Below are 53074 nucleotides of genomic sequence, written 5' to 3'. Positions count from 1 at the left end.
CGGCCTCGATGTCGGCGGTTCGGAGGTGCTGGAAACCTATGAGAAGGGCCGGCGCTTCGACACTGTCGCCATGGGGGTCGTCACCGACGGGCTCAACAGGCTATTCTCGAACGATTCGACGCCGTTGCGATTGGCGCGCGATCTCGGCCTCGGCCTGGTCGAGCGCATGCCGGGGCTGAAGCGCTTCTTCATTCGCGAGGCGGCCGGGCTCGCCGGGCCGACGCCGCGGCTGCTCAAGGGCGAGATGCTGTAGGCACTACCAGTCATACTCGGGCTTGACCCGAGCATCTCAGGCCGGAAGAGGCTCGAAGCGGCACTCCCTCGTCATGAGATTCTCGGGTCTGCGCTTCGCTTCGCCCGAGAATGACGCGCAGCACTACCGGCACTACCCCTCCAGCTGCCGCGCCTCTTCCGGCAGCATGATCGGGATTCCGTCGCGGATCGGGTAGGCCAGCTTGGCGGCGCGGCTGATCAGCTCCTGACGTGCTGCATCGTATTCCAGCGTCGCCTTGCTGATCGGACAGACGAGGATCTCCAGCAGCTTCGGGTCGATCCGGGTCGCCGCCGGCACCATGCTTTCCTCGTCCGCGTTCATCGTCAAACTCTCTCCAGACCTTATTTGCGCGGCAGATCGGCCAGCATGCCGGCCGCCACCATCAGCTTTGGCAGGGAGAGACCCGACATGGCAATGGCCGAGACGGTCGCACGGGTGCGCTCGGCATCGGCGCCGCGCTCCGCCAGCCAGTCTTTCAGCGCGTCCGGACCCGACTTGCCGGTAGCGATCTCCTGGGTCAGCCCGGCATGGGCATCGGTGAGGGTCTCGACCGCGCGCTGGCGGGCGAGGCGCTCGTAATCGTCGGTCGCGGGAACGGCCGCGGCAGCCGACCTCAGGGTCGAGAAGCCGAAGACCGAATCGGTGCCGAAATGAATCCGGGCGACCTCGACGATGTCGCGCTTGGTCCGGCTGGCGATGTCGACGATATCCGTCGCCTCGGCGAGCCAGGGCAGGCTGGCGACGCGCACCGCGAGTGCCTCGGGCACGCCGTCGGCTGTCAGCGCGGCGATGCGGGCATTGCGCGCCTGCGCCGCCGCTTCCGGTAGCAATTCGGTGAGTGCGCCCTCCAGCGCCGCGACGCCCTTGGCGTAGTGCGCCACGGTCTGCTCGATCGCGCCGGGCTTGGCGACGCCACGGCGCAGGAACCAGCGCATCCGGTCGACGACCAGCTCCTGCGCGGCGGCATAGAGCCCGGTCTGGGTCTTACCCGGCAGTTTGGCGTCGAGCGCGTCGATGGCACCGTTCAGCGTGATCAGGTCGAAGGCATCGCGGGCGACGGCATAGGCCGCCGCGATCGCCGGCGCCTCGGCGCGGGTCTGGTCGGCCAGCGTCGAGACGATGGCCGGGCCGCCGCGATTGATGATGGCGTTGGCGAGCTGCGTCGCGACGATCTCGCGGCGCAGCCTGTGGCCGGCGATCTCCTTGCCATAGCCCTCGCGCAGCGGCTGCGGGAAATAGCGGATGAGCTCGCTCTTGAGATAGGGGTCGTCGGGGATCGCCGATTCGAGCAGCGCGTCGTGCAGGGCGAGCTTGGCATAGGCGAGGAGCACGGCGAGCTCCGGCCGGGTCAGGCCTTCGCCGCGCTTTTCGCGCTCGATCAGCACGGCGTCCGACGGCAGATACTCGACGCCGCGGTCGAGCCGGCCATCCTCCTCGAGCTGGACCATCAGCCGGCGCAGATGCGGCGTCGCCTGGATGCCCTGCGCCTCGGTCAGCGAGAGCGCCAGCGTCTGCAGGTAGTTGTTGCGCAGGACGAGCAGGCCGACTTCGTCGGTCATCTCAGCCAGCAAAGCGTTGCGCTTCTTCTCGGGCAGGCGACCGTCGCGGACAGGGTCGGCGAGCGCGATCTTGATGTTGACCTCGACGTCGGAGGTGTTGACGCCAGCCGAGTTGTCGATCGCGTCGGTATTGAGCCGCACGCCGTTGCGGGCCGCCTCGATGCGGCCGCGCTGGGTCGCGCCGAGATTGGCGCCCTCGCCGATCACCTTGGCGCGCAGATCGGAGCCGGTGACGCGGATCGCGTCATTGGCGCGATCGCCGACCTGGGCGTCGCTCTCGTCGCTGGCGCGGATATAGGTGCCGATGCCGCCGAACCAGAGCAGGTCGACCGGCGCCTTCAGGATCGCGGTCATCAGCTCGGCCGGGGTGACCTGCGCCTTGTCGAAGCCGAGCGCCTGTTGGGCTTCGGGCGAGAGCGCGATGCTCTTGGCCTGGCGTGAGAAGATGCCGCCGCCCTTCGAGATCAGCGACTTGTCGTAATCGGCCCAGGATGAACGCGGCAGGGCGAAAATACGCTGGCGTTCGGCCAGGCTCTTGGCCGAATCGGGATTGGGGTCGAGGAAGATGTCGCGATGGTCGAAGGCGGCGACAAGCTTGATCGCCGGCGAGAGCAGCATGCCGTTGCCGAAGACGTCGCCGGACATGTCGCCGACGCCGGCGACGGTGAAGGGCGTCGTCTGGATGTCGACATCCATCTCGCGGAAATGCCGCTTCACCGCCTCCCAGGCGCCGCGGGCGGTGATGCCCATGCCCTTGTGGTCGTAGCCCTGCGAGCCGCCCGAGGCGAAGGCGTCGCCGAGCCAGTGATGCTTCTCGGCCGAGAGCGCGTTGGCGGTGTCGGAGAAGGTCGCGGTGCCTTTGTCGGCGGCGACGACGAGATAGGGATCGTCACCGTCATGACGGACCGTGTCCGGCGGCGGGACGATCGTCTCGCCGTCGAGATTATCGGTGAGCTCAAGCAAGGTCCGGATGAAGATGCGATAGCTCTCGGTGCCTTCGGCCAGCCAGGCCTGACGGTCGCTCGCCGGCGGCAGCTGCTTGGGCACAAAACCGCCCTTGGCGCCGACGGGGACGATGACGGCGTTCTTGACCTGCTGGGCCTTAACCAGCCCGAGCACCTCGGTGCGGAAATCCTGCGGCCGGTCCGACCAGCGCAGGCCACCGCGCGCGACCTTGCCGAAGCGCATGTGGATGCCTTCGACGCGCGGCGAATAGACGAAGATCTCGTAGAGCGGGCGCGGCAGCGGCATGCCGTCGACCTGGCCGGAGGCGAGCTTGAACGAGATCGTGCCGCGCGGATGCCCGTCGGGACCGATCTGGAAGAAGTTGGTGCGCAGCGTCGCGTCGATCAGGTTGACGAAGCGGCGTAGGATGCGGTCCTCGTCGAGGCTGGTGACGTCGGCGAGGGCGGCTTCGATGCGCTCGCGCTCGGCCTTCATCTGCTCGGCGCGCTTCTTCTCGGAGAGATGCGGATCGAATTTCGCGACGAAGAGCTTCACCAGCCCGGTGGCGATACTCGAATGGCGGGTCAGCGCGTCGGCGATGTAGTCCTGTGCATAGGGCGCGCCAACCTGGCGCAGATAGCGGCCGAGCGCCCGCAGCAGCGCCGCCTCGCGCCAGGCGAGGCCGGCGGCGAGGACGAGCTGGTCGAAGCGGTCGGATTCGGTGAGGCCGCGGAACTGCGCCATCAGCGCCGCCTCGATCGTCGGATCGAGGTTCTCGATATCGATCTCGCCGCCGCTGGCGCGCTCCAGCGTCATGTCGTGCAGCCAGACGCGGGTGTCGTTGCCCGCCCCGCCATTCTGCTGGGGGGTGATGTTGAAGGTGCGCTCGTTGACGACGCGGAAGCCCATGTTCTCCAGCATCGGCACGCGCTCGGAGAGCGAGATCGCGGCGCCGCGCGAGAACAGCTTGAGGTTGGCGCGGGTCGCTCCGTCGCCCTCGCGGCGGTAGAGATTGACCGCGCGCGGGCGCTCATCCGACAGCTTCTGCAGCATGTCGACGTCGACCAGCGCATCCTCGGCCGAATAGCGCTCGCGATAGGCGGCGCCGAAGGCCTCGGCATAGCGCTCGGCGAGCGAGCGGGCGGCGGGGCCGGCCTTCTGCGTGTCGAGCGCGTCCTTGAGGCCGTCGCTCCAGGTGCGGACGATCGCGGCGATGCCGGCTTCCAGCGTGCTGCGGTCGACCTTGGGCGTGCGGCCCTCGTCCCGGCCGATGATGTAGTGCGTGCGAGAAAGCGGCCCTTCCGGATAGGCCGGATAGGCGGCCGAGACACGGCCCTGGTAGATGCCGGCGAGGAACTCGCCGACACGCCGGCGCACCGTGGTGTCGTAGCGGTCCTTCGGGATGAAGACGAGCGCCGAGACGAAACGGTCGAACTCGTCGGCGCGGGCGAGCGCGCGGATGCGCGGCCGCTCGGTCAGCTGCATAATGTCGAGGGCGAAGCGCTCCAGCGTCTCGACATCGATCTGGAAGAGCTCGTCGCGCGGGAAGGCGTCGAGGACGTTGTAGAGGGCGCGGCCGGAATAGCTCGACGGGTCGAAGCCGGTGCTCTTGAGCACGCGCGCGACCTTGAGGCGCAGATAGGGGATCGAGCGGGCGCTGCCGGTATAGGCGTTCGAGGTGAGCAGGCCGACGATGCGCAATTCGCCGTCGAGGCGGCCGTCGGGGGTGAAGAGCTTGACGCCGACATAGTCGAGATGGACGCGGCGGTGGACACGGCTCTTGACGTTGGCCTTGGTGATGATCAGCGCCTGCGGCTTGGCCAGGAAGGCGCGGATCTCCGGCGTCATCACGACGAGCTCGCGATTCTTGCGCAGCACCCGGACATCGGGGTCGCGCAGGATGCCGAGACCGGAGGAATCGACCGGGTCGGCAGCAGTGTCGCCGCCGGCGAAGCGATAGGCGCGCACGCCGAGCAGGGTGAAGTTGTCGCTGGCGATCCATTCGAGGAAGTTCAGGGCCTCGGTGACCTCGTCCTCAGGCAGCGGCGGCGGATTGGCGCGGTAGGACTGGATCACCTCGGTGATTCGCCCGCGCATCGCGGCCCAGTCGTCGACGGCGAGGCCGACATCGACATAGACGCGGGCGAGGCCGGCGGCGAGCCGCTCGCGCGCCTCGGCGGTGTCGATCCGGTCGAGATGGATATGGATCAGGCTCTCGCGGCGGGTGCCTTCGACGGCGCGGCCGGAGGCCTCGCCGGCGAGCGACTGGAAGGTGCCGTCGTCCTTGCGCACCACGGCGAGGATCGGGTGAGCGACGAGGCGCGGCTCGTAGCCCTGCTCGCTCAGCTCGGCCAGGGTCGAATCGAGCAGGAACGGCTTGTTGTCGTTGACGACCTCGAGGATCGTGATCTGGCGCTCGCGCCCGTCCTGCTTCACCGCCTCGTCGCGGAAGCGCAGATTGGGCTCGCCGGGTTTGCGCTTGCCGCTCAGATGGGCATAGGCGGCATCGGCGGCACGAACGAGCAGTTCCGGTGGCAGCGCAACGAGATCCTCGGCGACGGTGCGGCCATAGAGCAGCTTGGGGAAGTCTGCGGGCATCGCCGAACCGAGCTCGCGGGCAGCAGCCTCGATCGCGGTGACGGCTGCAGCCGTGGCATTCGCTTCGCGCTTGGCCATAGTCTTCTTCCCCCTGCTATTTTGCCGAAGCGATGACATAGCTCACCGGCTGCTGCAACTTTCGTCGGATGCCAGCAGCCAGATTGCACCAATATGGCGCGGACGCGGCAAGTCGTGCCCGATCCGCGCGGATATCGACGCAAGGAGTGCAGAGATGACGAAGAAGCATGACAAAGCGATGGTGGGCGAGCAGCCTGCGAAGCAGGACGCGCCGCCCGCCGTGATGGCGCTCTCTCTGCCGCAAGCCGAGCTTTCCGAGCCGATGCAGGCCTATTTCGCCAAATGCGAGGAGAAGCTCGGCTACGTCCCGAACGTGCTCACCGCCTATGCGCATGACGACGCCAAGCTTCAGGCCTTCGCCGCCTTCTACAACGACCTGATGCTGGCCCCGTCCGGCCTGTCGAAGCTGGAGCGTGAGATGATCGCGGTCGCGGTCTCCAGCGTGAACCGCTGCTATTACTGCCTGACGGCGCATGGCCAGGCGGTGCGCCAGCTCTCCGGCGACCCCGTCCTCGGCGAGATGATGGTGATGAATTACCGCGCCGCGCAGCTCTCAGCCCGTCACCGCGCCATGCTCGATTTCTCGGTGAAGCTGACGGAAAGGCCGCACGAGATCGAGGAGGAGGACCGGCAGAGCCTGCGCAAGGCCGGCTTCGGCGAGCGCGACATCTGGGACATCGGGGCCGTCGCGGCCTTCTACAACATGTCGAATCGGATCGCCTCGGCCGTCGATATGCGGCCGAATCCCGAATATCACGGCGCGTCACGCTGACTTGCAGCCAAAGAAAAACGGCCGGCGGAAACCGCCAGCCGTGAGTTGGCCTCGACTCGTTGGCCCGGCCCGCCGCAGCGCCGGAGGGGCTGGGGGGCTGACGTGTCCGGAACCGGACAGGCCGGGCCGTCGAGGCAACGATTCGGAGTTGAGCGCCGCAACGGGGCGCTCGCTTGGCGCAAGCGCGGCGAAATCATGGCAATCGCGGCAAGACTGATGATCGCGATGGGGTCGTCATCAATCTGTCTTGCAGCGCCCTTGCCAGCGCCGGAGGGCGGGCGCATCATCCCTTGCCGGATAATCGCCGGTAACGAACAGGAGGCGCGATGAGCGAAAGCGAAACTCCGCCAGGTCAGCGAGCGGGCGCGGTCGTCGCCTTTCCGGCTGCCGCGCCCTCCTCGGTCACCTTCGATCGGCGCGAGCTGAACGAGCTGTTCAACCTCTATGGCCGCATGGTCGCGGCCGGCGAATGGCGCGACTACGCCATCGATTTCCTGCGCGACAAGGCGCAGTTCTCGGTCTTTCGGCGCACGGCCGAGGTGCCGCTTTACCGGATCGTCAAGGATCCGTCGCTGGCCCGGCGCCAGGGCGCCTATTCGGTGGTGACCGCGACGGGGCTGATCCTGAAGCGCGGTGCCGAGCTCGGGCGGGTGCTCAAGGTGCTCGACAAGCGGTTGAGCGTGGTCAACTGAGATCGGCGGCGGTCATTGGCGAGCCGTTGGTTTTTGGGGCATCCCGGACAAGCCGCCCTCGGGTCCGGCCTTTGGCCGGCCGAAGGACAGGCTCCGCGGCGCCGATCCGGGATCCATTCCGGAGCCTTGCCGACTGAGGTTCCGGCATGGGGGCCGGGTCTTCGCTTCGCTACGCCCGGGACGACTCGCGCTTTTGTCAGCCATTGACGACGCATCTGACGACGCATCGACCGGCCCAACAAAAAAGCCCCGGCCGTGAGGCCGGGGCTTCGTATTTCCTAGGCTGTCGCCCGACTCACTCCTGCTTGGAGCCGAAGAGCGAGAGCAGCATCTGGAACATGTTGACGAAGTTCAGGTAGAGCGACAGGGCGCCGTTCACCGAGAGCTTCGCGGCCGACTCGGAGTCGAGGTCCGAGTACAGGTACATTTCCTTCAGGCGCTGCGTATCCCAGGCGGTCAGGCCGGCGAAGACCAGCACGCCGATCACCGAGATGGCGAAGGAGAGCGCGCTCGACGCCAGGAAGATGTTCACGACCGAGGCGATCACCAGGCCGATCAGGCCCATGATCAGGAACGAGCCGATGCCCGACAGCGACTTCTTCGTGGTGTAGCCGAACAGGCTCAGGCCAGCGAAGGAGGCCGCGGTGATGAAGAACACCTTGGCGATCGATTCACCGGTGAAGACCACGAAGATCGACGACAGCGAGATGCCCATCACCGCCGCGAAGGCGAAGAACATGGCACGGGCGGTCGAGGAGCTCATGCTCTCGGCCTTGAACGAGAAGAAGAAGATGAAGGCCAGCGGCGCCAGCATCACCACCCACTTCAGCGGGCTGAGGTAGAGCGCCTGGCCGAGCGGCGTCAGCGCGGTGACCTTGCCCGAAGGCGAGTAGCCGGCGATCGCCAGCATGGAGATGCCGATCGCCATCAGGCCGGTGATGGCCAGGCCGATGCTCATGTTGTTGTAGACGCCGAGCATGAACGAGCGCAGGCCCTGGTCCACCTCGACGGCGCTGGTCTGCTGGGCGCGGCCGGCGCCCCAGACCTGAGCGTTGCGGTCGAAATCGCTCATGGAGAGAGTTCCCCTTGAAACTTTGCCTGGCGGACGTCGCCCTTGCGACACCCACCGCCGCGCACCAATGTCGCGACATCGCGAAATATGAGGTGGATCACGCCACCTTACAAGAGGCAAGCATGGTTAGCGCCGCCGTCGACATAGAAATTCGGTCGCTAGACGATGCAACATTACCGTTCGTTCATGTTTATGACTGATCGCGATGAGTCAGAACTCATAAATTCCTCAGATGAGAAGCGGGCGCCTTCGATAGTATTTGTAGCGTTCCGATCAATCCGAACACGACGGTGACCACGACAGCTGCAGTCGCAGCGATGATGGCGCCCGTTGGATCGGGGACGAAATCTATCTTCATCACTTGCGTGACGACGCCCCAGCCGGCTGCGGCACCTGCCAGCAGTCCGAACAGGGCGGAAACGACGCCGATACCTGCGTATTCGAGGACGTACGACGAAAGTATGAAGCGGCGGGTCGCGCCAAGCGTCTTCAGAATCATCGCGTCATAGAGCCGCGCCCGCTGTCCGGCCGCCAGAGCACCCGCCAGAACCAGCAGGCTCGCGCTGATGGCGAGGGCGGAGGCGCCGCGAATCGCGCCGGCGAGCTGGCCGACGATGGTGTTGACCGCCTCCAGCGCGTCCTTGACCCGGACCGCCGTCACCGCCGGGAAGGCGATGGCGAGCTGGCGCATCAACGCGGGATCGCCGGTTGCAGGCGTCGCGTCCTTGTCGGTCACGGTGGCGAGGTTGGTGTGCGGCGCGCCGGCGAAGGTGTTCGGCGAGAACACCATGACGAAGTTGATGCCGAGGGAGCGCCATTCGATGTCGCGGAAATTGGCGATGCGGGCGCTGATGTTGCGGCCGAGGACGTTGACAGTCAGCTTGTCGCCGAGCTTCAGGCCGAGACCCTCGACCGCGCGGGCATCGAAGGAGACCAGCGGCTCGCCGCGATAGTTCTCCGGCCACCACTCGCCCGAGGCGAGCCTGGAAGCCTCGGGCATGGAAGCGGAATAGGTGATGCCGCGGTCACCCTCGAGCACCCAGGCCATCTGCTCGCTGGCCTTGATCTGCTCGGCCGGGACGTCGTTCACGCTGACGATGCGTCCGCGCATCATCGGCACGCGCTCGACATGAGCACCGGGGCGCTGCTGCGCGAGGAAGCGATCGAATTCCGCCGCCTGGGCATTGGGGATGTCGAGGAAGAAGAAACTCGGCGCCTTCTGCGGCAGCGACTGGGTCAATTGCCTGGTCAGGCTGACGTCGATGAAGGCGAGGGTCGAGAGCAGCGCGACGCCGAGGCCGAGCGAGAGCACCAGCGAGGGTGTCAGGGCACCGGGGCGATAGGTGTTGGCGAGCGCCATGCGCAGCGCCGGCTGGCGTGGGCGCCCGGCGCGGCGAGCCAGCGCCATCAGCCCCCAGGCGATCAGGCGCAGCAGCAGGAAGACGCCGCCGGCGGCGCCGATATAGATCAGCGCGATGCGCCGGTCATAGGCGAAGACGAGCGCGACGCCGACGAGGCCGGCGAGCGCCGCGAAGAAGAGCGCGAGATAGATCCAGCGCGGCCGGCGCCGGTCCGGCTCGATCTGGTCGCGGAACAGGGCCGAGACCGGGACGTCATGGGCGCGGCCGAGCGGGATGATGGCGAAGACCAGCGCGGTCAGTAGTCCGTAGAGCGCCGCGACGGCGAGCTCGGCCGGGGCGAGCGTCGGCTCGAAGGGCAGAGGCAGGATGTCGGCGAGCATATAGCCAAGCGCGAAGGGCGCGCCGGCGCCGAGCGCGAGCCCGATCGCGATGCCGAAGCCGGCGACGAGCATGACCTCGGTGAGATGGATGGCGACGACGCGGCCCCCGGTGGCGCCGATCGCCTTCAGCGTGGCGAAGTCGAGCCGCTTGGCCTCGACGAAGCGGCGCACGGCATTGGCGACGCCGACGCCGCCGACCAGGAGCGCGGTCAGGCCGACCAGGGTCAGGAACTGGGTGAAGCGCTCGATATTGCGCTGGAAGTTCGGCGCTGCATTGCCGCGCGAACGGACTTCCCAGCCCGCATTCGGCTGTTCGCGCGTGGCGCTGGCGAGGAGGGCCTCGAGGGCGGCATCGGTATTGGCGCCATCGGGGAGGAGGACGCGGGCGGTCCAGCGTACCAGGCTGCCGGGCTGGAGCAGGCCGGAGGCCCGCAGCGCCTCCTGCGAGAGGATCAGGCGCGGGCCGAAGCCAACGCCGGCGGCGATCTTGTCGGGCTCGGAGGTCAGATTGGCGCGCAATTGCACCCGGGCCGAGCCGATCAGCACGGTGTCGCCGGGTTTCAGGTCGAGCCGGCCGAACAGCACGGGATCGGCGATGCCGCCATAGACGCCATCACGCAATCCGAGCAGGTCGGCGGCCGGCTGGGCCGGATCGGTGCGCAATTCGCCGATGCTGGGATAGGAGCCGTCGACGGCTTTGACTTCGACCAGGGCCGCGCCCTTCTCGCCGGCATTCGCCATGCTGCGCAGGGTCGCGATGGTCGAAACCTTGCCATGGCGGGCGAGGAAGGCGTGTTCCTCGGCGGTCGGCTCGCGATGGATCAGGCTGAAGGCGGCATCGCCGCCGAGGATGCGCCGGCCTTCGCGGCCGAGACCTTCGCTCAGGCCGCGCGAGGCCGAGGACACCGCGGCGATCGCCATGACGCCAAGCGCCAGGCAGGCGATGAAGACCCCGAAGCCGCGCAGGCCGCCGCGCAGGTCGCGCCAGGCGAGGCGCAGGGCCAGCGTGAGGCCAGCGGGACGGCGGATCGGAGCGGATGGCGACGCAGAGGGTTTGACGGGGGCGTGCATCTCAGATCGCCAGCGCCTCGGTGCCGGCCTCGGTCTCGATCCGGCCGGCGCGCAGGCGCACGGTGCGGTCGCAGGATGCCGCGAGCGAAAGGTCGTGGGTGACGAGGACGAGAGTGGCGCCCCGCTCGCGCCGGAGCGCGAAGATCAGGTCGACGATCGAGCGGCCGGTGCTCTCGTCGAGATTGCCGGTCGGCTCGTCGGCGACAAGAATCGCCGGATCGGGCGCGACCGCACGGGCGATGGCGACGCGCTGCTGCTCGCCGCCGGAGAGCTGGGCCGGGTAGTGGTCGAGGCGCTCGCCCAGGCCGACATTGCGCAGTTCGGCCGCGGCGCGCTCGAAGGCGTCGTCGGCGCCGGCGAGCTCCAGCGGCAGCGCGACGTTCTCGCGCGCCGTCATGGTCGGCACGAGGTGGAAGGACTGGAAGACGATGCCGATATGGCGGCCGCGGAAGATGGCGAGCGCATCCTCGCCGAGTGCGCCGAGATCCTGGCCGGCAACCTTGATCACGCCGGAATCCGGCCGTTCCAGCCCGGCCATGGTCATCAGCAGTGTCGATTTGCCGGAGCCGGACGGGCCGACGAGGCCGGTCGCCTGTCCCTGCGGGATCGCCAGCGAAACGCCCTTGAGGATATGGACGCGGGCGGCGCCGCGCCCCAGACTGAGCTCAACATTACTCAGCTCGATCACCGCCGGGGTTCCTTCGCTCGCCGCCATGTTTCCGCTTTCATCCCATCCGATGCCGCCGCTTCGACCATCTTTCCGAGCCGAAGGGACCAGAACCGCCATGCGTCGCGCCGCCAACCGATATGGGCGCTTGCCGTCACGAATCCAGCCGCCGCCGCGCATTTGGACGGTCATGCTGCTCGTCTTCGCCAGTCTGGGCTATTTTATGATGAACACCGCGTCTTCCGCCCAAACCAGGCCGCTCAAGCTGGTCGCGTTCGGCGACAGCCTGACCGCCGGCTACAATCTGCCCGCCAGCGCCGCTTTTCCGACGGTTCTGGAGAAGATGCTGCGCGAGAAGGGGATTTCGGTCGAGATCGCCAATGCCGGCGTCTCCGGCGACACCTCGCAGGGCGGGCTGGAACGGCTCGACTGGTCGGTGCCCGACGGAACCGACGGCGTCATCCTCGAGCTCGGCGCCAATGACGCCCTGCGCGGGGTCGATCCGGCACTGACGGAAAGATCGCTTGACGCGATCGTGACCGGGCTGAAGACGCGCGGCATCCCGGTTCTGCTTGCCGGCATGTATGCGCCGCGCAGTAATGGCCCGGACTATGTCGCCCGTTTCGACGCGATCTATCCCAAGCTCGCCGAAAAGCATGGGTTGATCCTCTATCCGTTCTTTCTGGACGGGATCGCCGGCGACCGGGTATTGAACCAGCCCGACATGCTGCATCCGACGGCTGAGGGCGTGCGCGTCATCGCGCAGCGCATCCTGCCGACGGTGGAGCGGTTCCTCGCCTCCCTGCGCCCGCGCTCCTGAGCCAAGGCGCATTCCGCCATTTTCTCGTCATGCGCAGCGTGCCCCGGCGCGCTCGCCGCCGGAGCCTTTCGCCATGGACTACCGCCGTCTCGGCCGCACCGACCTGAAGGTCTCGGCGATCTGCCTGGGTACGATGACCTTCGGCCAGCAGAACACGCAGGCCGAGGGCCATGAGCAGATGGACTACGCGCTCGACCAGGGCGTGAACTTCTTCGACACGGCCGAGCTCTATTCGATTCCGCCGAAACCGGAGACGCAAGGAGCGACCGAGACGATCATCGGCAGCTGGTTCAAGGCACGCGGCAATCGCGACAAGGTGATCCTGGCCTCCAAGATCGTCGGCCGCTCCAGCAATGACTGGTTCCGTGACGACAAGGGGCCGACCCGGGTCAACCGCAGGCAGGTCGAGGAGGCCGTCGACAAGAGCCTGAAGCGGCTGCAGACCGACTATATCGACCTCTACCAGATCCATTTCCCCGACCGGCCGATGGCCTGGGGCTCGAACCCGACGCGCTTCAACCAGGCGGCGTTCTCGCGGGCCGAGGACGAGACGCCGTTCGCCGAGCAGCTCGACGCCTTCGCCGGCATGATCAAGGCCGGCAAGATTCGTCATCTCGGTCTCTCCAACGAGAGCGCCTGGGGCACGATGAATTTCCTCGCCGAGGCGAAGGGAGCCGACCGGCCGCGGGTGCAGTCGATCCAGAACGCCTACAACCTCTTGAACCGGACCTTCGAGACGGCGTTGGCCGAGATCGCCATGCGCGAGCAGGTCGGGCTTCTCGCCTATTCGCCGCTGGCCCAGGGCTATCTCTCCGGCAAATATCTCGACGGCGCCCGGCCGGCGGGCACGCGCACGACGCTGTTCGACCGCGGTCAGCGCTACCAGACCGACGGCGCGGAGGACGCGATCAAGGCCTATATCGCGCTCGCCCGTGAGGCCGGGCTCGATCCGGTGCAGATGGCGCAGGCCTTCGTGACCTCGCGCTGCTTCGTCACCTCGAACATCATCGGGGCGACCAGCATGGACCATCTCAGGACGGCGATCGGCTCGGCCAAGGTCGCGATCTCGCCTGAGCTCGAGGCGAAGATCGACGCGATCCATCAGCGGGTCGGCAACCCTTGTCCATGACGGGAATGCAGAGCCGGCTTGTGAAGCGCTGCTGACGGTGCGAGGCTGCCGTCTCGCCAGAGTCACAAATGCTTGGCACTGATTCGTCATGCCTAGGCTGTTCACCGCGCTAGAGATTCCCGCCGAAGTCGCCTCGGCCCTGACGCTGCATCGCGGCGGATTGGTCGGCGCCCGGTGGATCGAGCCTGCCGACTATCACGTCACCTTGCGCTTCCTCGGCGATGTCGACCGGCGCATGGCCCATGACGTCGACAGCTTCCTCAACGATGTCGGCGGCGAGCCGCTGATGATCACGCTCGACCAGCTCGGCAGCTTCGGCGGCGACCGGCCACGCGCGGTGTTCGCGCGCGTCCAGCCCTCTCCGAAGCTGAACGAGTTGCAGGCCGAGCTGGAGCGATTGATGCGGCGGCTGGGTCTGCCGGCCGAGTCGCGCAAGTTCACGCCGCATGTGACGCTGGCGCGCCTGCGCGACGTCTCGCCGGTCGATGTCGCGCATTATCTTGCTCTGCATCCGATCGTGCGGCCGATCAGCTTCACGGCGCGGCGTTTCGCGCTGATGTCGTCGCGCGATTCGATCGGCGGGGGGCCTTATGTGCTGGAGGCGGCCTATCCGCTCGGCCTGTCCTATCCCAATCGGCCGAGCGGCGCGGTGTCGCAGCGGAGGTGATGATGGGACATGATCGTCCGAAGCGCCTGAGCCCCGAGGCCCGCAAGGAGGCGCTCTCGATCCTGACCGGCTGGACGCTGGCCGAGGGCCGCGAGGCGATGAGCAAGCGCTTCGTCTTCCGCGATTTCAACGAGGCCTTCGGCTGGATGAGCCGGGTCGCGCTGCTGGCGGAGAAGCTCGACCATCATCCGGAATGGTCGAACGTCTACAAGACGGTCGAGGTGACGCTGACGACGCATGACGCCGGCGGCCTGACCGAACTCGACGTCAGGCTGGCGCGCGCGATGGACGCGATGGCGAGCTAACTCGATCATGTTGAATGTGGCTCCGGCGTTCCTTTGCCGTCATTGCGAGCAAAGCGAAGCAATCCAGAGGCGGCAGAGCTCTACGTCCCCCTGGGTTGCTTCGCTGCGCTCGCAATGACGATGGGGCGGACGAGAAGGCCGCTGGCATACTGCCCTAACTAGGGCTTGCCAGACGCCGGACCCAGGCCGCCGGCAGGCGCTTGGCGATCGCCTTCAGCGTCGGGCGCAGATGCGGCAGGGCGAAGTCGCAGGCGAGCTGGCCGCGCCAGCTCAACGGCACGGTGAAATCGCGCACCGGCACGGCCCCGTCGGCATGGTCCTGTTTGTAGGGATCGGCCGGCGCCAGGAGATCGAAGATCGCGTTGCCACGCGCCCTGGCGCTGGCGAAGGCGTGGTGGACAAGCACCCGGCCGAGGCCTTCTCGCTCGAAGGCAGGGTCGCTGGCGATGACATGGCCGAAACTGCGGCCCTTGCAGTCGAAGGACAGGTCGATCCCCACCGGCCGGTGATCGCAGGTCACGACCGAGAGGCGCAGGCCGGTATCGTTCCCTTCGTCTGCGGCGAGTGCGGCGAAGAAGTGCCCGAAGCGAGGGTTCGAGACCGCAGGGGCGACGATGCCGTGCTGGACGAGCGATTCCCGCTTCATCGCGACGGCCTGCTCGGCCAGCATGCCGGCTTCTGGCCCGGGCCCGACTTGGGCGAAGGTGACCTGGCCGCGCTCGGACAGTCGGCGCAGGCGGCGGCGATAATTGGAGCGGTCGCGCGCCGGATAGGCGAGGCTCGGCCCGTCAGGCGCGACCCGCAAGGCGAGGTCGGCGAAGGGCGCCTCCTGATTGACCACGGGAGTGGCGACCCCGAGCCGACTGCAATGGCCGAGCGCCGCATCGGCGCGCACCAGCCGCAGTTCGACCAGATCGATGCCATGGCGACGCAAGGCCTCCCAGCCACGTTCCAGCCAATGCTCGCGCTTCGGGCCGGGCTCGATCAGGACGTCGCCGAACTGGGCCACCGGCGCGCCCATCAGCCGGACCAGCTCGAGACCGAGGCGACGCCGACGCTCCAGCGGCCAGAGCATGACCAGGCGCCCCGCCTCGCGCCCTATGACGAGGCAGAGGCGATCATCGGCGGCCAGATAATGGTCGCACCAATGGCTCAGGAAGGCATGGCGCTGGAAAAGCTGATGCGGCAGGCCGGCGCGAGCGAAAAGCGCGTCCCATTCCGGCTTCAGGGCGAGGAAGGCGTCGCGGCCGCCCAGAATCTCGACGGAGAAGCTTGCCGCTACCTCGCTGCCAGGCGAGGGCCATCCTTCCGAATCCCGGCGCATCGGCTTGGCGGGCATGCTCAGCCCTGACCGCGGAGGTGGTCGATCAGGCGCTTGGCCCCGGCCAGGCGGAACTTCGCGAGATAGGGCGCGAGCAGCAGCGGATGCCGGGCGGCAAAGGGGGCGTCATGCTCGACCATATGACGGATGGCGAGGACCGGCAGCGGCGCGCGCAGGGGCCTGAAATCGCGATTCCACAAGCCCGGCGCGTCGGAGCCTTCGTACATCAGCCCGATCATCCGGCCGCGTGAGAGCGAATAGAATTTGTGGCGCTTCTGGATGCTTTGCAGCATGGCGACGCCGCGCTCACCGGCGCAATTCGGAAAGCCGACGATGACGGTCCGGAAGTGCACCATGGCCGGTTTGCAGGGAATGGCGTCGAGCGCGCCAAAACTGCCGCGGATCAGGGCGAAGGCACGCTCCTCCTCGTCGGGCCCGGCCCCGCAGATGGCGAGTCGCGCGGTGTCGATCCGTGCGGCCTGGCGCGTGAAGGGGCAGACGGCGCCGGTGCGGCCGAGATCGGGATGCTCGCGCATCAGATAGGTCTCGACCCAGCCGAGCAATGTGGCGAGAGGCACATTCGCTTCCGGGCCGGAGACGATATCAGCACGCGCCTGCGCGAAGGTCAGTAGCGCATCGCGCGCTTCCGCCGTTCTCGCCACCTTGTCCAGCATGAGAAACCCCGTGGGCCACTGCAACCGGGGATAGCAGACGCACCTTAGGGAATGGTTGACGAGGTCTTGTCGTCGATCACGGCGGCGTTAGGGTTTAGGAAAGCTTATCGTCGGCGGCCCAGCCGCAGGCCGCGAGCGCCGCGTGCATATGGGGTGGCGGCACCGCTTCCACCCGTATCGGCTCGCGCTTGGGATTGAGCGGAATCGCGATGCTTTGTGCATGCAGATGTAGTCCCGGCCCACCGGATCGCGGCGCGTTGCCGTAGATCTCGTCGCCAAAGATCGCCCCGAAACTGGCGGCGCAGTGTACGCGCAATTGATGTGTGCGGCCGGTCAGCGGGTCGAGCGCCAGCCAGGCGAGCTGAATCCCGTCCAGGCTACCGCGGCCGAGCACGCGGTAGCCTGTCTGTGAAGGCAGACCTTTCGGGTCCGGCTTCATCCACCAGCCGCGCTCGGGCGAGCGCTTCGCCAAGGCCAAGTCGATCAGTCCAGCGTCCTCGGCTGGGCCGCCTTCGACGATCGCCCAATAGGTCTTCTCGATCCGGCCATCGCGAAAGAGCTGATTGAGCTGCGCCATGGCGCGCGGATGCCGGCCGAGCACCAGACAGCCCGAGGTGTCCTTGTCGAGCCGATGGGCAGCCTCGGGCCGGCGCGGCAGCCCGAAGCGCAGGGCGTCGAGATGATCGGTCAGCACCGGGATGATGCGGCCTTTCGCCGCCGGCCCGCGATGGACGGGAAGCCCGGCCGGCTTGTCGATCACGAGCATCATCGCGTCGCGGTGCAGGACAGCGAAGGGCAGATCGTCCTGCGAAAAGGCTGGTCGCTCGGGGCTGGTCATGGCATTGCGCTAAACCAAGACTTCACCGCCATGCAACCCGAAGCTCGCCGCTCGCAGCGGCAGGACGCGCGATGAGCGAGACCGAACCGAAGAAACGTGGCTTCTTCTCGAAGCTGTTCGGACTGGACCAGCCGGAGCCGCCAAGGCCCCCGGAACCGGCGCCCGCTCCCCTGCCCGAGCCACCAGCCGAGCCTGTCGCCGAAATCGTTCCCGAGGCTGAGCCGGAGGCACAGGTCGCGCCGGAGATCCCGCCTGACGAGAGCCCGCCGCTGCCGATTGCGCCGCCGGAGCCCGCGCCCGAGCCGGTCCAACCCAAGCGCAGCTGGTGGCGCCGGCTGCGCGACGGGCTGTCGCGGACATCCTCGGCGCTGACGACCGGGATCAGCGACCTCTTCACCAAGCGCAAGCTCGATGCGGCGACGCTGGAGGACCTGGAAGACATCCTGATCCAGGCCGATCTTGGCCTCGCGACCTCCGCCCGCATCGCCAAGGCGGTCGGCGAGGGCCGCTATGACAAGCAGATCGAGCCGGAGGAGGTGAAGGCGATCCTGGCCCGCGAGGTCGAGGCGATCCTGACCCCGGTCGCCACGCCGCTTGCGATCGATGCCACCAAAAAGCCGTTCGTGATCCTGATGGTCGGGGTCAACGGTTCGGGCAAGACGACGACGATCGGCAAGCTTGCGGCCAAGTTCCGGGCCGAGGGCAAGTCGGTGATGCTGGCGGCGGGCGACACGTTCCGTGCTGCGGCGATCGAGCAGCTCAAGGTCTGGGGCGAACGGACCGGTGCGCATGTCGTCGCTGGTCAGCAGGGCGCCGATGCGGCCGGCCTCGCCTTCGAGGCGCTGCAGAAGGCGAAAGCCGAGGGCACCGATGTGCTGCTGATCGACACGGCCGGGCGGCTGCAGAACAAGACGGGGCTGATGGACGAACTGGCCAAGGTGGTGCGGGTGATCCGCAAGCTGGATGCAGAGACGCCGCATGCGGCGCTGCTCGTGCTCGACGCCACGGTCGGCCAGAACGCGGTCAGTCAGGTCGAGGCCTTCCGCGAGACCGCCGGCGTCACAGGGCTGGTGATGACCAAGCTCGACGGTACGGCGCGCGGCGGCATTCTCGTCGCGCTGGCGGCGCAGTTCGGCCTGCCCGTGCATTTCATCGGCGTCGGCGAGAGCGTCGACGACCTCGAACCATTCTCGGCGCGCGATTTCGCCCGCGCCGTGGCAGGACTGGGAGAAGCGGCATGAGCGAGACGGCGGCGAGCCCGAACGGGGCGAAACCGATCAATCCGCTCGTCAAGCTGGCGCTGGAATTCGGGCCGCTGGCGGTCTTCTTCTTCGTCAATTCCTATGGCGACCGCTGGTTCGGCGTCGCCGAGGACCGGCGCATCTTCGTCGCCACCGGCATCTTCATCGCGGCCTCGCTGATCGCGCTGGCGCTGTCGAAGATCGTGATGAACCATCTGCCGCGCATGGCGATCGTCAACGCCGTGGTGGTCACGGTCTTCGGCGGGCTGACGCTGGCGCTCGACGACGCCTTCTTCATCAAGGTCAAGCCAACGATCGTGAACACGCTGTTCGGCTGCATCCTGCTCGGCGGGCTCTATTTCGGCCGCTCGCTGCTGGCGCTGGTGCTCGACAGCGTGCTGCAGCTCGACGAAGAGGGCTGGCGCAGGCTGACCCTGCGCTGGGGGCTGTTCTTCTTCGTGCTGGCGGCGCTGAACGAGGTGGTCTGGCGTACGCAGACGCAGGATTTCTGGGTCGCCTTCAAGGTCTGGGGCGTGATGCCGCTGACCATGATCTTCGCCCTCGCCCAGACGCCATTGATCCTCAAGCACGAGATCAAGCGCGAGGGTGTGGAGTAAAGTCCTTCCGCGCTGCCATTCCGGGGCCTCGCAAAGCGAGGAAGCCGGAATCCAAGACTGGCTTGCGCGCTGTCGATCTCGCGATGATGGCCTCGCCCGGTCGTGGGTTCCGGGTTCGCCGCGGCGCGGCGCCCCAGAATGACAGGTGTGGCGCAGCCCTATTTCGGCGCCAGCCGGATGGCGCCGTCGAGGCGGATTGCGGTGCCGTTCAGCATGTCGTTCTCGACGATGCTTTTCACCAGCGCGGCATATTCCGAGGCCCGGCCGAGGCGCGAGGGATGCGGCACCGAGACGGCGAGCGAAGCGCGGGCCTCGTCCGGCAGACCGGCGAACATCGGCGTCTCGAACAGGCCGGGCATGATCGTGACGATGCGGATACCGACACCCGCGAGGTCGCGCGCGACCGGCAGCGTCAGGCCGACGACGCCGGCCTTGGAGGCGGCATAGGCGGCCTGGCCGATCTGCCCGTCCTCGGCGGCGACGGATGCCGTGCAGACGAAGACGCCGCGGCTGCCATCCTCGGTGATCGGATCGAGCCCGGCGAGCGCCACCGCCGATTTGGCGATCACGCGGAAGGTGCCGGTCAGGTTGATCGCGACCGCCTTCTCGAAGGTGGCGAGGTCATGGGCGACGAGCTCGCCGGTGTCGCGCTTCTTCGAGACGACGCGGCGGCCCGGCGCAATGCCGGCGCAGTTGACGACGACACGGGCGACGCCATGGGCGGCGCGGGCCTTCTGCAGGGCGGCATCGACCGAGGCCTCGTCGGTGACGTCGCAGGCGCAGAACAGACCGCCGATCTCCCTGGCGATGGCTTCGCCGCGCTCGGCGTTGAGATCGAACAGGGCGACCTTGACGCCGTGGCCGGCGAGCATGCGGGCCGTGCCCTCGCCGAGGCCGGAGGCGCCGCCGGTGACGATGGCGGAAATGGAGGAGTCGAGCTTCATGGCGTCCCCTGATCTTTTGACATTGCTGAATGGGGTTTAGAGGCGTGATGCTCGCCATCCAAGAGGGTTGGACGTGCGATTCTGAGTCGATCCCTTGTGCAGCCCTTCATGCGGGGCCACATTTTTGCGTCGACGGCGGGCTAGAGGAAAGGCGCGCCCAGGGAGAGATGGATGACTGACAGCTTCGGCTTCGGACAGCGTTTCACTGCGGAAGAAATGGCGGCGATCCGCAAGAGCCTGCGCGACGAGGCCCGCTTCGGCTCCGAGTTCATCGGCCGGCTGAAGCGGGTGGCCAAGCGCATCCCCTTCGCCGAGGACCTGCTCGCCGCCTGGGTCTGCACGCGCGACCCGTCGACGCCGCGACGCGTCAAGCTGACGCTGCTGGCGGCGCTCGGCTATTTCGTGCTGCCGCTCGACGCGATCCCCGACGTGATGCCGCTGCTCGGCTTCACCGACGATGCCGCGGTGATCGCGGCGGCGCTCGCCGCCGTCGCCGGCTCGATCACGCCGCAGCATCGGCAGAAGGCCAAGGAGATGCTGACGGATCTGTGAGCGTCTTCCAACTCTGTGGTCATCCCGGACAAGCGGCGAAGCCGCGATGATCCGGGACCCATTCCTGAGACTTTCCGATAAAGGTTCCGGAATGGGTCCCGGGTCTCCGCTTCGCTCCGCCCGGGACGACCCAGGAGTTCAGGGAACCAGGACCACCTTGCCCTGGACCTTGCGCCCGGCGATCAGCGCCAGCGCTTCGGCGGCCTGCTCCAGCGGGTAGGCGCCATGGACATGGGCGCGGATCTGCCCGGCGGCGGCCCAGGCGAGCAGGCGCTCCATATTGGCGCGGTGGCCGGCGGGATCGCGCCGGACGAAATCGCCCCAGAACACACCGCGCAGGTCGCAGCCCTTCAGCAGCAGGAGGTTGAGCGGGATTTTGGGGATCTCGCCGCCGGCAAAGCCGACGACGAGATAGCGCCCGCCCCAGCCCATCGAGCGCAGCGCCGGCTCGGCGAGTGCGCCGCCGACGGTGTCGTAGAGCGCGTCGAGACCATCGGGAGCAAGGCGCCGCAGGCCGGCCCGCAGGTCGTCGGCCGCATAATCCAGTCCCTCCGCCGCGCCATGCTCGCGAGCGAGCGCCAGCTTCTCCGGCGAGGAGGCGCAGGCGATCACCTTTGCGCCCAGCAGGGCGCCGATCTCGACGGCGGCGAGGCCGGCGCCACCGGCGGCGCCGAGAATGGCGAGACTCTCGCCCGGCTTGATATCGCCGCGCTGGATCAGCCCGTGCATGGCGGTACCATAGGTGACGAAGAGGCCGGCGGCTTGATGATCGCTGAGCTTGTCGGGAATCCGGATGGCGGCCTCAGTGGGAACCACGACGATCTCCCGGGCCGCGCCATGGCCGAGCCAGGCGGCGACACGCTCGCCGATATGCCAATCCGTGACACCTTCGCCTACTGCGCTGACCATGCCGGCGCATTCGGCGGAGGGCGAGAAGGGCAGCGGCGGCTTCACCTGATAGCGGCCCTGGATCACCAGAGTGTCAAAGAAGTTGAGCGCCGCGGCGCTGACCCGGATCGCGATCTCGCCCGGTCCGGGCGTCGGTTCGGGCAGGTCGCGGATCACGAGATTCTCGGCCGGGCCAAGGGCTTCGCACAGCAGCGCCTTCATCGATGCTTCATCCTCATCCGGCTGGTCCCTTCGCAGCTACGCAAGGCTGGCATAGCCGGATGCCGAACGGAACCGGGCATGAGCTCTCCCTAAACTATTGAAGGAGAAGGCGTCGTCCGATTAGTGCGCCGGCAGCGGGCGTTCGCATTTTCGCCAGGATCGTGACATTCTATCCGTCGCGCTGCGTCAATCCGGATCGCCGATCCCGCGCATTCTCCATTCGGCGTTAACGTTTTTGTTGGTTACTGGCGATCCATGATTCGCATTTCGGCCCCCTCTTCCGCCCGCCGCCCGTTCCTGGCCGCCGCCCTGCTCGGCCTGGCGGCCCTGACCTTTGCGGCCGCCCCGGCGCAGGCCCAGCGCGCCAGCAGCAAGCCGGCGCCGGCCAAGACCGCCGCGACCGGCGGACAAGGCCAAGCGCTGCTGCTTGAAAGCGCCGGCAAATGGCAGGCCTTCTCCTCGCAACAGGGCCGCACCAAGATTTGCTATGCTTTGTCCAAGGCCGAGAGCCGCTCGCCCGCCAATCTCAAGGATGTCGAAGGCCTGCTGTTCATCTCCAGCCGCCCGGGCGAGGGCGTGCGCAACGAGATCAGCCTCGTCATGAATTTCGACCTCAAGGAAGATGTCGAGCATCAGGCGATCATCGGCAGCGACCGCTTTGCGCTGGTCGCCAAGGGCCAGAATGTCTGGCTGAAGAATCCGGCCGAGGAAGGCCGCATGCTCGATGCGCTGCGCAAGGGCTCCGGGCTCGAGATCAAGGGCACCTCGAAGCGCGGCAATGCGACCAGCGACAAGTATTCGCTCGCCGGCATCTCGCAGATCGTCAAGCGGGCCGAAGAGGCCTGCAAGTAAGATAATTTCGCGATTGGCCGCCGCTATGCTATGAGGCGGCCAATTCCGGGCGGGATGCGCCCGCTGCGAGCCGAGTTCCGATGAATCCCTCTGTTGTTGAAGCCGCCCCTCCGGCGGCCGAACCTGTTGTGCGACGGCCCTCGCTGGCCGGGCGCACGCGCGCCGGCCTGGATGCGGCGCTGGCCGAGATCGGCGTTCCCGAGAAGGAGCGGCGCATGCGCGTCGGCCAGCTCTGGAACTGGATCTACCATTACGGCGTCCGCGACTTCCAGGAGATGACGACGATCGGCAAGGGTCTGCGCGCCCAGCTCGCCGAGCATTTCTCGCTCGACCTGCCCGAGGTCACCGCCGAGCAGGTCTCCAGCGACGGCACCCGCAAATGGCTGTTGCGCATGGCCCCGACCGGTCCGCGCGACCGCGGCGCCGAGATCGAATGCGTCTATATTCCCGAGGTCGATCGCGGCACGCTCTGCGTCTCCAGCCAGGTCGGCTGCACGCTGACCTGCACCTTCTGCCATACCGGCACGCAGCGCCTCGTCCGCAATCTGACGACCGAGGAGATCGTCACGCAGCTGATGGTGGCGCGCGACCGGCTCGGCGACTTCCCGAACCGCAGTGCGCCCGATGGCGCTTTCGTTCCGAATGATGGCGGGCGCTTCGTCTCGAACATCGTCTTCATGGGCATGGGCGAGCCGCTCTATAACTTCGACGGCGTCCGCGATGCGATCGGCGTGATCACCGACGATCAGGGCCTGTCGCTCGGTCGTCGGCGCATCACGGTCTCGACCTCGGGCGTGGTGCCGCAGATCGGCCCGCTCGGCGACGAGATGGGCACGATGCTGGCGATCTCGCTGCATGCCGTGCGCGACGACCTGCGCAACGAGCTTGTCCCTCTCAACAGGAAGTACCCGATCAAGGACCTGCTCGACGCCTGCCGGAATTATCCCGGCCTGTCGAACGCAAAGCGGATCACCTTCGAGTATGTGATGCTCAAGGGCGTCAATGACAGCGACGCCGAGGCGCGCGAGCTGGTCCGCCTGCTCAAGGGCATTCCGGCCAAGATCAACCTGATTCCGTTCAATCCCTGGCCCGGCACCAAATACGAGTGCTCGGACTGGGAGCGGATCGAGCGCTTCTCCGAGATCGTGTTCAGGGCCGGCTATGCCTCGCCGGTGCGCACGCCGCGCGGTCGCGACATCCTCGCGGCCTGCGGCCAGCTCAAGAGCGAGACCGAAAAACTCTCGGCCCGGGCCCGGCTGATGCTGGAGCAGGGCGAAGTCGACGCTGCGGCGGCCGCGCACTGATGCTGCGCTGGCTGCTGCTGATCCCGTTCGCGCTGCTCTTCGCGGTCGGCTCCGGCCTGGTCGCGCTGATGATCGCCGGCGTCGCCTCGCCCGATCTCGGCCTGCTGATCGGCGGCGGCTTCGAGCGTCTGCTCGCGGCGCTGTTCGACCAGGCCGAGCGCGGCTTCGATCCCGGCCCGACCGCCGAGGCGGCGTTTTCGCTGCTCGGCCGGCTCGGCTTCGCCATCCTGGTCCTGCCGGTGGTGCTGGTCGCGATCGCGTCCGAGCTCTTCCGTTTCCGCAGCGGCCTGATCCAGAGCGGCCTCACCGGCCTTCTGGCCGCGATCCTGCCACTCGCCATGCTCGGCATGGCCAGGGCGCCGAGTGCCGGCGAGATGCAGGTCGTGTCGGCACTCTTCCTGGTCGGTGCCGCCACGGGCTTCGTCTACTGGCTGATCGCCGGGCGCGGGGCGGGCGGCGAGCCGAAAACGCCGCCGCAGCAGGTTTGATCAGTCCCCGATCGCGACGCCCTCGCGCCTGCCATCGGCACCGCCGAGATAGCCTTCCGGCGTCTTGATGATTGCCTGGATGCCCGAGGTCATTTCGATCAGCCTGACTTCATGGCCCTTGGCCTCCAGTGCGGCCTTCCAGCTTTCTGCCTCGGTCCCCTTTTCCAGCTCGGTCGGGCCATTGCGGTTGCCGAAATTGGCGAGATCGACGGCGCGCTGCGGGTCCATCTTCCAGTCGAGCAGGGCGACCAGCGTCTTGGCGACATAGCCGATGATCTGGCTGCCGCCGGGCGAGCCAGTGACGGCGTAGAGCCGGCCGAAGGCATCGAAGACGATGGTCGGGGCCATAGAGGAGCGCGGGCGCTTGCCGGGCTCGACCCGGTTGGCGACCGGCTTGCCGTCTTCCGACGGGGCGAAGGAGAAATCGGTCAGTTCGTTGTTGAGCAGGAAGCCGCCCTTGGTCATCAGGCGCGCGCCGAAGCCGTCCTCGATCGTCGTCGTCATCGAGACGGCGTTGCCGGCGGCGTCGATCACCGAGATATGGCTGGTGCCGTTCTCGACGCCGTCGGACGGCGCGAACAGGAAGGCGCGCTTGTTCGGCGGGGTGCCGGCACTGGCCTTGGCCATCGCCTTGTCCGGGCTGATCAGCTTCGCCCGCTCGCGAATATAGTCCTCGTCGATCAGGCCGAGGGTCGGGACGCTGACGAAGGCGGGGTCGCCGAGATAGAGCGCCCGGTCGGCGAAGGCGAGCTTGCCGGCCTCGGCGAACATATGCGCGGCTTCAGCGCCCGGGCCTAGGCGGGCGATGTCCTTGGTCGCCAGCATGCCCAGGATCTGCTGCACGGCGACGGCGCCCGAGCTCGGCGGGCCCATGCCGCAGAGCGTATAGACGCGATAGCGGCCACAGACCGGCGCGCGCTCCTCGACCGTGTAGGCCTTAAGGTCATCAAGGGTGATGTCGCCGGGATTGGTCGCGTGGCCGGTCACCGTCGCAACGATGTCCTGCGCGATCGCGCCCTCATAGAAGGCGTCGGCGCCGCGCCCGGCGATGGCGCGCAGCGTCGTGGCGAAGGCCGGGTTCTTCAGCACGGTGCCGACCGGCTTGGGCTTTCCGTCCGTCTCGTAGAAATAGGCGGCGGCGCGGGCGTCCTTGCCGAGATTCGTCTCCTGTGTAAGGAGACCGTTGAGGCGTGGCGAGATGGCAAAGCCCTCCTCGGCCAGCTTGATCGCCGGGGCGAAGACCTCGGCCCAGGGCAATTTGCCCCAGCGTTTATGCGCCTCCTCGAGCAGCCGGACCGTGCCGGGCACGCCGACCGAGCGGCCGCCGACGACGGCGTCGACGAATTTCATCGGCTTGCCGTCGGCGCCGAGGAAGCGCTCGGGTTTGGCCGCCTTCGGCGCGGTCTCGCGCCCGTCGAGCGTCGTCAGCTGGCGGCCGGCCTCGTCCCAATAGACGAAGAAGGCGCCGCCGCCGATGCCGGAGCTCTGCGGCTCGACCAGATTGAGCACGAGCTGGATCGCGATCGCTGCGTCGGTCGCGCTGCCGCCGGCCCGCAGCATCTCGCGGCCGGCCGCGGCGGCGAGCGGGTTGGCGGCAGCAGCCATGTAGCGCTGCGCCGTGCCGAGGGCCTTGGCAGTGCGGCCGGTGGCGGCTTCCGGCGCGGGCGCCATGGTCTGGGCCGGGGCTGCGGTTGCGGCGGCGAGCCAAAGGCTGACGGCAACGACCGAGCGGGTGCCGAATGCGGACGATGTAAGCGTCATGGTCCACTCCTTTTCCTCGATCGCGAGACTAGCGCGCTTGCCGACCTGCGCGCCATGCTTGCGGCGCTGGTTTGATCTGCCGGACGGCGCGGCTATGGTCGCAGCCTGATTTGTTCTGCCAAGTTGTCCTGCCAAGCCGAAGGGGTTCGTCATGGTGCTCGTGCAGTCTCCGGCGGTTCGCCGTCCCCTCGTCATGCTGCTGGTCGGGCTGTTCGGCCTCGTCCTGGCGGGCTGTGGCTACAACAACGTGCCGACGCTGGAAGAGAAGGCCAAGGCGGCCTGGGGCGAGGTGCAGAACCAGTATCAGCGCCGCGCCGACCTGATCCCGAACCTTGTCGAGACGGTGAAGGGCTATGCCCAGCAGGAGCGCGAGGTCCTGACCCAGGTGATCGAGGCGCGCGCCAAGGCGACGCAGGTCAAGGTCGATGCCTCCACCATCACCGACCCCGCCAAGTTCAAGGAGTACCAGGACGCGCAGAACCAGCTCAGCGGCGCGCTCGGGCGGCTTTTGGTGACGGTGGAGCGCTATCCGGAGCTCAAGTCGAACCAGAATTTCCTGGCGCTGCAATCGCAGCTCGAAGGCACCGAGAACCGCGTCGCGGTCGCCCGGCGCGACTACATCCAGGCGGTGCAGACCTTCAACACGGAGATCCGCACCTTCCCGGGCGTGATCTGGGCTCGCCTGTTCTGGGGCGCCAAGCCGATGGAGAGCTTCTCGGCGACGGCAGGAGCGGAGCGCCCGCCGGCGGTGAAGTTCTGAGCGTGTGATCCTCCGTGGTCCGGGTCTCTGCAGCCGTCGACGTGCCGTCATTCTCGGACGGAGCGAAGCGTAGGTCCGAGAATCTCGATCAGGAGATGCTCGGGTCAAGCCCGAGCATCACGGCCTTCATCCGGCTCGCTGTCCTGCTCTTCTGCCTCCTTTTCCCCCTCATCGCCGCCGCCGCCGAGCCGAACTATCCGGCGCTGACCGGCCGTATCGTAGACAACTCGAACCTCCTGAATGCGGAGGCCTTCAGCCGCATCGAGCAGAAGCTCAAGGCCCATGAGGAGAAGACCAGCGACCAAGTCGTGGTAGCGACGCTCCCGTCTTTGCAGGGCTATCCGATCGAGGACTTCGCCAACGGCCTGTTCCGGGCCTGGAAGCTCGGCGACAAGGCCAAGAACAATGGCGTGCTGCTCATCGTCGCGCCGAATGAGCGCAAGGTGCGCATCGAGGTCGGCTACGGGCTGGAAGGCGCTCTGACCGATGCGCTCTCCAAGGTGATCATCACCACCGCGGTCGCCCCGAAGTTCAAGAACGGCGATTTCGCCGGGGGGATCGAGGGCGGCGTCGATGCGATCCTGTCGATCCTGACCGGCGATGCCGAGGAATGGCAGCGACGCGCCCAGATCCGCAGCGACGAATCCTCCTGGGTCGAGACCGCCGCGGTGATTTTCGTCATGATCATGGTGTTCATCCTGATCGTGAGCTTCATGCGGGAGCTCGGCCGTTCCTCCGGCGGGGCGCGCCGGCACCGGACGCGGGACGGGCGCTGGATCGTGCTGCCGCCTTCCGGCGGCTCGGGCTGGAGCGGTGGCTCCTCCTCGGGCGGCTGGAGTTCTGGCTGGGGAGGCGGCTCGAGTTCGGGTGGCTTCTCAGGCGGCGGTGGCTCGTCCGGCGGCGGCGGGGCTTCAGGGGATTGGTGAGATGCTGAATTCCGACGATCGCGACGCCATCGCCGATGCGGTGCGCGAGGCTGAACGGCAGACCTCCGGCGAGATCGTCGTCGTCGTCGACCGCGCCTCCGGCAGCTATGTCGCGGTGCCGCTGGTGCTGGCGCTGGCGCTCGCGCTTGTCGTGCCCTGGCCGTTCCTGCTGATCACCAATCTGAGCGCGGCGAGCATCTTCCTGGCCCAGTTGATCGCGGCGGCGCTGCTGCTTGCGGCCCTGCTCTGGTATGGGCGCGGCGGACGTTTCGTCCCCGGTTTCGTCAAGCGTCGGCAGGCGCATGAGACGGCGCTGCGCGAGTTCACAGCGCGTGGGCTGACGCTGACGCGCGGCCGTACCGGCGTGCTGCTCTACATCGCCCTGCAGGAGCGCTATGCCGAAGTGGTCGCCGATGCCGGCATCTCGGCCAAGGTCGATGGCGAGGCCTGGCAAAGAATCGTCGAGCCGCTGCTCGCGGCCGCGGCGCAGGATACGTTGCGCGAGGGGCTGATCGCGGCGGTCCGCGATGTCGGCGCCGTGCTCGCGGCCCATGCGCCGCCGGCTGCCGACGATGTCGACGAGCTGCCCAACAAGGTGGTGATTCTGTAGAGGTCGTCTATTTGGCCGGGCCGCGGGCGGCGCCGAGGATTGCGCTCTGCCGTGCATAGGGATCGCCCTGGACCAGCACGACATAGGAATCGGCCTTGGCGGCTGAGCGGACGGTCTCGATCGGGACGGTCAGGGTCGCAGCCTCGCCCTTCCACTCGCCGATCCGGCTGATGCCGCGCACGACATTGGCGTAGGTCACGGTCTTGCCGCTGTTCTCGCCACGCTCGATCGGCACGGTCGCGGTGCGGCTGACCTGCAGCAGCAGGACCACGGCCGGCTTTTCGCCGGTGAACGGGGCCGTACCCAGGTTGATGCGCAGCGCGCCGTCAGCCTCGGCGAGATCGATCTTGACCGGGAAACCGTCCTTGCCCTGCTCCTTGACGAGCTTGTCGATGCCGCCCTTGTCGGAGCCGACGATATGAGCGGCACCGTTGACAACGGCCTGGGGCGTATAGATCTGGCCGTCGCCGCGCGCCTTGGCATAGAGCTTCTGGCGCTTGCTGAAGACCTCCTGGCCGAGGGTGTCCTTCCAGCCGAGATAGTCCCAATAGGTCACCGGCAGGGTCAGCGTGATCAGCCTGGGGTCCTTGGCGAGCTCGGTGAAGAGCGCATCCGCGGCCGGGCAGGACGAGCAGCCCTGGCTGGTGAAGAGCTCGACCACTGCCCTGGGCTGAACCGCTGGCTGCTGGGCATGCGCCGGGGCTCCTGCGAGGAGCAGGAGAGCAGCGGCGGCAGCGATGTTGCTGATGTGGCGGACCATCTTTCGAACTCGACGCCTGTATAGAAGCAGGCGGTTACCAAAAGCGCTACTCTCCACTCAATTGGAAATCACGTTGCCTTGAAAACAGGCTTCTGGACCGGCTGATCGCGAAAACGTGCCAGCGCCTCGGCGCCGATCAGGTTGGGGCGCCAGCGCCGGTGCATCCAGAGCCATTGCTCGGGGTGCTCGCGGACCCAGCCATCGACCACGGCGGTCATCATCGCCATGGCGTCGGTGACGTCGATCTCGCCATTGGCGTCCCGCGGCAGGTCGAGCGGCGGCGTCAATTCGATGCGGAAGCGCCGGTTCGGCAGGCGGATGACGCGCACGCCATGCACCGGGCACTCGAAGCGGCGGGCGAACTTGCCGAGGATCGGATTGGTCAGCGCCGGCCGCCCGAGGAAGGGCACGAGGACGCCGCGGGTGAAATGCTGGTCGATCAGCATGCCGAGATGGCCACCATTCTCCAGGACGCCCTGCATGGCGAAGGCGGCGCCCTGCCTGGCGGCGGCGAGGCCGCCCATGGCGCCGGAGCGGATTTCGTGGACGACGGCGGCGATGGCCGGGTCGTTGGGGGCGCGGAAGACGGCGGTGGTGTCGAGGTCGTAGGTGGCGGCGCAGATCGCCGGCAATTCCCAATTGCCGAGATGGGCGGAGAAGATCAGCCCGGGCTTGTCGTCATCCTTCAGCGCGATGAAGTGCTCGATGCCGACGACCTCGATCCGGCCGTTCGGGTCGGGGTTGTGGTAGTCATAGTCGAACAGCGTCTTGAGATGGGCGTATTCGGCGACTGTGCGGCCGAGATTCTCCCAGCCGCCGCGAACGAGGCGCTTCGCCTCGGTGTCGTCGATGCCGGGGAAGGCGGCGCGGACATTGGCGTATGCGACGCGGTTGACCGGGATCAGCGGGCTGACGCTGCGCAGCAGCCAGCCGCCGAGATCGGAGGCCCGCTCCGGCCCGAGCGCGCGCAGGAAGGCGAAGATCGCGCGGATCAGCCCGATCATCAGCGCAGCGCCGATGCGCGTCGCGAATTGCTTCAACTGCTTCAATATCCCAGCCCGGTCCGCCGGCGCAGCGTCCGGAGGGACCTCGCCATCGCGGCGCGACTTGCGGGATTGCGGCCGGCGCGTCAAGTCGCGCCGGCTCCAAGGGCCCGATCAGAGCGTGACGATGACCTTGCCGAAGACCTTGCGGCCCTCGATCCGGGCGAGGCCCTTTTCGAACTCGGCCAGCGGGAAGACCGAATCGATCACCGGCTTCATCCCGGCTGCCATCTTCTCCAGCGACTGCGCGATGTTCTCGATCCGGCAGCCGAAGGAGCCGGTGATCCGGTATTGCTGCTGGAAGAGCTGCATCAGATTCATCGTCGTCGAGGCGCCCGAGGTGGCACCGCAGGTGACGAGCCGGCCGCCGCGCTTCAGGCAGAGCAGCGAGCCGTTCCAGGTGTCGGCGCCGACATGCTCGAAGACGACATCGACGCCCTTGCGCTTGGTCAGGCGCCGGACCTCGCCCTCGAAGCGCTCGGTCTTGTAGTTGACGACGAAATCGGCGCCGAGCGCCTTGGCCTTTTCGCCCTTCTCGTCGTCGCCGACGGTGGTGTAGACGGTGCAGCCGATCGCCTTGGCCATCAGGATCGCCGCCGTGCCGATGCCGGAGCCGCCGGCATGGACCAGCACCGATTCACCCGGCTCCAGCTTGGCATTGTCGAACAGCATGTGCTGGACCGTGCCGAAGCCGATCGGCGCGCAGGCAGCCTCCTCGAAGGAGACACCCTTGGGCGCCTTGATGACGAGGCGTTCGGGCCGGTTGATCAGCTCGCGGGCGAAGCCGTCGATATGGAAGCCCATGATACCCGCGACGTTCTCGCAGAGATTGTCGCGGCCTTCGCGGCAGGCCTTGCAATGGCCGCAGGTCTCGGCGCCATACATGGTCACCGTATCGCCTTCGCGGAAGCGCGAGACGCCCTCGCCGATCGCGACGACCTCGCCGGCGGCCTCGACGCCCGCCGCCTGCGGCATCTTGCGCTTGGCGAAGGCCATGCCGCGGAAGCCCCAGAGATCGAGATAGTTCAGGCCGACGGCGCGGACGCGGATCTGGACTTCGCCGGGAGCGGGCGGCGGCGGGGGCTCGATCTGTTCGAGGCGGAGGTCGCGATCGCCATGGAGCTGGAGCGAGAGCATCGGTCTTGGTCTTTCAAAGCTGGTCCGGCCATTGCCGGGAGGCATGCAGGACCGCGAGGATTTCGACGCGCCCGTCGCGGACGCGATAGGGAAGGATGTAACTGGTGCCGGCTACCACGAGTTCGCGGGTTTCTTCTACCCGCCCGGACCTGCCGCTATGCGGATAATCGACGAGTTGAGCTGCCGCAGATCTGAGCCGACGGACAAGCGCGAGCGCTGCTGGCGGGCTGAAGTCAGCGACATAGCGGGCAATGTCGCGGAGATCAGCCTTGGCTCGTGCAGTCCAGACCAGCTTCATTTGGCGGAGTCGATACGCGCCTGCAGCTCGGCCTCGATCGCATCGAGCTCTTCCTCCGTGGCGAATTCACCGCGATCGGCCTGGGCGATGCCTTCCTTGATGTGAGCAATCTGCCAGGCATTGAGCTCGACGTAGTTTTCGATCGCCTTGGCGGCGAGCCAGTTGCGCGAGCGATCTGTGTCGGCCGCCAAAGCATCGAGCTTGGCGAGCGTCTCGTCGTCGAGGCGAATGGTGAAGGCTGCCGTCATGATGGTTCACTCCGGTTCACAGTGAACATAGGCAGTTCATAGCGCGACGCCAAGCGCTGGGCGTTTACCATGTTTCACGTGAAGCGCTGGAGCGCTGGAGCGCTTAGCGATGTACGCCGAGATGGGCGGTCAGGCCGCCATCGATCGGCAGCACCGTGCCGGTGATGTAGGCGGCCGGCGGGCTCATCAGGAAGGCGGCGAGGCCGGCGACCTCCTCCGGCCTGGCGAAGCGGCCGGCCGGGATCTGGCCTTCCATCTTGTCGCGATAGGCGGCGTAGGGCGCCATCATGTCGGTGTCGACGAAGCCGGGCGCGATCACGTTGACGGTGACGCCGCGCTTAGCCGTCTCGACCGCCAGCGTCTTGGCATAGGAGATCAGCGCGCCCTTGGACGCCGCATAGGCGGCGTTGCCGGGATTGCCGCGCAGCGCCGCGACCGAGCCGATCGCGACGATGCGGCCGGCTTTGGTGCGGATCATGCCGCGCATCAGGCTCTTGGCGAGGCGAGTGAAGGCCCAGAAATTGACCTGCATCGCCGCTTCGGCCTTGTCCTGCACCAGCATGGCGGCGAGCGTGTCATAGGGCTGGCCGGCATTGTGGATGAAGCCGAAATAGCTCTCGCCCTCGACCGTCTCGCAGAAGGAGTCGAGCGCTGGCTTGTCGGAAAGGTCGAGCGGCAGGGCGCGCACAATTCGGCCGGCCGCGGTGTCTGTGATCTCGGCGGCGAGGGCCTGCGCCTGCTCGCCCGAGGAGCGGTAGGTGAAGTCGACATCATGGCCATCGGCCACGAGCGCCCGGACGATCGCGGCGCCGACGCCCTTGGCGCCGCCGGTGACGAGGACCCGGGTCATGCCGCCGACGGCCCGGCGGTCAGGACGAGGCAGGTGTTCTGGCCGCCGAAGCCGAAGGAGTTGGACAAAACGGTGCGGACCTTGGCATCGCGCGCTTGGTTTGGAATGACGTCGAGCGCGATCGCGGGATCGGGCGTGTTGTAGTTGATCGTCGGCGGGATGCGGCCATTGGCGATGGTCATGAGCGAGATCACCGCCTCGACCGCGCCGGCCGCCGTCAGCGTGTGGCCGAGCATCGACTTGTTCGAGGAGATCGGCAGTTTCGCCATGCGCTCGCCGAAGACGGCCGAGCAGCTCATCGCCTCCATCTTGTCGTTCTCCGGCGTCGAGGTGCCGTGCGCGTTGATGTAGTCGACATCATCCGGGGTGAGACCGGCGTCGGCGAGGGCGTCCTGCATGGCGAGGATTGCCGGCTTGCCGTCCGGACTCGAGCGGGTGCGGTGGAAGCCGTCACCGCGCTCGCCACAGCCGGCGACAATGCCGAGGATGGTCGCACCACGCGCCAGAGCGTGGTCGTAATCCTCCAGCACCAGCGCGCCGGCGCCCTCGCCCATGACGAAGCCGTCGCGGTTCTTCGAGAACGGCTTGGCGGCGGCTTCCGGCGGGTCGTTCTGGGTCGATAGCGCCGAGAGCAGCGAGAAGCGGATCAGCGCCTCGGCATGAACCGAGCCATCGGTGCCGATGCAGAGCGCAGCCTCGGTCTCGCCGCGGCGGATCGCCTCGACGCCCATCTGGATCGCGGTCGCGCCCGAGGAGCAGGCGGTCGAGAGTGAGATCGGCGAACCCTTGGTGCCGAACTTCTCGGCGATGTGCTCGGCGACGCCGCCGAACAGGAAGAGCTCGTGCATCGCCTGATGCTTGTGGCGGGCGGCGACGCGCAGCAGCGCGTCGTAGTCGGCATCGCCATCCACCGCCTGCGCCAGTTCCTGCTTCTGCGGCCATTCCATCTCGACCGGAGGGACCGCCATGAAGAGCTCACCCGGGAAATCGCCGGCCTCGCCGAGACCGCTCTGCGCGACCGCTTCCTCGGCGGCGAGCGTGGCGAGCTTCTCGGAAAGCTCGGGGGCAGAGACGGAGCCGTCAAACAGGAAGTCGACGGTCGCGGCGATGGTGGTGCGCAGGCCGTCAGTCGGGAAGCGGTCGATGCGATGGATGCCGGAGCGGCCCGCGGTCAGGGCCTCCCAGTTGGCATCCTTGCCCTGGCCGAGCGAGGTGACGATACCGAGGCCGGTGACGGCGACGATCGGCCGGCCCTGGCTGTCGCGATGGCTTGCACCCATGACGCCTCTCCTTAAGCCTTGACCAGACGGGCAGCGCCCTCGCCGCGCCAATGCGCGGCGCCGGTGACGATCGCCTCGTTCGCGGCGCCGGTCGAGAGCGCGGCGGCCGCCAGCGCGACGGAGACCGGGAAGGCGGCTTCGAGGGAATGGCCGACGAGGTCGCCGGTCGCGATCCGGCGCGCTCCTGGCGCTGCCTTGGCGATCGCGGCGGCTTCTTCCTCGGTGATCCCTGCGCAGCCGGTCGCGGCCGAGATCGCGAGTGGATCCGATGCGAGTGGGCCGAAGCCGGCGAGCATCTCGTCGAGCGCCTTGGCGACGGAGCCCGGCTGGCGCCGGCTGCGATGGGCGCTCGCTTGGCTGAGGCGGGCGTGGGCCCTGGCGCCGCGCGCCGCGGCGCGCTCGGCTGCCTCAAGCACGAGAAAAGCGCCGGCGCTGCCGGTGATGATGCCGGGAACATCGCTGCGCGCGAAGACGGGCGCAAACTCCGCCGCGCGCAAGAAGCCGCCGAGCTCTAGCAGCAGCAGCATGTCGCGCCGCTCGGCGTTGTAGGCGCCGCCGACGAGGATGATGTCGGCCTGGCCGGCCGCGATGCGGGCGCGGGCGGTGCGGATGGCGTCGACGCCGGCCTGCTCCTCGCCCATCAGCGTGCGCGAGGCGCCGGTGATGCCGTGGACGATGCCGATATTGCCGGCGAGCAGGTTGGAGAGCTGGGCCAGGAACAAAGTCGGCCTGAGATCGCCCATCAGCCGCTCGTTCAGGAAGGCGCCCGGCTGGTTGGCGTTGCGCAGGCCGGTCAGGATGGCGGCGTCGACGGCATGGTCGCGCTCGCCGCCACCGGCGGCGACGATGACCTGGAGCTGGCTCTTGGCCTCGGCATCCTCCTTCAGTCCGGCATCGTCGAGGGCAAGGCCGGCGGCATAGACGCCGAGGCGCTGCCAGGGCTCCATCTGGCGCTGGTCGGACTTCTTCGGAATCTGCCTGTCGAGCTCGAGCGGCTTCAGCGGATGCAGCGGATAGGGCGCGAAGCTCGTGACATCGACGACGGGAGCGGCATTGGAGGCGATCGCCTGCGCATGCGTCTCGATGCCCTCGCCCAGGCTGGAGGCGAGGCCGATGCCGGTGATGACGACGTCGCGGGCCATGTCAGATTGCCTCCGGGGAGAGGCCGATGGCGGCGATGCGGCTCTGCATCAAGGTGCGCATATCGGCGGGGAACGGCATCAGGCGAAAGCGCAGCTCGGCATCGCAGATCGGCTTGCCGGCGATGGCGATCTTCGCCTTGGTCGCGGCATAGCCGGAGCCCTCATGGACGAGCTCGGCGCTGACGTCGAGCACGGCGTTGGGCTCGACAAAGGTGCGGAAGCGCGCCTTGTCGACCATCATCAGGAAGGGCATCTGCGTCAGGCCGTTGAGCCCGAGGAGCAGATAGCCGGAGGCCTGCGCCATGGTCTCGGTGAGCAGGACGCCGGGAACGAGCGGGTGACCGGGGAAATGGCCCTCGAAGACCGGGCTCGCAGCCGGAACGGTCGAACGGGTGACAATCCGCTTCGCTGCCGGATCGAAGCTCTCGACCTTGTCGATCATGTCGAAATATTCGAGGCGCATGCGGTTCCAACCCGTCTCGCCGCGATCGGGGTCGGGCCCCGCTTGCGGCGCTTCAACGTGCAGCAGCGGTCCTTCCGGACCGGAGCTTGTTCAGGCGGCCACTTTGCTCAGGCAGCCTTGGCGGCGACGAGGTCGTCGATGCGCTTGCACAGGTTCTCCAGCACGAAATACTGCTCGGCCGGCGCCTTGCCCTCGTTGACCTCCTGGGTCCACTGCTCCAGCGGCAGCTTGATGCCGAAGGCCTTGTCGATCGCGAAGGCGATGTCGAGGAAGGCGAGGGAGTCGATGCCGAGATCGTCGATCGCGTGGCTCTGGGGCGTGATCTTCTCGCGAGGAATGTCGCAAGTTTCCGAAATAATGCCGGCGACCGTCTCGAACGTGGCGGACATGCGGATGCTCCGTCGTGAATGATGATGGCGGATGGCGTCCGGGCGCGTTCGCCCCGCGCCTGCCCCAAGCCCCCCGCCGAGGATACTGTGACCGCCCCCTTACACCTGAGTGCAAGATTGGACAACCGTCACGGCAAAAGAGAGACGCCCGGCTTGCGGCCGGGCGCCTATAGTATCGGCGTCGTGGAGTTACGCCGCGATGCCGCGTAGCACGTAGTGCAGGATACCGGCGTTCTTGAAGTAGTCGAGCTCGTCCAGCGTATCGATGCGGCAGAGGATTGGAACCTTCTTCACCTTGCCGTCGGCATAGGTGATCTCGGCTTCGAGCATCTGGCGCGGCTTGACGGTGGCGAGGCCCTTGATCGTCACGGTCTCGTCGCCCTTGAGGCCGAGCGAGGCCCAGCTGGTGCCCTCCTGCAGGGTGAACGGCACGACGCCCATGCCGACCAGATTCGAGCGGTGGATGCGCTCGAAGCTCTGGGCGATCACGGCCTTGACGCCGAGCAGGTTGGTGCCTTTGGCGGCCCAGTCACGCGAGGAACCGTTGCCGTATTCGACGCCGGCGAAGATCACCAGCGGCACCTTCTCGGCCTGGTAGCGCATCGCCGCGTCGTAGATCGGCAGCTCTTCCTTGCTGGGATAGTGGATGGTGTAGCCGCCCTCGCGCCCGTTCGGGCCCATCATGTGGTTGCGGATGCGGATATTGGCGAAGGTACCGCGCATCATCACCTCATGATTGCCGCGGCGCGTGCCGTACTGGTTGAAGTCGGCGACGGCGACGCCATGCTCGGTGAGATAGGCGCCGGCCGGCGAAGCGGCCTTGATCGAACCGGCCGGGGAGATGTGGTCGGTGGTGATCTTGTCGCCGAACAGACCGAGGATGCGAGCGCCGACGATTTCGGTGACCGGGGCCGGCTGCTTGCCCATGCCGCGGAAATAGGGCGGGTTCTGGACATAGGTCGACTTGTCGTCCCAGGCATAGGTCTGGCCGGTCGGCGCCTTGACCTTCTGCCAGTTGGCGTCGCCCTTGAAGACGTCGGCATACTTCGCCTTGAAGATCGCCTTGGTGACGTTCTTGGCGATGAAAGCCTGAATCTCCTTGTTGGAGGGCCAGATGTCCCTGAGGTAGACCGGCTTGCCGTCCTTGCCCATGCCGAGCGGCTCGGTCGTCAGGTCGATCTGCACCGAACCCGCCAGCGCATAGGCGACGACCAGCGGCGGCGAGGCGAGATAGTTCGCCTGCACGTCCGGCGAGACGCGGCCCTCGAAGTTGCGGTTGCCCGAGATGACGGCGCCGGCGATCAGGCCCTGATCGTTGATCGCCTTCGAGATCGGCGCCGGCAGCGGGCCGGAATTGCCGATGCAGGTGGTGCAGCCGAAGCCGACCAGGTTGAAGCCGAGCTTGTCGAGGTCCTTCTGCAGGCCGGCCTTGGCGAGATACTCGGCGACGACCTGCGAGCCGGGCGCCAGCGAGGTCTTGACCCAGGGCTTGACCTTGAGGCCCTTCGCCACGGCGTTGCGCGCGAGCAGGCCGGCGGCCATCAGCACCGAGGGATTCGAGGTGTTGGTGCAGGAGGTGATGGCGGCGATGACGACGTCGCCATGGCCGAGATCGAAGGTCTCACCCTCGACCTTGACGCGGCGCGACAGCTCGCCACCCTTCTTGTAGTCGCTTTCCATCGCGGCGGCGAAGCCGCTCTTGATCGCGCCGAGATCGGCGCGGCCTTCCGGACGCTTAGGGCCGGCCATCGAGGCCTGCACGCTGCCGAGATCGAGCTCGAGCGTGTCGGTGAAGACCGGATCGGGCGTCGAGCGGGTGGCAAACAGCCCTTGCGCCTTCGCATATTTCTCGACCAGGGCGACGCGGGCAGCCTTGCGGCTGGTGGTCTCCAGATAGTTCAGCGTCTCGGCGTCGACCGGGAAGAAGCCGCAGGTGGCGCCGTATTCCGGGCCCATATTGGCGATGGTGGCGCGGTCGGCCAGCGTCAGATTGTAGAGGCCGGGGCCGAAGAACTCGACGAACTTGCCGACAACGCCCTTCTTGCGCAGCATCTGCGTGACCGTCAGCACGAGGTCGGTCGCGGTGATGCCTTCCTTGAGCTTGCCGGTGAGCTTGAAGCCGATCACCTCGGGCAGCAGCATCGACTGCGGCTGGCCGAGCATGGCGGCCTCGGCCTCGATGCCGCCAACGCCCCAGCCGAGCACGGCGAGGCCATTGACCATGGTGGTGTGCGAGTCGGTGCCGACCACGGTGTCGGGATAGGCGACCTCCACCGTTTCGGTCTTCTTGCCCTTCTTCACCTTCTCCTTCGCCGTCCAGACGGTCTGGGCGAGGTATTCCAGGTTGACCTGGTGGCAGATGCCGGTGCCGGGCGGGACGACGCGGAAATTGTCGAAGGCGCCCTGGCCCCATTTCAGGAAGCGATAACGCTCGCCATTGCGCTGGTATTCGAGGTCGACGTTCTGCTTGAAGGCCTTGGGCGAGCCGAACTCGTCGACGATGACCGAGTGGTCGATGACGAGGTCGACCGGCACCAGCGGGTTGATCTTCTTGGGATCGCCGCCGAGCGCGACGACGCCGTCACGCATCGCGGCGAGATCGACCACCGCCGGAACGCCGGTGAAGTCCTGCATCAGCACGCGGGCGGGACGGAAGCCGATCTCCTTGCCGGCCTTGCCCTTGTCGCTGAGCCAGCCGACGAAAGATTCGATGTCGGCCTTGGTGACCGAGCGGCCGTCCTCGAAGCGCAGCAGGTTCTCGAGCAGCACCTTCATCGAGAAGGGGAGCTTGGAAATGCCGGCGAGGCCGTTCTTCTCGGCCGCCTTGAGCGAGTAATAGACGTATTTCTTCGTGCCGACGGTCAGCGTCTTGCGGCACTTGAATGAATCGAGCGAGGCCATTTTGGCTTACATCCTGATCAAGGGGTTGCGGTCACGAGCCGAATTCCTCCTGGCGGATGAATCCGGTCGAAGGCCTGTTGCGCATGACGCGCACGCCGCCCCGGGAGTGCCCGAGCCCCGCGCCGGATCGGCGTGCGGCGTAGCCACGGGTTCTATAGATCAATTCCAAGAAGCCCGCTACAGGCTCGATATGCGTCGGATGAAGAGCTAATGACGCTTCGGAAGACAGGCTCGGCGTGACGCAGATTCGATTCCAGACCTTCGCCCTGACGGCCGAAGCGCTCGCCTGCCGCCGCGGTGGTCGCGCGATCTTCGACGGCGTCGGCTTTCGTCTGGAAAATGGCGAGGCGATCGCGCTCACCGGCCGCAACGGCGCCGGCAAGTCGAGCCTGATCGCGATGCTGAGCGGACGGCTGCAGCCCGAGGCTGGTTCGATCCGGCTTGAAGGGCTCGACGACATGCCGCTGGCGGAGGCCGCCCATCTGGTCGGCCATCGCGACGGGCTCAAGACCGCGCTGACGGCGGCGGAGAACCTGCGGTTCGCGCAGGAATTGCTCGGCTCGCCGGGCCTCGGCCCGGCCGAGGCGCTCGCCACGGTCGGCCTGCCGCATGCCGGAGCTCTGCCTGTCGGCTATCTTTCGGCCGGCCAGCGCCGGCGCGTGGCGCTGGCGCGCCTGCTGGTGGCGTCGCGGCCGATCTGGTTGCTCGACGAGCCGATGGCGGCGCTCGACGTCGGCTCGCAGGCGATGCTGTCGCAATTGATGCAGGGGCATCTTGCGGCTGGCGGGGCGATCCTGGCGGCGACCCATGGGCCGCTCGGCCTCGACGGCGCGCGCGACCTCAGGATCGGGCCGTGACCAGCGCCTTCCTCGCCATCCTCAGACGCGATCTCGCTTTGGCGGTCCGGGCCGGCGGCGGCGGCGAGCTCGCGCTCGTCTTTTTCCTCACCGTCGTCGTGCTGATCCCGTTCGCGCTCGGGCCCGACCTCAACCTGCTGTCGCGGATCGGCCCGGCTATCCTGTGGCTCGGCGCGCTGCTGGCGACGCTGATCGGGCTCGACCGGCTGTTCCAGGCCGATGAGGAGGACGGCTCGCTCGACTTGATCCGCGGTGCGCCGCTGCCATTGGAGCTCGCCGTCTTCGCCAAGGCGCTGGCGCATTGGCTGACGACAGGCTTGCCGTTGACGCTGGCCGCGCCGCTGCTCGGGTTGCTCGTCGCCCTGCCGGCGGAAGGCGTGCTGCCGCTGACCGCGAGCCTTGCGCTGGGAACGCCGGCGCTGAGCTTCATCGGCGCGGCGGCGGCAGCACTGACCGCGAGCCTGCGCCGGGGCGGCCTGATCCTGCCGGTGCTGGTCGCGCCGCTCTGCGTGCCCGTGCTGATCTTCGGGGTCTCGGCCTCCGATGCCGCGCGCGGGCTGATGCTGCTGCAGAGCCCGCTGCTGATCCTGGCCGCGTTGTCGCTGATGGCCGCTGTCGTCGGCTGTATCGCGGCGGCGGCGGCGCTGCGCCAACCGGATTGAGGCTTTCAGATTTCGGACAGCATCTCGCCGCTGTCGAGTTCTAGCGCGCAGCCGGATTGGGTTGCCAGCCGGGCGACAACGGCCGCGATATCCTCGAGCGCGACATTGTCGTCGATGAAACGGTGCTGGACCTCTTCGGCGACGCCAAAGACGTCGACAACACGCGATTGAGCGGCCCTCAGGCGCACGGCCGTTTCGATGTCGCGTCGCATGGGATCGGATAGCGTGATGAGCATGACAATCCCTCCTGCATCGACAAATAGGGTAGAGGCGACGATCGTTCAAGATAATAATCTAATAATTTCAATTAGTTAGTAGATTACGCCAAAGGCGCTCGCATTGCATGACGCTAAGGTGACGCCGATTACGCCCTCCCTTGCGAATGAGCTGCTTGTGCCCATATCGTCACCTACTCATTCTTAGCGCGGTGGGGAGCGCGCCATGTCCGAGCTGGAACGCGGCGAACGATTGCAGATCATGCTCAGCGCGGAAGAGCTCCGCGCCGTCGAGAACTGGCGCTTCGACAAGCGCATGCCGAGCCGTGCGGCGGCGGTGCGCGAGCTTTTGCGCCGGGGTCTTCTGGCGGAAGGATTTACCGTCGCAGCCGAAGGCGCCAGGTCGGGCAGTTTCGGCGTTCTCGACGACGAGGAGCGCGCGACAGCGAGCGCGCCCGAAAAGGAGTAGCGCGGCCAGCGGCGTCATCGTCGCAGGGGCGGCTGATCGATTGTGAGCCGGACCGGCGATTGCTACATGCTCTCTGGTCGAAAGAAGAGCAGAGCCGGCCACCCCCTTCATGGCGAGCCTTACCGAACTGGCCAATCCGGCGCGCTTCATGCGCCTGTCGAGCGTCTTGCTGCCCTGGCTTGCTGGGGCGGCGGCGCTGTTGCTCGCCATCGGCTTCTACCTCGTCTGGTTCGTCGCGCCCTCCGACTACCAGCAGGGCGAGACCATCAAGATCATGTACATCCATGTGCCGGCCGCCTGGCTGGCTCTGATGTTCTATTCGATGATGGCGCTGTCGGCGCTTGGCGTGCTGGTCTGGCGCCATCCGCTCGCCGATGTCGCCCAGCAGGCGGCGGCGCCGATCGGCGCCTGCTTCGCGCTGATCTGCCTGCTCACCGGCTCGTTCTGGGGCAAGCCGATGTGGGGCACCTACTGGGTCTGGGATGCGCGCCTGACCTCGATGCTGGTGCTGTTCCTCATCTATCTCGGCCTGATCGCGCTGCGCCGCGCCATCGACGAGCCCTCGCGCGCCGGCCGCGCCGTCGCGATCCTGACGCTGGTCGGCTGCGTCAACATCCCGATCATCAAGTTCTCGGTCGACTGGTGGAGCACGCTGCACCAGCCGGCCTCGGTGCTGCGCCTCAGCGGCCCGACCATCCATTCATCAATGCTCTGGCCGCTCGTGATCACCGCTGTCGGCTTCACATTGCTGGCGCTGGCGCTGCACTGCGCCGCCATGCAGGCCGAAATCCTGCGCCGGCGGGTGCGGACGCTGACGATCTTCGAGGCCGAGCGGCTCGACCGGCTTTCGCTGCAGGCAGCGCAATGATGGACGGGCTCGGGCCTCATGCCGGCTTCATCCTTGCCGCCTATTTGGCGGCGGCCGTGATCCTCGCTGGCCTTGCCACTGCGATCCTGCTCGACCGGCGTGCCCAGCGGCGGGCGCTCGCGGCGTTGGAAGAACGTGGCGCCGGCCGTCGGGGTGGGGTGTCGTCATGAGCGAGGCCACCGCCACGCCGGCGCGACGCTCGCCCTGGCTCTACGCCATCCCATTACTGGTCTTCGCGGCGCTGGCGGCGGTGTTCGCCAAGGGGCTGTTCTCTGGCGACGCCAGCAAGGTTCCATCGGCCCTGATCGGCAAGCCCGCCCCGGCGGTGACATTGGCCCCGCTCGAAGGCCTGCTGCGCGACGGCCAGCCCGTTCCCAGCTTCAGCATGGCCGATTTGGCCAAGGGCAGGGCGACGATCGTCAACGTCTTCGCAAGCTGGTGTGCGCCCTGCCGGGTCGAGCATCCCTTCCTGGTCGCGATGGCCGAATCGCCGGCGGTGAAGCAGGGCAAGGTCGCGCTGGTCGGCTTCAACTACAAGGACGAGGCCGAGAATGCCCGCCGCTTCCTCGGCGCGCTCGGCAATCCCTATTCGGCCGTGGGTGTCGACCGTGCCGGGCGCGCGGCGATCGACTGGGGCGTCTATGGCGTGCCCGAAACCTTCCTGATCGGTCCGGACGGGCGCATTCTGGAGAAGCATGTCGGCCCGCTCGACGGGGCGGCTGCGTCACGCATGCTGGCGCGGGCGCAAAAGGGCAGCTGAGATCGTTTTACTGCAGCACCGGGCCGAAGCGCAGGCTGCGCCAGGTCGCGAGCACGGCATCGAGCAGGCCCGGATCATCGAAATAGGCGGCGATGTGGATCTGTCCGCCATCGCGGGCGCAGGCGAAACCGTAGAATGCCGGCTGGCGTCCGTCTTCCTCGCCTTCATCGAGGCGGTAAGCGAAACGGATGAAGTCGGTCTCACGCTCCTCGATCAGATCGAAGGCGGCGGAGGCATGAATTTCCTGCCATTCGGCGAGTGCGTCGTCCGGCTCGCCGGCATCGTAGGCGTTGAGCCAGAAGGTCAGGCCGCGCGGACTATGCCAGAAGACCAGCGAGCCATCCTCGATCCGGCGGGCCATTGGGAATGGCAGCACCAGACTCCAGTCCGGAACGAGTGGCTGGCGGCCCTCGACGAGCGGGGGCGCCTCGCTCACGCTGCCTTCTTGCCGCCGACCAGGCTTTCGAACATGCCGCGCCCGTCGGTGCCGCCGACAAGGCCGTCGATCAGGTTTTCCGGATGCGGCATCAGGCCGAGCACATTGCGGCCGGGCGAGTAGATGCCGGCGATGCCGTTGAGCGAACCGTTCGGATTGGCGGCTGTCGTGACACTGCCTTCGGCATCGGAGTAACGGAAGGCGACCAGCCCCTCGCCTTCGAGGCGGGCGAGCGTTTCGGGATCGCAGATATAGTTGCCCTCACCATGGGCGATGCAGACATCGATCACCTGGCCCTTGGCATAGGCCGAGGTGAAGGCGGTGTCGTTGCGCTCGACCTTGAGGTGCTGGCGCTTGCAGACGAATTTGAGATTGGCGTTGCGGGCGAGCACGCCCGGCAGCAGCCCGGACTCGCAGGCGATCTGGAAGCCGTTGCAGATGCCGAGCACGAGGCCGCCGCGCGCCGCATGCGCCCGCGTCGCGTCCATGATGTGGGCGCGGCCGGCGATGGCGCCGCAGCGCAGATAATCGCCATAGGAGAAGCCGCCCGGCAGCACGACGAGATCGGTGCCAACAGGCAGTTCATGATCGCCATGCCAGACGTGGTCGACATGAGCGCCGGCCTGGCGCAGGGCCTTGGCGACGTCGCCGTCGCGGTTCGAGCCCGGGAAGGTGATGACGGCAGCCTTCATGGATTGGCCCTTCTTGACTGGCGGTAGCTCTCGGCACTCATCGTCATGGTGATCACCGTGACGGCCTCGCTGCCATGCCCCTGCTCCTCGCGCCGGCTCTCCTCCCTCATCCCGAGGGAAGAGTAAAGAGCGATGCCGTTCGCATTGTAGGCGCGGACGCCGAGCCGGGCACTGCGCGCGTCGAACTCATCGAAGATCACATGCAGCGCATGACCGAGCAATTGCCGGCCATAGCCACGCCGCTGCTCGCCGACGGCGATCCGGCGCACCAGGATGGAGTCGGCTTCGATCGCGACGTCCTGCAGCATCACGAAGCCGGCAATGGTGCCATCAGGCTGGCGTGCGACGAAATAGCGATGCGTCGGATCGGCCAGGCCGGCGAGATGCTGTTCGCGGTCCCAGCGGCCGACGGTCACCTCGTAGCCAGGCCTGCGCTCGCAGGCCATGATCGCGTCGATATCGGCCGGCGTCGCCGGGACGATCATCGACGTATCCGGGCTCATGCCAGCAGCTCGACCCGGTAGTTCTCGATCACGGTGTTGGCGAGGAGCTTCTCGCAGGCGGCCTTGAGGGCGGCCTCCGCCGCGGCCTTGTCGGCACCGTCGAGCTCGATGTCGAAGATCTTGCCCTGACGGACCGAGCCGACGCCCTCGATGCCGAGGGATTTCAGCGCGCCCTCGATCGCCTTGCCCTGCGGATCGAGCACGCCGGTCTTGAGGGTGACGGTGACGCGGGCTTTCATCGTGATCTCCGGAACAGGGCGCTTGCCGGCTCGCTTAGCGGTGAATCGGTGCAGGCTCAACCATTTGTCGCGTTATTCGCCGGGGCGGCGGTGTCGCGGCTGTCGAGCAGGCCTTGCAGGTAGTCGAGCACGGGCCGCGCCGCCTCGCCGCCCATCTTCGCATGCGTAAGCAGCGGGATGCCGTGCGGGCCGGCTGCGGTCAGAGCATCCGGCATGGCGGCGAGATGAGCACGGACGAGGTCGAGATGTCCGAGCATTGCCGCGGCGAAGACATCCATCCGCGCGCCCCGGGCGAGCAGGAATTCGGCGATCTCGCGGCGGCCGGTATGGGCGGCCGCGCCGAGTCCGCTCTCCCAATCACCGCCGCCCCAGTCCCAGACTGCGTTCGCCAGGGCCGGATGCTCGCCGACGAGCGCCGTAACCTTGTCGAGGCTGCCATGCGCGGCCCGGACGAAATCCTGGACGAGCTGAGGGTCGAGCTGCGGCTTGTCGCTCATCGGGGCCTCCTGCTTATCGGCCGATCACGCTGTCAGCGGCTCGCCCAGGTGGCGCGGGCGAAGTCCTGGGCGGCTTGCGAATCGTCGGTCACGGCGATCGCCATGGCGAGGTTGTTGTCCTTGCGGGCGTAGAGGATCGCGGTCGCGGCGAGGCGGCCGCCATCCTTGGCGCGGATCTCGACCAGGATGCCGTCGGTGCCGTCCTGCTTGAAGCGCGAGACAGTGGTGGTGCTCTTCGGCTTGTCGGCCTGCTTCGCCTTCGGGCGCTTAGAGAACTCGCGCGCCAGTCGCGCCGGATTGAGCGCCAACGTCCGCGCCATGTCCGCGGCTTCGCGGCCGTCAAAGCTCAAGAGCGCAGCGACGCCGGGGCGCTGGCAGTCCTGCGGCGTGCAAAACACCATCGCCTTCGGGTTGATGCCGTCATTGACGACCCAGTTCTGGATCGGCAGCGGCTCCCAGCCTCGCCCGGCGGCGAGCTGGACCAGGCCGGGCCCGAAATGATCGGCGCAGCCAGCGACCAGCAGCAGGCCGAGCGCGAGCGCGCCGAAACGCAAACGGGAGCGCAAGCGCCCCCGTGCGGTCGTCGGAGTTCCGGTAGCCGTCACGCTCACTGCACGAGGCGCGGCCCGGTCGGGCCCGGCTTTTCGTTCTCGCCGAGGATGCCGAGGCGGCGCGCCACCTCGGTATAGGCCTCGATCAGGCCGCCAAGGTCGCGGCGGAAGCGGTCCTTGTCCATCTTGTCCTTGGAGCGGATGTCCCAGAGACGGCAGGAATCGGGGCTGATCTCGTCGGCGACGACGATGCGCATCATGTCACCTTCCCAGAGGCGGCCGCATTCCATCTTGAAGTCGACGAGACGGATGCCGGCGCCGAGGAAGAGGCCGGAGAGGAAATCGTTGACGCGGATGGCGAGCGCCATGATGTCGTCGATCTCCTGGGGCGTCGCCCAGCCGAAGGCGGTGATGTGCTCTTCGGAGACCATCGGGTCGCCCAGCGCGTCGTTCTTGTAGTAGAACTCGATGATCGAGCGCGGCAGCTGCGTGCCTTCCTCGATGCCGAGCTTGGTCGAGAGCGAGCCGGCCGCGACATTGCGGACGACGACCTCGAGCGGGATGATCTCGACCTCGCGAATCAGTTGCTCGCGCATGTTCAGCCGACGGATGAAGTGCGTGGGCACGCCGATGTCGTTGAGATTGCTGAAGATGTGCTCGGAGATGCGGTTGTTGAGCACGCCCTTGCCGTCGATCACTTCATGCTTCTTGGCATTGAAGGCGGTCGCGTCGTCCTTGAAATGCTGGATCAGCGTTCCGGGCTCCGGTCCCTCATAGAGGACCTTCGCCTTGCCTTCGTAAATGCGACGGCGGCGGTTCATCGGGATATACCGTGGCTTGAGGAAATCCAAAGGGTCGGCCTCTCTCTGGTCGCGGTTGCCCGCGGCGGGATCATGGCCCTGTTCAGCACGCTCTCGCGCAATCCCGTGCTCTTTCGAGTTCGATTCTGGCGCGCCGATCCGGCTGGTTCACGCGGGCCTCGCTCCTGTGAGAGCGTGCCACGCTCGCGCTATATGGCCCCTTCGCGCCGCAAACGCAACAAAGGCCCGAAAAGCGGCGCGGTCGGCCCCTTTCCCGGCATCTTCCGGTCGTGGAGCGCGTGGCCTCTAGCCCGCACTGCCATCCCATTGCTATATGGCGAAGCTGATATCGCGCCGCAGCAAGATTGCCGCTCCGAAGAGGATAAGTACCAGATGACCACCTTCGACCAGCGCAAGGACGCCTACGAGAACAAGTTCGCGCATGACGAGGAGCTGCGCTTCAAGGCGACGGCCCGTCGCAACAAGCTGCTCGGCCTGTGGGCGGCCGAGAAGCTCGGCAAGAGCGGCGCCGATGCCGAGGCCTATGCCAAGTCGGTGGTTCTCGCGGACTTCGAGGAAGCCGGCGACGAGGACGTGCTGCGCAAGGTCAAAGCCGATTTTGCCGCCGGCGGCGTCGCGCTCGCCGATGACGAGATCCGTCGGACGATGACCGAGCTCCTGATCAAGGCGGCCGACGAGGTCCAGGCCGGCCGCTGAACGATGCCCGGGCGCAAGGCGGCTCTTGCCGCATTGCGCCCTTGAGCATGGTGCATGCCGCAGCGTTTGCCTTTCGCTGATGGTTCGGTCCAGGGTCGCTGGACCCGCCAGTGGTGAAGAGCGGGCAACCGGAAGAATGCGCTCATGACCGTGCTGTCCTCGTTTGCCGATCGTCTCGCCAAGGGCGAGACGCTGCTCTCCGCCTGGTGCGGACTGCCCGATCCGAGCATCGCCGCGATCCTGGCGCAGGAGGATTTCGACGCGGTCACGCTCGACATGCAGCACGGGCCGATCACGCTCGCCGAAGTGATCCGGGCGATCCCGCTGATCAACGCCGCCGGCAAGCCGGCGATCGCGCGCATTCCGGTCGGCGAGTTCCAGAACGTCTCGAAGCTGCTCGATTCCGGCGCCTCCGGCGTGATCGCGCCGATGATCAACACCATGGAGGATGCGCGCCGGCTCGCGGCCTATGCCAAGTACCCGCCGCTCGGCGAGCGTAGCTGGGGCAGCTATGGCGGCCTCGGCGCCTCGGGCCTCGACCAAAACGGCTATCTCCGCCAGGCCAATGCTTTCTCGCTGACCTTCGCGATGATCGAGACCCGCGAGGCGATGGCGATCGTCGACGACATCCTCGCGCTCGATGGAATCGACGCGCTCTTCGTCGGTCCCTCCGATCTCTCGATCGCGCTTTCGGGTGGCGCCTCGGTCAACGCCTCGGCAAAGGAAGTCGACGATGCGGTACGCCATATCGTGGCGCGGGCGAATGCGGTGAAGAAGCCGGTCGCCTTCTATGCCGCGAGCGCCGAGCGGGCCGCGGAAGGTGTTGCACTCGGGGCGCGCCTGGTCACGGTGATGAGCGACACCGGTTTCCTGCGCAACGCGGCACAGACGGCGCTGAAGATCGCGCGAGGCTGACGCCTTCAGGCGTTGATGCCCTCGCGCGATTTCAACACGGCGTAATAGGCCCAGAGCAGACGCGCGGCGACGCCGCGCCAGGGCCGCCAGGCTTCGGCAAGTTCGGTCAGCTCGGCCGGTTTTGGCCGCGTGGCCAGTCCGAAGGCGACCTTCGCTGCCTCCTGCACGGCAAGGTCACCGGCGGCGAAGCCGTCGCGATGGCCGAGGCAGAACAGCAGATAGACATCCGCCGTCCAGGGGCCGATGCCGGAGACGGCGGTCATATGCGCGTGGACGAACTCCGGTGTCGCGGTCTCCAGCGCGGTGAGGTCGAGCCGGTTCTCGGCGATCGCCGCGGCGACGGCGCGCAGCGTCTTCTGCTTCGGGCGCGACAGGCCCGACAGCCGCATCTCCTCGTCGCTGGCGGCGAGGACACGGTCCGGCGTCAAGGGAGTGAGCACGCTCTCGACCCGGGCCCAGACCGCGCGGGCGCTCGCCACCGAGAGCTGCTGCGAGACGATGATCGAGGCGAGGCTCAAAAAGCCGCTGTCGCGCCGGCGCAAGGGCGGAACGCCGGTGCGGGCGATGATCCGCCCCCAGACGGGATCGAGCGTGGCGAGGGCAGCCATGCCCTCTTCGAGATCGGCGGTGCAGGAGATCGTCGTCATCTTGCTCGGGTTTGTCGCCGGTCGCCGGTCCCAGCCCTGTCAGGAGACCGGGCTTGGCGAGGCGCGCGGCGAACCATAGACAGAGGGGGATGGCATCGTCTCCACCCGTTTTCCGGTTTGCACCGAGCCCGAACGGGCGGCTGCATCTCGGCCATGCCTATTCGGCACTGGTCAATGAGCGGCTGGCGGCGCGCTTACGCGGCAAGCTGCTGCTGCGGATCGAGGATATCGACCTGACGCGCTGCCGGCCCGAATTCGAGCAGGCCATCCATGACGACCTCGCCTGGCTGGGGATTTCCTTTGCTCCGCAGGTGCGGCGGCAATCCCTGCATTTCCCGGATTATCGCCAGGCGCTCGGTCAGCTCGAGGAGATGGGGTTGATCTATCACTGCTTCTGCTCGCGCCAGGAGGTGAAAGACGCCGTGCGTCGGTGCGAAGCCGAGGCCGGAACGCCCTGGCCGCGCGATCCCGATGGCGCGCCACTCTATCCGGGAACATGCCGTGCCCTGGGCGAAGCCGAGCTTCGCCGCCGCCGCGAGGCGGGCGAGCCGCATGTGCTGCGCCTCGCCATGGACAGGGCCCTGGCGCGAGTGGCCGGCGAAACGCTCTCCTATCGCCTGTTCGACGAAGCGGGCGAGGAGCGCGACATTCGCGTCGATCCCGCGCGCTGGGGCGATGTCGTGCTGGCGCGCAAGGACGTGCCGACGAGCTATCATCTCTCCGTGGTCGTCGACGACGCTCTACAGAATGTCAGCCATGTCGTGCGCGGCAAGGATCTGGAAGCGGCCACCGACATCCATGTCCTGCTGCAGCGCCTGCTCGGCTTGGCCGTGCCGCGCTATCATTTCCACCGGCTGCTCAGCGACGAGACCGGGCAGAAGCTGGCGAAAAGCCGGCTGTCCCGGAGCCTAGCCGATCTGCGGGCGGACGGGGCGACGCCCGAGGCGATCCGGCGGCAGCTCGGTTTCACGTGAATCGTTCGATCCCGATCAGCCGACGCCCAAAAAGGTCAGCCAGCCGATCGTGGTGAAGAGCGACAGCCCGGTCGAGAGCGCGATCGCGCTGGAGGCGTCGGCGACGCCCTGCTTGTAGCGCTCGGCGAAGAGATAGGCGTTGATCCCGCAGGGGCAGGCGGCGAAGAGCACGGCGACGCCGGCCCAGGCCGTGGGCATCGCGAACACCTTCGTCGCCAGCAGGAAGACGATCAGCGGGTGCAGGACAAGCTTGAGGAAGCTCAGGATCGCCGGCAGTCCGATCCCCGACGCAAGGCCGTAGCGCCGCAGCGCGATGCCGAGACTGACCAGCGCGCACGGGACGGCGGCGCCGGCGATTAGGTCGACGATCGACCAGAGCGGCGCCGGGATCATGCCGACGAAGGGGCGCACGGCGCTGCCGAGCAGGATGCCGACGACGATCGGATGGGTGAACAAGCGCCGGAGCAGCAGGAGAGGCGAGGTGCCGCGGCCTTCGGCGAGCAGGGTCGCGGCGGTCATGGTCACCGGCAGATGCACCGCGAGCAGCAGGCTGAGCGGGACCGCGCCCGCGTCGCCATAAGCCTTCAGGATCATCGGGATGCCGACGAAGACCGTATTCGACTGCGCCGCGGCGAAGCCGGAAACGACGAGCTCGGGGCCTTTACGGGCAAAGAAGCGTCGCGCGACGAACTGGGCGATCAGCCAGACGACGGCGAGGCCGGCGAAATAGGAGATCCAGTAGCCCCAGGGCTGGTCGGGCGGGATCGTGGCCGTCGCCAGCGTCTTGAACAACAGGCAGGGGATGGCGAGGACGAAGACGAAGTCGGAGAGGCCCTCGCCCGTCGTTTCCCGCAACAGCTTCAGCCAGCGCGTGCCGTAGCCGATGGCGATCAGGCCGAAGACGGGAAGGACGATGATGAGGGAGGAGAGCATTGGCCCGCGGGCAGGAGGGGTGAATCTCAGCGCAATTGCGCAGTCTGGCCTCCGGCCTTCTCGATCAGGCCCAGGACCTCGTCACGCTGGCGCTTGAATTCGGCGAGCGCCCGGCCGTCGAGCTCGCGGCCACGCGGCACCTTGATCTTCATCGGGTTGACGAAGTTGCCGTTGACCATGACCTCGTAGTGCAGATGCGGCCCGGTCGAGAGGCCGGTATTGCCGAGGAAGCCGATCACCTGGCCCTGCCGGACCTTGACGCCGGGCGCAATGCCCTTGGCGAAGGCCGACTGGTGCGAATAGGTGGTGACATAGCCGTTGGCATGCTGGATCTCGATGCGTCGGCCATAGCCGGAATCCCATTCCGCCTTGATGATCGTGCCGTTGCCGGCGGCCAGGATCGGCGTGCCGATCTTGTTGGCCCAATCGATGCCGGTATGCATCTTCGAATAGCGCATGATCGGGTGGTAGCGCATGCCGAAGCCGGAGCGCATCTCGGCATCGGTGATCGGCTTGCGCAGCAGGAATTTCTTCAGTGAGCGGCCATCGCTGTCGAAATAGTCGATCAGCCCGTCTTCCGGGGCCTGGTAGCGGAAGACCTGCCGGGTCTCGCCGTTGACGGTGAGGCTCGCCGAGAGGATTTCCGCACGCTCGCCTTCGTCGTCGTCGGTGAAGATGACCTCGAGATTGTCGCCGCCGCGCACGCGCTGCTGGAAATCGAGATCATAGGAGAAGATCCGGACGAGCTCGTCGATCAGCGGGCGCGGCAGATCGTGGCGCAGCCCGGTCTCATAGAGACTCTCATAGAGCCGTGCGCCGGTGCCGCCCTCGTCGTCCTCTTCCTCCTCGTCATCCTGCGAGCCGACCTGCGATTTCTGCTGCGGGCCGACCGTTTCGCTTCTCGGCAGGGCGACCGGAACGAACAGGCCCTTGTCGTTGACCGCGACGGCGGCGGAAGGCCGGCCGTTGTCGAGCAGGGCGAGGCGCATGATCTGGCGGGGGTCGCCGGGGCGCGGCCCCGGCGCGAACAGCGCCTGCAGGACCTGGCCTTCCGGCAGGGCGGCGACCTTCACCTTGCCGTCGAAGGCCTTCATCATCGAGACGATCTGATCGCGACTGGCGCCGGCATTGCGCACCACCGTCTCGAAGTTCTCGCCGCGGCGGGTGATCAGCAGCTTCTCCTCGACCTGCGGCTCGCGGGTGGCCGCGATCGGGGTCTTCGGCGCGTTCGTCACGTTCTCCGGGACGACGCGGACCTCGATGTTCGAGAAGGAGGTGTCGGTGGCGGGCGCGTAGGACAGGAGATTGCCGGCGCCGGCGGCCTGGCTGCCCTGGGCCAAAGTGCGGCTCAGCATGAGCTGCGGGGGGATCGGCAGCGCCGCGCGACGGTCGGCGGCGGCCAGGTTGGCGCGCTCCTCCTCCATCTGGTTCACCACGTCGGCGTCGGTGAGGCTCGCCTTGCCAGGCGTGATCGGCAGGTCGGCGAGGTCGCGCTTGGTTATCGAGACGTCCGCATCCGGCATGTCGGTGACCGGCTCGGCATAGCGCTCGCTGCCGGGCGCTCCCTCGGCGAAGAGACGCAGCGGGTTGAAGGGCGGGATGTTGGCGGCATAGACGCCGCTGGTCAGCGACAGATTGGTCGACAGGCGCACGAAGGGGCGCACCCTTATGACCTCGCGATCGCCGATGCGCTGGGACATCGGCGCGCGCACGCTGTGCCGGGCCGAGGCGATCGGCTGTTCGGCGACGAGCTTGTCGCCCTTGCGGGCACCGCCGCCGGCCGAGGTGGTCTGATGCGGGGTGACGGGCTCGGGGCGCTCGGCGAAGCTGGTGTCGCCGCGTACCGCGACCAGGATGGCGCCGCCGAGAAGAGCCGCGCCGCAGGAGCCGACGAGCAGACAGGCGGCGAGCCAGCGCAGCGAGACGCCGCGGCGGTCCATGCCGGCAGGAGTGGCGCCGGCGGGAGAGATCGGCGGTTCGATCCCGAGGTCGACGAGCAGCGCCGTCGCTTCCGGCGTCAGCGGCTCATGCGGCGCTCTGAGATCCGGAGGGGCGTTCATCGGGCGTCTGGCGAATCCATTGAAGCGCCCGAGGGCGCACCGAGTCGATGCCGCGGACGGGCTCGATCCCTGCCTTATATAGAGCAGAGACCATGCCCGCGTCCCGCACGGGAATCAATCTCGGGGATCGCCCCGCAGACCGTCCCGGCGTCGGCATCGTGGCTGTGAGAAAAAAATGCGGCTGTTTGCGGGCGGGTTCCCTTCAGGGAGCCCGGTCGAGGCGCCAGAGCGGACGAAACACCGGCAAAATGCCCGGAAATCGCGAGCCGGGTAAAAAAACGCGGCTTTGTCGAAAAACTTTCAAGAAGCGTGTTGACAGTCTGAGTGGGGTGCTCCTATAAAGCGGCCATCGAGACGGCGCCGCCGCTGGCGGGGCCGCT

Annotated in this window: 59 protein-coding genes (1 of these 59 cut by a window edge); 26 read left to right on the top strand and 33 right to left on the bottom strand. The window is 67.3% G+C overall.

Going from position 1 to position 53074, the window contains the following annotated elements; translation table 11 throughout:
• Positions 1-253, top strand: the end of a protein-coding gene (locus BMZ69_RS27910; protein ID WP_092163153.1) for a ubiquinone biosynthesis hydroxylase. 998 nt of this gene lie to the left of the window's left edge; 253 of the gene's 1251 nt are visible here — the last part of the coding sequence; its start codon lies off the left edge, out of view; its stop codon occupies positions 251-253.
• 132 nt (positions 254-385) lie between these two features.
• Here the strand turns inward: BMZ69_RS27910 and BMZ69_RS27905 are convergent, their stop codons facing one another.
• Both BMZ69_RS27905 and BMZ69_RS27900 read right to left on the bottom strand, forming a co-directional pair.
• The gene (locus BMZ69_RS27905) at positions 386-595 is read right to left on the bottom strand and encodes a Trm112 family protein (protein WP_244543581.1); all 210 of its coding nucleotides are present in this window, start codon (positions 593-595) and stop codon (positions 386-388) included.
• A gap of 20 nt (positions 596-615) precedes the next feature.
• Positions 616-5454 carry an NAD-glutamate dehydrogenase gene (locus BMZ69_RS27900; RefSeq protein ID WP_244543580.1) on the bottom strand — a complete coding sequence of 1613 codons (4839 nt, stop codon included), beginning with the start codon at positions 5452-5454 and terminating at the stop codon, positions 616-618.
• Positions 5455-5677: 223 nt separating this feature from the next.
• Here BMZ69_RS27900 and BMZ69_RS27895 point away from each other — a divergent pair, with 223 nt between their 5' ends.
• On the top strand, positions 5678-6226 hold the full coding sequence (locus tag BMZ69_RS27895; RefSeq protein WP_092163151.1) for a peroxidase-related enzyme: 549 nt from the start codon (positions 5678-5680) through the stop codon (positions 6224-6226).
• Between the two features lie 326 nt (positions 6227-6552).
• Entirely contained in the window at positions 6553-6918 is a 366-nt protein-coding gene (locus BMZ69_RS27890; RefSeq protein ID WP_092163128.1) for a DUF2794 domain-containing protein, read from the top strand.
• Between the two features lie 295 nt (positions 6919-7213).
• Here the strand turns inward: BMZ69_RS27890 and BMZ69_RS27885 are convergent, their stop codons facing one another.
• The 3 genes from BMZ69_RS27885 to BMZ69_RS27875 all read right to left on the bottom strand — a co-directional run bounded on the left by BMZ69_RS27885 (position 7214) and on the right by BMZ69_RS27875 (position 11517).
• Complete coding sequence (locus BMZ69_RS27885) at positions 7214-7990, bottom strand: Bax inhibitor-1/YccA family protein (RefSeq protein WP_092163126.1); 777 nt, start codon at positions 7988-7990, stop codon at positions 7214-7216.
• Positions 7991-8207: 217 nt separating this feature from the next.
• Entirely contained in the window at positions 8208-10802 is a 2595-nt protein-coding gene (locus tag BMZ69_RS27880) for an ABC transporter permease (RefSeq protein WP_092163124.1), read from the bottom strand.
• A 1-nt stretch (position 10803) separates the two neighbouring features.
• A complete protein-coding gene (locus BMZ69_RS27875; protein ID WP_092163122.1) occupies positions 10804-11517 on the bottom strand; it encodes an ABC transporter ATP-binding protein in 714 nt (237 codons plus the stop codon).
• A gap of 175 nt (positions 11518-11692) precedes the next feature.
• Here BMZ69_RS27875 and BMZ69_RS27870 point away from each other — a divergent pair, with 175 nt between their 5' ends.
• The 4 genes from BMZ69_RS27870 to BMZ69_RS27855 all read left to right on the top strand — a co-directional run bounded on the left by BMZ69_RS27870 (position 11693) and on the right by BMZ69_RS27855 (position 14390).
• A complete protein-coding gene (locus tag BMZ69_RS27870; RefSeq protein ID WP_244543584.1) occupies positions 11693-12289 on the top strand; it encodes an arylesterase in 597 nt (198 codons plus the stop codon).
• A 73-nt stretch (positions 12290-12362) separates the two neighbouring features.
• Positions 12363-13418, top strand: coding sequence for an aldo/keto reductase (locus tag BMZ69_RS27865; RefSeq protein ID WP_092163118.1), 1056 nt, complete (start codon positions 12363-12365; stop codon positions 13416-13418).
• Between the two features lie 88 nt (positions 13419-13506).
• The gene (gene thpR / locus BMZ69_RS27860) at positions 13507-14085 is read left to right on the top strand and encodes an RNA 2',3'-cyclic phosphodiesterase (protein ID WP_092163116.1); all 579 of its coding nucleotides are present in this window, start codon (positions 13507-13509) and stop codon (positions 14083-14085) included.
• Positions 14086-14087: 2 nt separating this feature from the next.
• On the top strand, positions 14088-14390 hold the full coding sequence (locus BMZ69_RS27855; RefSeq protein WP_092163114.1) for a 4a-hydroxytetrahydrobiopterin dehydratase: 303 nt from the start codon (positions 14088-14090) through the stop codon (positions 14388-14390).
• Positions 14391-14544: 154 nt separating this feature from the next.
• Here the strand turns inward: BMZ69_RS27855 and BMZ69_RS27850 are convergent, their stop codons facing one another.
• The 3 genes from BMZ69_RS27850 to BMZ69_RS27840 all read right to left on the bottom strand — a co-directional run bounded on the left by BMZ69_RS27850 (position 14545) and on the right by BMZ69_RS27840 (position 17154).
• Positions 14545-15729 (bottom strand): GNAT family N-acetyltransferase, encoded by a 1185-nt coding sequence (locus BMZ69_RS27850; protein ID WP_092163113.1) that lies wholly within the window; start codon positions 15727-15729, stop codon positions 14545-14547.
• 2 nt (positions 15730-15731) lie between these two features.
• Entirely contained in the window at positions 15732-16385 is a 654-nt protein-coding gene (locus BMZ69_RS27845; protein WP_092163112.1) for a DUF6875 domain-containing protein, read from the bottom strand.
• 94 nt (positions 16386-16479) lie between these two features.
• The gene (locus tag BMZ69_RS27840) at positions 16480-17154 is read right to left on the bottom strand and encodes an RluA family pseudouridine synthase (RefSeq protein WP_244543583.1); all 675 of its coding nucleotides are present in this window, start codon (positions 17152-17154) and stop codon (positions 16480-16482) included.
• On the opposite strand from BMZ69_RS27840, the gene BMZ69_RS32235 reads away from it, so the two are divergent.
• The 3 genes from BMZ69_RS32235 to BMZ69_RS27830 are packed head-to-tail and all read left to right on the top strand — an operon-like array spanning position 17065 to position 19081.
• The gene (locus BMZ69_RS32235; protein WP_244543586.1) at positions 17065-17298 is read left to right on the top strand and encodes a hypothetical protein; all 234 of its coding nucleotides are present in this window, start codon (positions 17065-17067) and stop codon (positions 17296-17298) included. The two genes, BMZ69_RS27840 and BMZ69_RS32235, sit on opposite strands and share 90 nt — an antisense overlap.
• Positions 17295-18464, top strand: coding sequence for a signal recognition particle-docking protein FtsY (gene ftsY / locus BMZ69_RS27835; RefSeq protein ID WP_092163109.1), 1170 nt, complete (start codon positions 17295-17297; stop codon positions 18462-18464). The genes BMZ69_RS32235 and ftsY overlap by 4 nt, the downstream gene beginning before the upstream one ends.
• Positions 18461-19081: a septation protein A gene (locus tag BMZ69_RS27830; RefSeq protein WP_092163096.1), complete on the top strand. Its 621-nt coding sequence runs from the start codon at positions 18461-18463 to the stop codon at positions 19079-19081. Before ftsY ends, BMZ69_RS27830 begins: the two co-directional genes overlap by 4 nt.
• A 158-nt stretch (positions 19082-19239) precedes the next feature.
• Here the strand turns inward: BMZ69_RS27830 and BMZ69_RS27825 are convergent, their stop codons facing one another.
• Positions 19240-20025, bottom strand: coding sequence for an SDR family NAD(P)-dependent oxidoreductase (locus tag BMZ69_RS27825; RefSeq protein ID WP_092163095.1), 786 nt, complete (start codon positions 20023-20025; stop codon positions 19240-19242).
• 171 nt (positions 20026-20196) lie between these two features.
• On the opposite strand from BMZ69_RS27825, the gene BMZ69_RS27820 reads away from it, so the two are divergent.
• Complete coding sequence (locus BMZ69_RS27820; protein ID WP_244543579.1) at positions 20197-20577, top strand: YkvA family protein; 381 nt, start codon at positions 20197-20199, stop codon at positions 20575-20577.
• Between the two features lie 138 nt (positions 20578-20715).
• On the opposite strand, the gene BMZ69_RS27815 is transcribed toward BMZ69_RS27820, so the two are convergent.
• A complete protein-coding gene (locus tag BMZ69_RS27815; RefSeq protein ID WP_092163094.1) occupies positions 20716-21687 on the bottom strand; it encodes an NADPH:quinone oxidoreductase family protein in 972 nt (323 codons plus the stop codon).
• A 255-nt stretch (positions 21688-21942) separates the two neighbouring features.
• On the opposite strand from BMZ69_RS27815, the gene BMZ69_RS27810 reads away from it, so the two are divergent.
• The 3 genes from BMZ69_RS27810 to BMZ69_RS27800 all read left to right on the top strand — a co-directional run bounded on the left by BMZ69_RS27810 (position 21943) and on the right by BMZ69_RS27800 (position 24331).
• Positions 21943-22539: a hypothetical protein gene (locus BMZ69_RS27810; protein WP_092163093.1), complete on the top strand. Its 597-nt coding sequence runs from the start codon at positions 21943-21945 to the stop codon at positions 22537-22539.
• Between the two features lie 80 nt (positions 22540-22619).
• Positions 22620-23843, top strand: a complete 1224-nt coding sequence (gene rlmN / locus BMZ69_RS27805) for a dual-specificity RNA methyltransferase RlmN (RefSeq protein ID WP_092163092.1) — start codon at positions 22620-22622, stop codon at positions 23841-23843.
• Complete coding sequence (locus BMZ69_RS27800; RefSeq protein WP_092163091.1) at positions 23843-24331, top strand: hypothetical protein; 489 nt, start codon at positions 23843-23845, stop codon at positions 24329-24331. Before rlmN ends, BMZ69_RS27800 begins: the two co-directional genes overlap by 1 nt.
• Here the strand turns inward: BMZ69_RS27800 and ggt are convergent, their stop codons facing one another.
• Positions 24332-26092 (bottom strand): gamma-glutamyltransferase, encoded by a 1761-nt coding sequence (gene ggt / locus BMZ69_RS27795; RefSeq protein WP_092163090.1) that lies wholly within the window; start codon positions 26090-26092, stop codon positions 24332-24334.
• Positions 26093-26285: 193 nt separating this feature from the next.
• On the opposite strand from ggt, the gene BMZ69_RS27790 reads away from it, so the two are divergent.
• From BMZ69_RS27790 to BMZ69_RS27780, 3 genes are all read left to right on the top strand, one after another.
• Positions 26286-26852, top strand: a complete 567-nt coding sequence (locus BMZ69_RS27790) for a LemA family protein (protein ID WP_244543582.1) — start codon at positions 26286-26288, stop codon at positions 26850-26852.
• Positions 26853-26947: 95 nt separating this feature from the next.
• The gene (locus tag BMZ69_RS27785; protein ID WP_092163076.1) at positions 26948-27778 is read left to right on the top strand and encodes a TPM domain-containing protein; all 831 of its coding nucleotides are present in this window, start codon (positions 26948-26950) and stop codon (positions 27776-27778) included.
• Between the two features lies 1 nt (position 27779).
• Complete coding sequence (locus BMZ69_RS27780; RefSeq protein ID WP_092163074.1) at positions 27780-28388, top strand: TPM domain-containing protein; 609 nt, start codon at positions 27780-27782, stop codon at positions 28386-28388.
• Between the two features lie 7 nt (positions 28389-28395).
• On the opposite strand, the gene BMZ69_RS27775 is transcribed toward BMZ69_RS27780, so the two are convergent.
• From BMZ69_RS27775 to acnA, 11 genes are all read right to left on the bottom strand, one after another.
• A complete protein-coding gene (locus BMZ69_RS27775) occupies positions 28396-29148 on the bottom strand; it encodes a DUF1223 domain-containing protein (RefSeq protein WP_092163072.1) in 753 nt (250 codons plus the stop codon).
• Between the two features lie 68 nt (positions 29149-29216).
• On the bottom strand, positions 29217-30152 hold the full coding sequence (locus BMZ69_RS27770) for a lipid A biosynthesis lauroyl acyltransferase (protein ID WP_092163149.1): 936 nt from the start codon (positions 30150-30152) through the stop codon (positions 29217-29219).
• Between the two features lie 153 nt (positions 30153-30305).
• A complete protein-coding gene (locus BMZ69_RS27765; RefSeq protein ID WP_092163070.1) occupies positions 30306-31328 on the bottom strand; it encodes a zinc-binding dehydrogenase in 1023 nt (340 codons plus the stop codon).
• 13 nt (positions 31329-31341) lie between these two features.
• A complete protein-coding gene (locus BMZ69_RS27760) occupies positions 31342-31626 on the bottom strand; it encodes a type II toxin-antitoxin system RelE/ParE family toxin (protein ID WP_092163068.1) in 285 nt (94 codons plus the stop codon).
• Complete coding sequence (locus BMZ69_RS27755; protein WP_092163066.1) at positions 31623-31874, bottom strand: CopG family ribbon-helix-helix protein; 252 nt, start codon at positions 31872-31874, stop codon at positions 31623-31625. The genes BMZ69_RS27760 and BMZ69_RS27755 overlap by 4 nt, the downstream gene beginning before the upstream one ends.
• A 103-nt stretch (positions 31875-31977) precedes the next feature.
• Positions 31978-32724: an SDR family NAD(P)-dependent oxidoreductase gene (locus tag BMZ69_RS27750; protein WP_092163057.1), complete on the bottom strand. Its 747-nt coding sequence runs from the start codon at positions 32722-32724 to the stop codon at positions 31978-31980.
• A complete protein-coding gene (locus BMZ69_RS27745) occupies positions 32721-34004 on the bottom strand; it encodes a beta-ketoacyl-ACP synthase (protein WP_092163055.1) in 1284 nt (427 codons plus the stop codon). The genes BMZ69_RS27750 and BMZ69_RS27745 overlap by 4 nt, the downstream gene beginning before the upstream one ends.
• Positions 34005-34015: 11 nt before the next feature.
• Positions 34016-35146, bottom strand: a complete 1131-nt coding sequence (locus BMZ69_RS27740) for a beta-ketoacyl-ACP synthase (protein ID WP_092163053.1) — start codon at positions 35144-35146, stop codon at positions 34016-34018.
• 1 nt (position 35147) lies between these two features.
• Complete coding sequence (locus BMZ69_RS27735) at positions 35148-35609, bottom strand: 3-hydroxyacyl-ACP dehydratase FabZ family protein (RefSeq protein WP_092163051.1); 462 nt, start codon at positions 35607-35609, stop codon at positions 35148-35150.
• Between the two features lie 107 nt (positions 35610-35716).
• Positions 35717-35998 (bottom strand): acyl carrier protein, encoded by a 282-nt coding sequence (locus tag BMZ69_RS27730; RefSeq protein ID WP_066473700.1) that lies wholly within the window; start codon positions 35996-35998, stop codon positions 35717-35719.
• Positions 35999-36187: 189 nt separating this feature from the next.
• Positions 36188-38899 carry an aconitate hydratase AcnA gene (gene acnA, locus BMZ69_RS27725; protein WP_092163049.1) on the bottom strand — a complete coding sequence of 904 codons (2712 nt, stop codon included), beginning with the start codon at positions 38897-38899 and terminating at the stop codon, positions 36188-36190.
• 236 nt (positions 38900-39135) lie between these two features.
• Here acnA and ccmA point away from each other — a divergent pair, with 236 nt between their 5' ends.
• Both ccmA and ccmB read left to right on the top strand, forming a co-directional pair.
• Entirely contained in the window at positions 39136-39756 is a 621-nt protein-coding gene (gene ccmA, locus BMZ69_RS27720) for a heme ABC exporter ATP-binding protein CcmA (RefSeq protein ID WP_244543578.1), read from the top strand.
• The gene (gene ccmB / locus BMZ69_RS27715; protein WP_092163047.1) at positions 39753-40418 is read left to right on the top strand and encodes a heme exporter protein CcmB; all 666 of its coding nucleotides are present in this window, start codon (positions 39753-39755) and stop codon (positions 40416-40418) included. Before ccmA ends, ccmB begins: the two co-directional genes overlap by 4 nt.
• A 5-nt stretch (positions 40419-40423) precedes the next feature.
• Here ccmB and BMZ69_RS27710 read toward each other — a convergent pair whose 3' ends face one another.
• Entirely contained in the window at positions 40424-40654 is a 231-nt protein-coding gene (locus BMZ69_RS27710) for a hypothetical protein (protein WP_092163045.1), read from the bottom strand.
• 205 nt (positions 40655-40859) lie between these two features.
• On the opposite strand from BMZ69_RS27710, the gene BMZ69_RS27705 reads away from it, so the two are divergent.
• The 4 genes from BMZ69_RS27705 (at position 40860) to BMZ69_RS27690 (ending at position 42730) form a co-directional block, all read left to right on the top strand.
• Positions 40860-41102, top strand: coding sequence for a hypothetical protein (locus BMZ69_RS27705; RefSeq protein WP_092163043.1), 243 nt, complete (start codon positions 40860-40862; stop codon positions 41100-41102).
• Between the two features lie 109 nt (positions 41103-41211).
• Positions 41212-41970, top strand: coding sequence for a heme ABC transporter permease (locus BMZ69_RS27700; protein WP_092163041.1), 759 nt, complete (start codon positions 41212-41214; stop codon positions 41968-41970).
• Positions 41967-42140: a heme exporter protein CcmD gene (gene ccmD / locus BMZ69_RS27695; protein WP_092163039.1), complete on the top strand. Its 174-nt coding sequence runs from the start codon at positions 41967-41969 to the stop codon at positions 42138-42140. The genes BMZ69_RS27700 and ccmD overlap by 4 nt, the downstream gene beginning before the upstream one ends.
• The gene (locus BMZ69_RS27690) at positions 42137-42730 is read left to right on the top strand and encodes a DsbE family thiol:disulfide interchange protein (RefSeq protein ID WP_092163038.1); all 594 of its coding nucleotides are present in this window, start codon (positions 42137-42139) and stop codon (positions 42728-42730) included. The genes ccmD and BMZ69_RS27690 overlap by 4 nt, the downstream gene beginning before the upstream one ends.
• Before the next feature lie 7 nt (positions 42731-42737).
• On the opposite strand, the gene BMZ69_RS27685 is transcribed toward BMZ69_RS27690, so the two are convergent.
• From BMZ69_RS27685 to purC, 7 genes are read right to left on the bottom strand one after another with little or no spacing between them, the layout of a single operon-like run.
• Positions 42738-43166, bottom strand: coding sequence for a hypothetical protein (locus tag BMZ69_RS27685; RefSeq protein ID WP_092163037.1), 429 nt, complete (start codon positions 43164-43166; stop codon positions 42738-42740).
• Positions 43163-43858, bottom strand: coding sequence for a phosphoribosylformylglycinamidine synthase subunit PurQ (gene purQ, locus BMZ69_RS27680; RefSeq protein WP_092163036.1), 696 nt, complete (start codon positions 43856-43858; stop codon positions 43163-43165). The genes BMZ69_RS27685 and purQ overlap by 4 nt, the downstream gene beginning before the upstream one ends.
• Positions 43855-44361 carry a GNAT family N-acetyltransferase gene (locus BMZ69_RS27675; protein WP_092163035.1) on the bottom strand — a complete coding sequence of 169 codons (507 nt, stop codon included), beginning with the start codon at positions 44359-44361 and terminating at the stop codon, positions 43855-43857. The genes purQ and BMZ69_RS27675 overlap by 4 nt, the downstream gene beginning before the upstream one ends.
• The gene (gene purS, locus BMZ69_RS27670) at positions 44358-44600 is read right to left on the bottom strand and encodes a phosphoribosylformylglycinamidine synthase subunit PurS (protein ID WP_092163034.1); all 243 of its coding nucleotides are present in this window, start codon (positions 44598-44600) and stop codon (positions 44358-44360) included. The genes BMZ69_RS27675 and purS overlap by 4 nt, the downstream gene beginning before the upstream one ends.
• A gap of 56 nt (positions 44601-44656) precedes the next feature.
• The gene (locus tag BMZ69_RS27665) at positions 44657-45097 is read right to left on the bottom strand and encodes a hypothetical protein (protein WP_092163033.1); all 441 of its coding nucleotides are present in this window, start codon (positions 45095-45097) and stop codon (positions 44657-44659) included.
• Positions 45098-45129: 32 nt separating this feature from the next.
• The gene (locus BMZ69_RS27660; RefSeq protein WP_139219255.1) at positions 45130-45663 is read right to left on the bottom strand and encodes a hypothetical protein; all 534 of its coding nucleotides are present in this window, start codon (positions 45661-45663) and stop codon (positions 45130-45132) included.
• 41 nt (positions 45664-45704) lie between these two features.
• The gene (gene purC, locus BMZ69_RS27655) at positions 45705-46499 is read right to left on the bottom strand and encodes a phosphoribosylaminoimidazolesuccinocarboxamide synthase (protein WP_092163022.1); all 795 of its coding nucleotides are present in this window, start codon (positions 46497-46499) and stop codon (positions 45705-45707) included.
• A 342-nt stretch (positions 46500-46841) separates the two neighbouring features.
• On the opposite strand from purC, the gene BMZ69_RS27650 reads away from it, so the two are divergent.
• On the top strand, positions 46842-47165 hold the full coding sequence (locus tag BMZ69_RS27650; protein WP_092163021.1) for a DUF1476 domain-containing protein: 324 nt from the start codon (positions 46842-46844) through the stop codon (positions 47163-47165).
• Positions 47166-47309: 144 nt separating this feature from the next.
• Positions 47310-48080, top strand: coding sequence for an HpcH/HpaI aldolase family protein (locus BMZ69_RS27645; RefSeq protein ID WP_092163020.1), 771 nt, complete (start codon positions 47310-47312; stop codon positions 48078-48080).
• Positions 48081-48085: 5 nt separating this feature from the next.
• On the opposite strand, the gene BMZ69_RS27640 is transcribed toward BMZ69_RS27645, so the two are convergent.
• Positions 48086-48727, bottom strand: a complete 642-nt coding sequence (locus BMZ69_RS27640) for a DNA-3-methyladenine glycosylase family protein (RefSeq protein WP_092163019.1) — start codon at positions 48725-48727, stop codon at positions 48086-48088.
• A gap of 89 nt (positions 48728-48816) precedes the next feature.
• On the opposite strand from BMZ69_RS27640, the gene gluQRS reads away from it, so the two are divergent.
• Positions 48817-49701, top strand: coding sequence for a tRNA glutamyl-Q(34) synthetase GluQRS (gluQRS, locus tag BMZ69_RS27635; RefSeq protein ID WP_092163018.1), 885 nt, complete (start codon positions 48817-48819; stop codon positions 49699-49701).
• A 15-nt stretch (positions 49702-49716) separates the two neighbouring features.
• On the opposite strand, the gene BMZ69_RS27630 is transcribed toward gluQRS, so the two are convergent.
• Both BMZ69_RS27630 and BMZ69_RS27625 read right to left on the bottom strand, forming a co-directional pair.
• Entirely contained in the window at positions 49717-50634 is a 918-nt protein-coding gene (locus tag BMZ69_RS27630) for an AEC family transporter (protein WP_092163017.1), read from the bottom strand.
• Positions 50635-50660: 26 nt separating this feature from the next.
• A complete protein-coding gene (locus tag BMZ69_RS27625; RefSeq protein WP_244543577.1) occupies positions 50661-52694 on the bottom strand; it encodes a M23 family metallopeptidase in 2034 nt (677 codons plus the stop codon).
• Between the last annotated feature and the right edge of the window lie 380 nt (positions 52695-53074).

It is taken from the genome of Allobosea sp. CRIB-10 (assembly GCF_900112185.1).
In the GTDB taxonomy this organism is placed as follows: Bacteria; Pseudomonadota; Alphaproteobacteria; order Rhizobiales; family Beijerinckiaceae; genus Allobosea.
Note: the sequence above shows the minus strand (reverse complement) of the source record. Positions and strands in the feature narration are given on the sequence as shown.

What these genes read in the sequence shown, in the direction of transcription:
- BMZ69_RS27905 (WP_244543581.1), bottom strand. Translation starts at nt 595, where the DNA reads ATGAACGCGGACGAGGAAAGCATGGTGCCGGCGGCGACCCGGATCGAC.
- BMZ69_RS27900 (WP_244543580.1), bottom strand. Translation starts at nt 5,454, where the DNA reads ATGGCCAAGCGCGAAGCGAATGCCACGGCTGCAGCCGTCACCGCGATC.
- BMZ69_RS27895 (WP_092163151.1), top strand. Translation starts at nt 5,678, where the DNA reads ATGGCGCTCTCTCTGCCGCAAGCCGAGCTTTCCGAGCCGATGCAGGCC.
- BMZ69_RS27890 (WP_092163128.1), top strand. Translation starts at nt 6,553, where the DNA reads ATGAGCGAAAGCGAAACTCCGCCAGGTCAGCGAGCGGGCGCGGTCGTC.
- BMZ69_RS27885 (WP_092163126.1), bottom strand. Translation starts at nt 7,990, where the DNA reads ATGAGCGATTTCGACCGCAACGCTCAGGTCTGGGGCGCCGGCCGCGCC.
- BMZ69_RS27880 (WP_092163124.1), bottom strand. Translation starts at nt 10,802, where the DNA reads ATGCACGCCCCCGTCAAACCCTCTGCGTCGCCATCCGCTCCGATCCGC.
- BMZ69_RS27875 (WP_092163122.1), bottom strand. Translation starts at nt 11,517, where the DNA reads ATGGCGGCGAGCGAAGGAACCCCGGCGGTGATCGAGCTGAGTAATGTT.
- BMZ69_RS27870 (WP_244543584.1), top strand. Translation starts at nt 11,693, where the DNA reads ATGATGAACACCGCGTCTTCCGCCCAAACCAGGCCGCTCAAGCTGGTC.
- BMZ69_RS27865 (WP_092163118.1), top strand. Translation starts at nt 12,363, where the DNA reads ATGGACTACCGCCGTCTCGGCCGCACCGACCTGAAGGTCTCGGCGATC.
- thpR (WP_092163116.1), top strand. Translation starts at nt 13,507, where the DNA reads ATGCCTAGGCTGTTCACCGCGCTAGAGATTCCCGCCGAAGTCGCCTCG.
- BMZ69_RS27855 (WP_092163114.1), top strand. Translation starts at nt 14,088, where the DNA reads ATGGGACATGATCGTCCGAAGCGCCTGAGCCCCGAGGCCCGCAAGGAG.
- BMZ69_RS27850 (WP_092163113.1), bottom strand. Translation starts at nt 15,729, where the DNA reads ATGCCCGCCAAGCCGATGCGCCGGGATTCGGAAGGATGGCCCTCGCCT.
- BMZ69_RS27845 (WP_092163112.1), bottom strand. Translation starts at nt 16,385, where the DNA reads ATGCTGGACAAGGTGGCGAGAACGGCGGAAGCGCGCGATGCGCTACTG.
- BMZ69_RS32235 (WP_244543586.1), top strand. Translation starts at nt 17,065, where the DNA reads ATGATCGGTCAGCACCGGGATGATGCGGCCTTTCGCCGCCGGCCCGCG.
- BMZ69_RS27840 (WP_244543583.1), bottom strand. Translation starts at nt 17,154, where the DNA reads ATGATGCTCGTGATCGACAAGCCGGCCGGGCTTCCCGTCCATCGCGGG.
- ftsY (WP_092163109.1), top strand. Translation starts at nt 17,295, where the DNA reads ATGAGCGAGACCGAACCGAAGAAACGTGGCTTCTTCTCGAAGCTGTTC.
- BMZ69_RS27830 (WP_092163096.1), top strand. Translation starts at nt 18,461, where the DNA reads ATGAGCGAGACGGCGGCGAGCCCGAACGGGGCGAAACCGATCAATCCG.
- BMZ69_RS27825 (WP_092163095.1), bottom strand. Translation starts at nt 20,025, where the DNA reads ATGAAGCTCGACTCCTCCATTTCCGCCATCGTCACCGGCGGCGCCTCC.
- BMZ69_RS27820 (WP_244543579.1), top strand. Translation starts at nt 20,197, where the DNA reads ATGACTGACAGCTTCGGCTTCGGACAGCGTTTCACTGCGGAAGAAATG.
- BMZ69_RS27815 (WP_092163094.1), bottom strand. Translation starts at nt 21,687, where the DNA reads ATGAAGGCGCTGCTGTGCGAAGCCCTTGGCCCGGCCGAGAATCTCGTG.
- BMZ69_RS27810 (WP_092163093.1), top strand. Translation starts at nt 21,943, where the DNA reads ATGATTCGCATTTCGGCCCCCTCTTCCGCCCGCCGCCCGTTCCTGGCC.
- rlmN (WP_092163092.1), top strand. Translation starts at nt 22,620, where the DNA reads ATGAATCCCTCTGTTGTTGAAGCCGCCCCTCCGGCGGCCGAACCTGTT.
- BMZ69_RS27800 (WP_092163091.1), top strand. Translation starts at nt 23,843, where the DNA reads ATGCTGCGCTGGCTGCTGCTGATCCCGTTCGCGCTGCTCTTCGCGGTC.
- ggt (WP_092163090.1), bottom strand. Translation starts at nt 26,092, where the DNA reads ATGACGCTTACATCGTCCGCATTCGGCACCCGCTCGGTCGTTGCCGTC.
- BMZ69_RS27790 (WP_244543582.1), top strand. Translation starts at nt 26,286, where the DNA reads ATGCTGCTGGTCGGGCTGTTCGGCCTCGTCCTGGCGGGCTGTGGCTAC.
- BMZ69_RS27785 (WP_092163076.1), top strand. Translation starts at nt 26,948, where the DNA reads ATGCTCGGGTCAAGCCCGAGCATCACGGCCTTCATCCGGCTCGCTGTC.
- BMZ69_RS27780 (WP_092163074.1), top strand. Translation starts at nt 27,780, where the DNA reads ATGCTGAATTCCGACGATCGCGACGCCATCGCCGATGCGGTGCGCGAG.
- BMZ69_RS27775 (WP_092163072.1), bottom strand. Translation starts at nt 29,148, where the DNA reads ATGGTCCGCCACATCAGCAACATCGCTGCCGCCGCTGCTCTCCTGCTC.
- BMZ69_RS27770 (WP_092163149.1), bottom strand. Translation starts at nt 30,152, where the DNA reads ATGATCGGGCTGATCCGCGCGATCTTCGCCTTCCTGCGCGCGCTCGGG.
- BMZ69_RS27765 (WP_092163070.1), bottom strand. Translation starts at nt 31,328, where the DNA reads ATGCTCTCGCTCCAGCTCCATGGCGATCGCGACCTCCGCCTCGAACAG.
- BMZ69_RS27760 (WP_092163068.1), bottom strand. Translation starts at nt 31,626, where the DNA reads ATGAAGCTGGTCTGGACTGCACGAGCCAAGGCTGATCTCCGCGACATT.
- BMZ69_RS27755 (WP_092163066.1), bottom strand. Translation starts at nt 31,874, where the DNA reads ATGACGGCAGCCTTCACCATTCGCCTCGACGACGAGACGCTCGCCAAG.
- BMZ69_RS27750 (WP_092163057.1), bottom strand. Translation starts at nt 32,724, where the DNA reads ATGACCCGGGTCCTCGTCACCGGCGGCGCCAAGGGCGTCGGCGCCGCG.
- BMZ69_RS27745 (WP_092163055.1), bottom strand. Translation starts at nt 34,004, where the DNA reads ATGGGTGCAAGCCATCGCGACAGCCAGGGCCGGCCGATCGTCGCCGTC.
- BMZ69_RS27740 (WP_092163053.1), bottom strand. Translation starts at nt 35,146, where the DNA reads ATGGCCCGCGACGTCGTCATCACCGGCATCGGCCTCGCCTCCAGCCTG.
- BMZ69_RS27735 (WP_092163051.1), bottom strand. Translation starts at nt 35,609, where the DNA reads ATGCGCCTCGAATATTTCGACATGATCGACAAGGTCGAGAGCTTCGAT.
- BMZ69_RS27730 (WP_066473700.1), bottom strand. Translation starts at nt 35,998, where the DNA reads ATGTCCGCCACGTTCGAGACGGTCGCCGGCATTATTTCGGAAACTTGC.
- acnA (WP_092163049.1), bottom strand. Translation starts at nt 38,899, where the DNA reads ATGGCCTCGCTCGATTCATTCAAGTGCCGCAAGACGCTGACCGTCGGC.
- BMZ69_RS27710 (WP_092163045.1), bottom strand. Translation starts at nt 40,654, where the DNA reads ATGCTCATCACGCTATCCGATCCCATGCGACGCGACATCGAAACGGCC.
- BMZ69_RS27705 (WP_092163043.1), top strand. Translation starts at nt 40,860, where the DNA reads ATGTCCGAGCTGGAACGCGGCGAACGATTGCAGATCATGCTCAGCGCG.
- BMZ69_RS27700 (WP_092163041.1), top strand. Translation starts at nt 41,212, where the DNA reads ATGGCGAGCCTTACCGAACTGGCCAATCCGGCGCGCTTCATGCGCCTG.
- ccmD (WP_092163039.1), top strand. Translation starts at nt 41,967, where the DNA reads ATGATGGACGGGCTCGGGCCTCATGCCGGCTTCATCCTTGCCGCCTAT.
- BMZ69_RS27690 (WP_092163038.1), top strand. Translation starts at nt 42,137, where the DNA reads ATGAGCGAGGCCACCGCCACGCCGGCGCGACGCTCGCCCTGGCTCTAC.
- purQ (WP_092163036.1), bottom strand. Translation starts at nt 43,858, where the DNA reads ATGAAGGCTGCCGTCATCACCTTCCCGGGCTCGAACCGCGACGGCGAC.
- BMZ69_RS27675 (WP_092163035.1), bottom strand. Translation starts at nt 44,361, where the DNA reads ATGAGCCCGGATACGTCGATGATCGTCCCGGCGACGCCGGCCGATATC.
- purS (WP_092163034.1), bottom strand. Translation starts at nt 44,600, where the DNA reads ATGAAAGCCCGCGTCACCGTCACCCTCAAGACCGGCGTGCTCGATCCG.
- BMZ69_RS27665 (WP_092163033.1), bottom strand. Translation starts at nt 45,097, where the DNA reads ATGAGCGACAAGCCGCAGCTCGACCCTCAGCTCGTCCAGGATTTCGTC.
- BMZ69_RS27650 (WP_092163021.1), top strand. Translation starts at nt 46,842, where the DNA reads ATGACCACCTTCGACCAGCGCAAGGACGCCTACGAGAACAAGTTCGCG.
- BMZ69_RS27645 (WP_092163020.1), top strand. Translation starts at nt 47,310, where the DNA reads ATGACCGTGCTGTCCTCGTTTGCCGATCGTCTCGCCAAGGGCGAGACG.
- BMZ69_RS27640 (WP_092163019.1), bottom strand. Translation starts at nt 48,727, where the DNA reads ATGACGACGATCTCCTGCACCGCCGATCTCGAAGAGGGCATGGCTGCC.
- gluQRS (WP_092163018.1), top strand. Translation starts at nt 48,817, where the DNA reads ATGGCATCGTCTCCACCCGTTTTCCGGTTTGCACCGAGCCCGAACGGG.
- BMZ69_RS27630 (WP_092163017.1), bottom strand. Translation starts at nt 50,634, where the DNA reads ATGCTCTCCTCCCTCATCATCGTCCTTCCCGTCTTCGGCCTGATCGCC.
- BMZ69_RS27625 (WP_244543577.1), bottom strand. Translation starts at nt 52,694, where the DNA reads ATGAACGCCCCTCCGGATCTCAGAGCGCCGCATGAGCCGCTGACGCCG.